This is a genomic window from Aeromonas sp. Y318-1, from assembly GCF_027706125.1.
Taxonomy (GTDB): domain Bacteria; phylum Pseudomonadota; class Gammaproteobacteria; order Enterobacterales; family Aeromonadaceae; genus Aeromonas; species Aeromonas hydrophila.
Genome location: NZ_JAPDCM010000015.1, coordinates 1 through 57,671 on the forward strand (window position 1 = coordinate 1; position 57,671 = coordinate 57,671).

53 protein-coding genes and 1 pseudogene are annotated in these 57,671 nt (G+C 56.4%); 25 read left to right on the forward strand and 29 right to left on the reverse strand.

The genetic code is table 11. From position 1 onward, the window contains the following. Positions 1-350: 350 nt before the first annotated feature. The 9 genes from OKB87_RS19350 to sdhC form a co-directional block, all read right to left on the reverse strand. Positions 351-1,379: a hypothetical protein gene (locus tag OKB87_RS19350; protein WP_268014885.1), complete on the reverse strand. Its 1,029-nt coding sequence runs from the start codon at positions 1,377-1,379 to the stop codon at positions 351-353. A gap of 270 nt (positions 1,380-1,649) precedes the next feature. Then, positions 1,650-2,522 carry a succinate--CoA ligase subunit alpha gene (sucD, locus tag OKB87_RS19355; RefSeq protein WP_005300222.1) on the reverse strand — a complete coding sequence of 291 codons (873 nt, stop codon included), beginning with the start codon at positions 2,520-2,522 and terminating at the stop codon, positions 1,650-1,652. Continuing rightward, positions 2,522-3,688, reverse strand: coding sequence for an ADP-forming succinate--CoA ligase subunit beta (gene sucC / locus OKB87_RS19360; RefSeq protein WP_016350506.1), 1,167 nt, complete (start codon positions 3,686-3,688; stop codon positions 2,522-2,524). Before sucC ends, sucD begins: the two co-directional genes overlap by 1 nt. A 222-nt stretch (positions 3,689-3,910) precedes the next feature. Then, positions 3,911-5,098 carry a 2-oxoglutarate dehydrogenase complex dihydrolipoyllysine-residue succinyltransferase gene (odhB, locus tag OKB87_RS19365; protein WP_011705800.1) on the reverse strand — a complete coding sequence of 396 codons (1,188 nt, stop codon included), beginning with the start codon at positions 5,096-5,098 and terminating at the stop codon, positions 3,911-3,913. A gap of 92 nt (positions 5,099-5,190) precedes the next feature. Further along, positions 5,191-8,001 carry a 2-oxoglutarate dehydrogenase E1 component gene (sucA, locus tag OKB87_RS19370; RefSeq protein ID WP_043162312.1) on the reverse strand — a complete coding sequence of 937 codons (2,811 nt, stop codon included), beginning with the start codon at positions 7,999-8,001 and terminating at the stop codon, positions 5,191-5,193. Positions 8,002-8,123: 122 nt separating this feature from the next. Next, on the reverse strand, positions 8,124-8,840 hold the full coding sequence (locus tag OKB87_RS19375) for a succinate dehydrogenase iron-sulfur subunit (RefSeq protein WP_011705798.1): 717 nt from the start codon (positions 8,838-8,840) through the stop codon (positions 8,124-8,126). Positions 8,841-8,856: 16 nt separating this feature from the next. Further along, positions 8,857-10,623 carry a succinate dehydrogenase flavoprotein subunit gene (gene sdhA / locus OKB87_RS19380; RefSeq protein ID WP_270828299.1) on the reverse strand — a complete coding sequence of 589 codons (1,767 nt, stop codon included), beginning with the start codon at positions 10,621-10,623 and terminating at the stop codon, positions 8,857-8,859. Between the two features lies 1 nt (position 10,624). Next, positions 10,625-10,969, reverse strand: a complete 345-nt coding sequence (sdhD, locus tag OKB87_RS19385; RefSeq protein ID WP_011705796.1) for a succinate dehydrogenase, hydrophobic membrane anchor protein — start codon at positions 10,967-10,969, stop codon at positions 10,625-10,627. After that, positions 10,963-11,352 carry a succinate dehydrogenase cytochrome b556 subunit gene (gene sdhC / locus OKB87_RS19390; protein ID WP_011705795.1) on the reverse strand — a complete coding sequence of 130 codons (390 nt, stop codon included), beginning with the start codon at positions 11,350-11,352 and terminating at the stop codon, positions 10,963-10,965. Before sdhC ends, sdhD begins: the two co-directional genes overlap by 7 nt. Before the next feature lie 424 nt (positions 11,353-11,776). Here sdhC and OKB87_RS19395 point away from each other — a divergent pair, with 424 nt between their 5' ends. The 3 genes from OKB87_RS19395 to OKB87_RS19405 all read left to right on the forward strand — a co-directional run bounded on the left by OKB87_RS19395 (position 11,777) and on the right by OKB87_RS19405 (position 14,091). After that, entirely contained in the window at positions 11,777-13,063 is a 1,287-nt protein-coding gene (locus tag OKB87_RS19395) for a citrate synthase (protein WP_005300205.1), read from the forward strand. A 94-nt stretch (positions 13,064-13,157) separates the two neighbouring features. Beyond that, complete coding sequence (locus tag OKB87_RS19400; protein ID WP_270828300.1) at positions 13,158-13,484, forward strand: DUF4377 domain-containing protein; 327 nt, start codon at positions 13,158-13,160, stop codon at positions 13,482-13,484. A 112-nt stretch (positions 13,485-13,596) separates the two neighbouring features. Next, complete coding sequence (locus tag OKB87_RS19405) at positions 13,597-14,091, forward strand: GNAT family N-acetyltransferase (protein WP_029301085.1); 495 nt, start codon at positions 13,597-13,599, stop codon at positions 14,089-14,091. Positions 14,092-14,149: 58 nt separating this feature from the next. Here OKB87_RS19405 and fabB read toward each other — a convergent pair whose 3' ends face one another. Further along, positions 14,150-15,361: a beta-ketoacyl-ACP synthase I gene (gene fabB, locus OKB87_RS19410; RefSeq protein ID WP_076360568.1), complete on the reverse strand. Its 1,212-nt coding sequence runs from the start codon at positions 15,359-15,361 to the stop codon at positions 14,150-14,152. Positions 15,362-15,451: 90 nt separating this feature from the next. Between fabB and mnmC the strand changes: the two genes are divergently transcribed. Next, positions 15,452-17,470 carry a bifunctional tRNA (5-methylaminomethyl-2-thiouridine)(34)-methyltransferase MnmD/FAD-dependent 5-carboxymethylaminomethyl-2-thiouridine(34) oxidoreductase MnmC gene (mnmC, locus tag OKB87_RS19415; RefSeq protein ID WP_270828301.1) on the forward strand — a complete coding sequence of 673 codons (2,019 nt, stop codon included), beginning with the start codon at positions 15,452-15,454 and terminating at the stop codon, positions 17,468-17,470. A gap of 82 nt (positions 17,471-17,552) precedes the next feature. On the opposite strand, the gene OKB87_RS19420 is transcribed toward mnmC, so the two are convergent. Beyond that, on the reverse strand, positions 17,553-18,152 hold the full coding sequence (locus OKB87_RS19420; RefSeq protein ID WP_161785100.1) for a DUF922 domain-containing Zn-dependent protease: 600 nt from the start codon (positions 18,150-18,152) through the stop codon (positions 17,553-17,555). A gap of 335 nt (positions 18,153-18,487) precedes the next feature. Here OKB87_RS19420 and dcuC point away from each other — a divergent pair, with 335 nt between their 5' ends. The 5 genes from dcuC (at position 18,488) to OKB87_RS19445 (ending at position 24,957) form a co-directional block, all read left to right on the forward strand. Next, complete coding sequence (gene dcuC, locus OKB87_RS19425; RefSeq protein ID WP_270828302.1) at positions 18,488-19,840, forward strand: anaerobic C4-dicarboxylate transporter DcuC; 1,353 nt, start codon at positions 18,488-18,490, stop codon at positions 19,838-19,840. Positions 19,841-19,969: 129 nt separating this feature from the next. Continuing rightward, a complete protein-coding gene (locus OKB87_RS19430; RefSeq protein WP_270828303.1) occupies positions 19,970-21,628 on the forward strand; it encodes a bifunctional metallophosphatase/5'-nucleotidase in 1,659 nt (552 codons plus the stop codon). A gap of 195 nt (positions 21,629-21,823) precedes the next feature. Then, complete coding sequence (locus OKB87_RS19435) at positions 21,824-23,467, forward strand: hypothetical protein (RefSeq protein ID WP_270828304.1); 1,644 nt, start codon at positions 21,824-21,826, stop codon at positions 23,465-23,467. A gap of 140 nt (positions 23,468-23,607) precedes the next feature. Further along, positions 23,608-24,111 carry a M48 family metallopeptidase gene (locus tag OKB87_RS19440; RefSeq protein ID WP_011705787.1) on the forward strand — a complete coding sequence of 168 codons (504 nt, stop codon included), beginning with the start codon at positions 23,608-23,610 and terminating at the stop codon, positions 24,109-24,111. 24 nt (positions 24,112-24,135) lie between these two features. Further along, a complete protein-coding gene (locus tag OKB87_RS19445; RefSeq protein WP_270828305.1) occupies positions 24,136-24,957 on the forward strand; it encodes a DUF2927 domain-containing protein in 822 nt (273 codons plus the stop codon). Between the two features lie 135 nt (positions 24,958-25,092). Here OKB87_RS19445 and OKB87_RS19450 read toward each other — a convergent pair whose 3' ends face one another. Beyond that, positions 25,093-25,341 (reverse strand): DinI family protein, encoded by a 249-nt coding sequence (locus OKB87_RS19450; RefSeq protein WP_011705785.1) that lies wholly within the window; start codon positions 25,339-25,341, stop codon positions 25,093-25,095. A gap of 257 nt (positions 25,342-25,598) precedes the next feature. On the opposite strand from OKB87_RS19450, the gene OKB87_RS19455 reads away from it, so the two are divergent. Both OKB87_RS19455 and ykgO read left to right on the forward strand, forming a co-directional pair. Then, entirely contained in the window at positions 25,599-25,868 is a 270-nt protein-coding gene (locus tag OKB87_RS19455; RefSeq protein ID WP_010634187.1) for a type B 50S ribosomal protein L31, read from the forward strand. Continuing rightward, positions 25,865-25,990, forward strand: a complete 126-nt coding sequence (gene ykgO / locus OKB87_RS19460) for a type B 50S ribosomal protein L36 (protein WP_005300174.1) — start codon at positions 25,865-25,867, stop codon at positions 25,988-25,990. Before OKB87_RS19455 ends, ykgO begins: the two co-directional genes overlap by 4 nt. 50 nt (positions 25,991-26,040) lie before the next feature. Here the strand turns inward: ykgO and OKB87_RS19465 are convergent, their stop codons facing one another. Beyond that, on the reverse strand, positions 26,041-26,907 hold the full coding sequence (locus OKB87_RS19465; RefSeq protein ID WP_270828306.1) for a pirin family protein: 867 nt from the start codon (positions 26,905-26,907) through the stop codon (positions 26,041-26,043). Positions 26,908-27,030: 123 nt separating this feature from the next. On the opposite strand from OKB87_RS19465, the gene OKB87_RS19470 reads away from it, so the two are divergent. Continuing rightward, positions 27,031-27,936 carry a LysR family transcriptional regulator gene (locus OKB87_RS19470; protein ID WP_270828307.1) on the forward strand — a complete coding sequence of 302 codons (906 nt, stop codon included), beginning with the start codon at positions 27,031-27,033 and terminating at the stop codon, positions 27,934-27,936. A gap of 94 nt (positions 27,937-28,030) precedes the next feature. On the opposite strand, the gene araC is transcribed toward OKB87_RS19470, so the two are convergent. From araC to OKB87_RS19490, 4 genes are all read right to left on the reverse strand, one after another. Beyond that, a complete protein-coding gene (gene araC / locus OKB87_RS19475; RefSeq protein WP_353736266.1) occupies positions 28,031-28,942 on the reverse strand; it encodes an arabinose operon transcriptional regulator AraC in 912 nt (303 codons plus the stop codon). A gap of 145 nt (positions 28,943-29,087) precedes the next feature. Next, positions 29,088-30,089, reverse strand: coding sequence for an L-arabinose ABC transporter permease AraH (gene araH / locus OKB87_RS19480; RefSeq protein ID WP_252450883.1), 1,002 nt, complete (start codon positions 30,087-30,089; stop codon positions 29,088-29,090). A gap of 48 nt (positions 30,090-30,137) precedes the next feature. Next, complete coding sequence (gene araG / locus OKB87_RS19485; RefSeq protein WP_270799060.1) at positions 30,138-31,637, reverse strand: L-arabinose ABC transporter ATP-binding protein AraG; 1,500 nt, start codon at positions 31,635-31,637, stop codon at positions 30,138-30,140. Positions 31,638-31,709: 72 nt separating this feature from the next. After that, a complete protein-coding gene (locus OKB87_RS19490) occupies positions 31,710-32,693 on the reverse strand; it encodes an arabinose ABC transporter substrate-binding protein (RefSeq protein ID WP_029301096.1) in 984 nt (327 codons plus the stop codon). A gap of 361 nt (positions 32,694-33,054) precedes the next feature. Between OKB87_RS19490 and OKB87_RS19495 the strand changes: the two genes are divergently transcribed. The 3 genes from OKB87_RS19495 to araA are packed head-to-tail and all read left to right on the forward strand — an operon-like array spanning position 33,055 to position 36,956. Continuing rightward, positions 33,055-34,746 (forward strand): ribulokinase, encoded by a 1,692-nt coding sequence (locus tag OKB87_RS19495; protein ID WP_270828308.1) that lies wholly within the window; start codon positions 33,055-33,057, stop codon positions 34,744-34,746. After that, positions 34,743-35,441: an L-ribulose-5-phosphate 4-epimerase gene (locus tag OKB87_RS19500; protein WP_076360556.1), complete on the forward strand. Its 699-nt coding sequence runs from the start codon at positions 34,743-34,745 to the stop codon at positions 35,439-35,441. The genes OKB87_RS19495 and OKB87_RS19500 overlap by 4 nt, the downstream gene beginning before the upstream one ends. 15 nt (positions 35,442-35,456) lie before the next feature. Next, positions 35,457-36,956, forward strand: a complete 1,500-nt coding sequence (gene araA, locus OKB87_RS19505) for an L-arabinose isomerase (protein WP_270828309.1) — start codon at positions 35,457-35,459, stop codon at positions 36,954-36,956. Between the two features lie 815 nt (positions 36,957-37,771). Here the strand turns inward: araA and OKB87_RS19510 are convergent. The 7 genes from OKB87_RS19510 to OKB87_RS19540 form a co-directional block, all read right to left on the reverse strand. Then, entirely contained in the window at positions 37,772-37,912 is a 141-nt protein-coding gene (locus OKB87_RS19510; protein ID WP_167825118.1) for a hypothetical protein, read from the reverse strand. A gap of 751 nt (positions 37,913-38,663) precedes the next feature. Further along, positions 38,664-39,158, reverse strand: a complete 495-nt coding sequence (locus OKB87_RS19515) for a DUF6392 family protein (RefSeq protein WP_135319948.1) — start codon at positions 39,156-39,158, stop codon at positions 38,664-38,666. Positions 39,159-39,236: 78 nt separating this feature from the next. Beyond that, positions 39,237-39,731, reverse strand: coding sequence for a DUF6392 family protein (locus OKB87_RS19520; protein ID WP_135319949.1), 495 nt, complete (start codon positions 39,729-39,731; stop codon positions 39,237-39,239). Further along, positions 39,731-40,708: an S-type pyocin domain-containing protein gene (locus OKB87_RS19525; RefSeq protein WP_270828310.1), complete on the reverse strand. Its 978-nt coding sequence runs from the start codon at positions 40,706-40,708 to the stop codon at positions 39,731-39,733. Before OKB87_RS19525 ends, OKB87_RS19520 begins: the two co-directional genes overlap by 1 nt. Before the next feature lie 10 nt (positions 40,709-40,718). Beyond that, the gene (locus OKB87_RS19530; protein WP_135319951.1) at positions 40,719-41,186 is read right to left on the reverse strand and encodes a type VI secretion system PAAR protein; all 468 of its coding nucleotides are present in this window, start codon (positions 41,184-41,186) and stop codon (positions 40,719-40,721) included. Positions 41,187-41,331: 145 nt separating this feature from the next. Next, positions 41,332-41,742, reverse strand: coding sequence for an H-NS family histone-like protein (locus tag OKB87_RS19535; protein ID WP_045790062.1), 411 nt, complete (start codon positions 41,740-41,742; stop codon positions 41,332-41,334). 82 nt (positions 41,743-41,824) lie between these two features. Continuing rightward, a complete protein-coding gene (locus tag OKB87_RS19540; protein ID WP_270828311.1) occupies positions 41,825-42,877 on the reverse strand; it encodes a tetratricopeptide repeat protein in 1,053 nt (350 codons plus the stop codon). Positions 42,878-43,076: 199 nt separating this feature from the next. Here OKB87_RS19540 and umuD point away from each other — a divergent pair, with 199 nt between their 5' ends. The 5 genes and pseudogenes from umuD (at position 43,077) to OKB87_RS19565 (ending at position 49,147) form a co-directional block, all read left to right on the forward strand. Continuing rightward, positions 43,077-43,499 (forward strand): translesion error-prone DNA polymerase V autoproteolytic subunit, encoded by a 423-nt coding sequence (umuD, locus tag OKB87_RS19545; RefSeq protein ID WP_135319953.1) that lies wholly within the window; start codon positions 43,077-43,079, stop codon positions 43,497-43,499. Positions 43,500-43,502: 3 nt separating this feature from the next. After that, positions 43,503-44,774: a translesion error-prone DNA polymerase V subunit UmuC gene (gene umuC, locus OKB87_RS19550; protein ID WP_270828312.1), complete on the forward strand. Its 1,272-nt coding sequence runs from the start codon at positions 43,503-43,505 to the stop codon at positions 44,772-44,774. A gap of 160 nt (positions 44,775-44,934) precedes the next feature. Then, on the forward strand, positions 44,935-46,935 hold the full coding sequence (locus OKB87_RS19555) for a hypothetical protein (protein WP_270828313.1): 2,001 nt from the start codon (positions 44,935-44,937) through the stop codon (positions 46,933-46,935). Between the two features lie 138 nt (positions 46,936-47,073). Beyond that, positions 47,074-48,054 (forward strand): annotated as a pseudogene (locus OKB87_RS19560) (IS5 family transposase). A 394-nt stretch (positions 48,055-48,448) separates the two neighbouring features. Further along, entirely contained in the window at positions 48,449-49,147 is a 699-nt protein-coding gene (locus tag OKB87_RS19565; RefSeq protein ID WP_270828314.1) for a hypothetical protein, read from the forward strand. 90 nt (positions 49,148-49,237) lie between these two features. On the opposite strand, the gene sodC is transcribed toward OKB87_RS19565, so the two are convergent. The 3 genes from sodC to OKB87_RS19580 form a co-directional block, all read right to left on the reverse strand. Further along, positions 49,238-49,753, reverse strand: coding sequence for a superoxide dismutase family protein (gene sodC / locus OKB87_RS19570; RefSeq protein ID WP_080938135.1), 516 nt, complete (start codon positions 49,751-49,753; stop codon positions 49,238-49,240). A gap of 16 nt (positions 49,754-49,769) precedes the next feature. Beyond that, the gene (locus OKB87_RS19575) at positions 49,770-50,315 is read right to left on the reverse strand and encodes an ankyrin repeat domain-containing protein (RefSeq protein WP_201354130.1); all 546 of its coding nucleotides are present in this window, start codon (positions 50,313-50,315) and stop codon (positions 49,770-49,772) included. A 115-nt stretch (positions 50,316-50,430) separates the two neighbouring features. Next, a complete protein-coding gene (locus OKB87_RS19580; RefSeq protein ID WP_041215965.1) occupies positions 50,431-51,945 on the reverse strand; it encodes a catalase in 1,515 nt (504 codons plus the stop codon). Between the two features lie 172 nt (positions 51,946-52,117). Here OKB87_RS19580 and OKB87_RS19585 point away from each other — a divergent pair, with 172 nt between their 5' ends. Beyond that, complete coding sequence (locus tag OKB87_RS19585; protein WP_270828315.1) at positions 52,118-52,420, forward strand: HNH endonuclease; 303 nt, start codon at positions 52,118-52,120, stop codon at positions 52,418-52,420. A gap of 558 nt (positions 52,421-52,978) precedes the next feature. Continuing rightward, positions 52,979-53,527, forward strand: coding sequence for a hypothetical protein (locus OKB87_RS19590; protein ID WP_270828316.1), 549 nt, complete (start codon positions 52,979-52,981; stop codon positions 53,525-53,527). Between the two features lie 99 nt (positions 53,528-53,626). Here the strand turns inward: OKB87_RS19590 and OKB87_RS19595 are convergent, their stop codons facing one another. Further along, the gene (locus tag OKB87_RS19595) at positions 53,627-54,463 is read right to left on the reverse strand and encodes a DUF3037 domain-containing protein (RefSeq protein WP_270828317.1); all 837 of its coding nucleotides are present in this window, start codon (positions 54,461-54,463) and stop codon (positions 53,627-53,629) included. Continuing rightward, entirely contained in the window at positions 54,460-55,245 is a 786-nt protein-coding gene (locus tag OKB87_RS19600; RefSeq protein ID WP_270828318.1) for a HipA family kinase, read from the reverse strand. The genes OKB87_RS19595 and OKB87_RS19600 overlap by 4 nt, the downstream gene beginning before the upstream one ends. Before the next feature lie 513 nt (positions 55,246-55,758). Between OKB87_RS19600 and OKB87_RS19605 the strand changes: the two genes are divergently transcribed. Genes OKB87_RS19605 through OKB87_RS19615 form a run of 3 tightly spaced genes read left to right on the forward strand, consistent with a single transcriptional unit; the run spans position 55,759 to position 57,334 of the window. Next, positions 55,759-56,403: a hypothetical protein gene (locus OKB87_RS19605; protein WP_270828319.1), complete on the forward strand. Its 645-nt coding sequence runs from the start codon at positions 55,759-55,761 to the stop codon at positions 56,401-56,403. A 47-nt stretch (positions 56,404-56,450) separates the two neighbouring features. Then, positions 56,451-56,699, forward strand: coding sequence for a DUF4365 domain-containing protein (locus tag OKB87_RS19610; protein WP_270828343.1), 249 nt, complete (start codon positions 56,451-56,453; stop codon positions 56,697-56,699). After that, the gene (locus tag OKB87_RS19615) at positions 56,699-57,334 is read left to right on the forward strand and encodes a hypothetical protein (protein ID WP_270828320.1); all 636 of its coding nucleotides are present in this window, start codon (positions 56,699-56,701) and stop codon (positions 57,332-57,334) included. The genes OKB87_RS19610 and OKB87_RS19615 overlap by 1 nt, the downstream gene beginning before the upstream one ends. The last annotated feature ends 337 nt before the right edge of the window (positions 57,335-57,671 follow it).

Sequence of the window (57,671 nt, forward strand, 5' to 3'; positions counted from 1 at the left end):
TTAGCGACTAATCAGATCGCACAAACTGGACTGAGTTCCCTTCCTCCGGTGATCTACTATTCGGAACAGCTATTTAGTAGCTATCGGTAAAACAAGGGGAGACAAATAGATACAAGACAATAAATTTTGAAATTCTAATGTTCCCATGATGGGTTGAATTGCCCTATTGAGTATCAGACTTTCTTGGTCAAGGCATTACTCTATCAGTAGCCACATCAAACAATTGCAATGTCAAAAATGGCATTTCACTCGAATAAATGGGAAAGCATTAACAATGTTTTTCAAGCATCCAATTACACTGTCATAATACAACCACACTGCATATGCAGATATGGTCTGTAACTAATTTACTATTTTCTCTCAATCATTTTTTTAAGCTCATCTAATTTTGTCATGGTTGCATAGAAAGTTTGATATCCATGGTCTTCTATCTTACCTGTTGCGCTCCACGTCGGCACATCTTTAATGTTCTTATTTACAGTGTGAAATTGACCTTCATTACTCAGGCTGCTTACATAATTGAAAGCTGCTGCCAGTTGTATTTTCTGAGCGCCAGACAAAGTGCTTATTATGTCACTAAATTGAGTGGGCGTTAGCCCTAAACGAGCTTGCACCGTAGCACTAATGCTTCTAGTGCTTATGTATGCAATTCCTTGTGCCTGCATGACAAATGTTGCTAATTTAGTATCCTTTGGTAAATTCCGATAAATACTGCTGATATCATTTCCCACTAAAAATTGGGATATGCGTAAACCAGACACGATTGTAATTCCACTATTCTGATAGCCACCCTGCCCATCAATTTTCCCATAGGGGTCAGCTTCTACATCGAATCCACCACCGGCAGTGCTGCTCCACTGAAATATAAACGTATTACCATCTGACAACTTTGATAATACTTCCGCCTGTAAAGATTGAAATTCTGACTGAGCAGTAGATGCACTCTCAATCTCCGCTGTGCACTCTTCTTTTCCTGCATTTTTGCAAGTAGCCTTAACAAGCAATTTGGTAACTAAGTCTTGTGATTTTTTCTCTAAATTAGTGAGGCTGTTTTTAATGTCTTTTATTTTTTCACCAGGATTTCCTGTCACGGGGTAGTCATATTCGATGACTTTCGACTTATCTGTACTCAGACATATCATTGAATATGGCACTCGATAACTACTCGCAACGCAAGGCATTCCTACAGTATCTATAGGAAGTTGGCCATTGATTGCAAGAAAGCGACTTTGAAATGGAATGTCATTAAAGTAAGATGAAATACCGCCATCATTTTGAGTGGAGCTAGTCAGTTTATCTACTGCACTTAGATTACTAGAACAGCCGGAAATAAGTGCAGAAGAAACACAAAAGAAAAACATACCTTTAGAAGTCATCATATTACCCTCTCCAGCAGCATTGATATTGATATCATTTGCAAACCATAAGAATATAGTCCGCCATTCAGCATGTGCAAATTTTATTATTATGACTCTATCGTTTACATGATAGTCTTCAATTCATCGCACGCAGAGACCAGTGCCTTCATCGCGCCCCTTTGAGCTGAGATTTGTACTGAATTAAGTTACGCAGGCAAAAAAGCAAACTATCCCCATAAAAAATGCCGCCCCAAGGGCGGCATTTTTATCAGAGATAACAGGCAAAATAACTTACCAGCCGGTTACTTCACGCAGGGCCTTGCCGATATCGGCCAGGGAGCGCACGGTTTTCACGCCGGCATCTTCCAGGGCGGCAAATTTCTCGGCCGCGGTGCCTTTGCCACCGGCGATGATGGCGCCCGCATGACCCATGCGCTTGCCAGCCGGGGCAGTGACGCCCGCGATGTAGGAGACCACCGGCTTGGTGACGTGGGCCTTGATGTAGGCCGCCGCATCTTCCTCTGCGTTGCCGCCGATCTCGCCGATCATCACGATGGCTTCGGTCTGCGGGTCGTTCTGGAACATCTCCAGGATGTCGATGAAGTTGGAACCCGGGATGGGGTCGCCACCGATACCGACGCAGGTGGACTGGCCGAAGCCCTCGTCCGTGGTCTGCTTGACCGCTTCATAGGTCAGGGTGCCGGAGCGAGAGACGATGCCCACCTTGCCCGGCTTGTGGATGTGGCCCGGCATGATGCCGATCTTGCACTCACCCGGGGTGATGACGCCCGGGCAGTTCGGCCCGATCATGCGCACGCCGGTTTCCTGCAGCTTCACCTTGACGTCCAGCATGTCCAGGGTCGGGATGCCTTCGGTGATGGTGACGATGAGCTTGATGCCGGCGTCGATGGCTTCCAGGATGGCGTCCTTGCAGAACGGCGCCGGAACATAGATGACGGAGGCAGTGGCGCCGGTGGCTTCCACGGCGTCACGGACGGTGTTGAACACCGGCAGGCCCAGGTGAGTGGTGCCGCCCTTGCCCGGGGAGACGCCGCCGACCATCTGGGTACCGTAGGCAATCGCCTGTTCGGAGTGGAAAGTGCCCTGACCGCCGGTAAAGCCCTGGCAGATCACCTTGGTGTCTTTGTTGATCAGAACGCTCATTATTTGGCCTCCGCTGCTTTTACCACTTGCTGAGCTGCGTCAGTCAGACTCGTTGCGGCGATGATATTGAGGCCGCTGTCGGCCAGTTTACGGGCACCCAGTTCGGCGTTGTTGCCTTCCAGACGCACCACCACGGGCACTTTCACCCCTACTTCCTTGACGGCGCCGATGATGCCTTCCGCGATCATGTCGCAGCGCACGATGCCACCGAAGATGTTGACCAGCACGGCTTGTACCTTGCTGTCGGAGAGGATGATCTTGAACGCTTCAGTCACCCGCTCCTTGGTGGCGCCGCCGCCGACGTCCAGGAAGTTGGCCGGTGAGCCGCCGTGCAGGTTGACGATGTCCATGGTGCCCATGGCCAGGCCTGCGCCGTTGACCATGCAGCCGATGTTGCCATCGAGCGCCACATAGTTCAGCTCCCACTGGGCGGCATGCGCTTCGCGGGGGTCATCCTGGGACGGATCGTGCATCTGGCGCAGCTTGGGCTGACGGTACAGGGCGTTGGCATCGATGTTGATCTTGCCGTCCAGGCAGTGCAGGTTGCCCTGGGCGGTGATCACCAGCGGGTTGATTTCCAGCAGGGCGAAGTCGCAGTCCAGGAACATCTGGCCCAGACCCATGAAGATCTTGGTGAACTGCTTGATCTGCTCGCCGACCAGACCCAGTTTGAAGGCCAGCTCGCGGGCCTGATAAGGCTGCGGGCCTACCAGCGGATCGATGGCGGCTTTGTGAATCAGTTCCGGGGTTTCGTGGGCAACTTTCTCAATCTCCACGCCACCTTCGGTAGAGGCCATGAAGACCACGCGGCGAGAGCCACGGTCAACCACGGCGCCCAGATAGAGCTCCTTGGCGATGTCGGTGCAAGATTCCACCAGGATCTTGGTGACCGGCTGACCGTTGGCGTCAGTCTGATAGGTCACCAGGTTCTTGCCGAGCCAGTTCTGGGCGAAGGCACGGATCTCGTCCTTGCTCTTGGCCAGCTTGACGCCGCCCGCTTTACCGCGGCCACCGGCGTGGACCTGGCACTTGACGACCCAGGTGTTGCCGCCAATCTTGTCGGCCGCTTCGGCCGCTTCCTGCGGGGTGGCACAGGCATAACCTTCGGAGACCGGCAGGCCATACTCGGCAAACAGCTGTTTTGCCTGATATTCATGCAGATTCATAGATGCTCTATCCGTGTTGTAGGTATTTCCGTCCGGGGCTCGTGTTTCTCAATCCCCTGTGAAAGGGGCCAAGGCGGCCCCTCGTTATCTTTCTAATTTCACTTTCACTCAGACGTTCCGTCGGGGCCGGGTTGACCCCCGCTTGCCGCCGAACGGGAAGTCCGGCGGCAAGCTTGTGGCGCGAGCCGTCAAGCCGGGGGCTTGCCGATCCGGCCGATTTCTTTAGACGTCCAGCAGCAGACGGGTCGGATCTTCCAGCAGCTCCTTGATGGAGACCAGGAAGCCCACCGACTCGCGGCCGTCGATGATGCGGTGATCGTAGGAGAGCGCCAGGTACATCATCGGCAGGATCTCGACCTTGCCGTCGACGGCCATGGGGCGGTCCTGGATCTTGTGCATGCCCAGAATGGCGCTCTGGGGCGGGTTGATGATCGGGGTGGACATCAGGGAGCCAAACACGCCACCGTTGGTGATGGTGAAGTTGCCGCCGGTCAGTTCATCCACGGTCAGCTTGCCGTCACGGCCCTTGCCGGCCAGGTCTTTGATGGCCTTCTCGATGTCGGCCAGGCTCATGTTGTCGCAGTCACGCAGCACCGGGGTCACCAGACCACGGGGGGTGGAGACGGCGATGCTGACGTCGAAGTAGTTGTGGTAGACGATGTCGTCACCGTCCAGCGCCGCGTTCACTTCCGGGTAGCGCTTGAGGGATTCCACCACTGCCTTCACGTAGAAGGACATGAAGCCGAGCTTGATGCCGTGCTTCTTCTCGAAGATCTCGCCGTACTGCTTGCGCAGCTTCATGATGGGCGCCATGTTGATCTCGTTGAAGGTGGTCAGCATGGCGGTGGTGTTCTTGGCCTCCAGCAGACGCTCGGCGATGCGCTTGCGCAGACGGGTCATGGGCACGCGCTTTTCAGTGCGACCGGCCAGCGGAGCGACCGGTGCAGCCGGGGCTGCAGCGGCAACCGGGGCGGCGGCAGGCTTGTTGCCACCCTTGATGAAGGCTTCCACGTCTTCCTTGGTGACGCGACCACCCTTGCCGGTACCGGTCAGCTTGGCAACATCGATGTCATGCTCGGCCACCAGGCGGCGCACGGAGGGGCTCAGGCCATCGGCAGCGTCATCGGCCACCGCTTCGACCGGCTTCTCCTTGGTCTCTTCACCGGCCACCGGGGCAGGTTTGAGCATGGCGATCAGCTGTCGGGAGAGCACAGTGGCCCCTTCGCTTTGCAGGATGTCGCCCAGCACGCCGGCTTCCGGCGCCGGCACTTCCAGCACGACCTTGTCGGTCTCGATGTCGACCAGCACTTCATCACGGGCAACCAGATCACCCGGTTTCTTGTGCCAGGTGGCGATGGTGGCATCCGCCACTGATTCCGGCAGGTCCGGTACTTTGATCTCGATAGTCATCTAATCAGTTCCTTGTTACTTCTTGGCCAGCAGGCTTGTTCCAGAGTCGGAGAGGGTCGACGCAGCGGCGTGCCCTCTCCTTCGCAACGGGTTTATTCCAGGGTCAGCGCGTCTTCCACCAGGGCTTTTTGCTGCTTGGCGTGGACTGACATGTAACCGACGGCCGGTGAAGCCGACGCCGGGCGACCGGCATAACGCAGACGGGCATGGCTTGGCAGCACGCTGTCGTAGTGATGACGGGTGCAGTACCAGGCGCCCTGGTTCTGCGGCTCTTCCTGACACCAGACGAAGTCGGTGACATGGCTGTAGTCGGCCAGGATGGCGCGCACTTCCTCTTCCGGGAAGGGGTAGAGCTGCTCAATTCGCACCAGCGCCACATCTTGCTGCTCGGCCTTGCGACGGGCATCGAGCAGGTCGTAGTAGACCTTGCCGGAGCAGAACACCACGCGCTTGACGCCCTTCGGATCCAGCGCATCGATCTCGCCGATGGCGTTCTGGAAGGTGCCTTCAGCCAGCTCTTCGAGCTTGCTCACCGCCAGCGGGTGGCGCAGCAGGGATTTGGGCGTCATCACGATAAGCGGACGGCGCATCGGACGCACCACCTGGCGACGCAGCATGTGGAACACCTGCGCCGGGGTGGACGGTACGCACACCTGCATGTTGTGCTGGGCACACATTTGCAGATAGCGCTCCAGACGGGCGGAGGAGTGCTCCGGGCCCTGCCCCTCGTAGCCGTGCGGCAGCAGCATGGTCAGGCCGCACATCCGGCCCCACTTCTGCTCGCCGGAGGAGAGGAACTGGTCCACCACCACCTGGGCACAGTTGGCGAAGTCACCGAACTGGGCTTCCCAGATGGTGAGGCCGGCCGGCTCGGCGCTGGCGTAGCCATATTCGAAGGCCAGTACCGCGTTCTCGGTCAACACCGAGTCGTACACCTCGAACGGGCCCTGCTCGTCGTGCAGGTTGCACAGCGGGGTGTAGGTGCTGGCATCGGTCTGGCTGTGCAGCACGGCGTGGCGGTGGAAGAAGGTGCCACGGCCGGAGTCTTCACCGGTGAAGCGGATCCGCGAGCCCTTGTCCACCAGGGTGGCGTAGGCCAGGGTCTCGGCAAAGCCCCAGTCCAGCAGCTTCTCGCCGGCGGCCATCAGGCGACGGTCTTCGTAGATCTTCTCGACCTGGCGCTGCAGCACGTGGGTGGCCGGGTACTGGCTGATGCGCTCGCCGAGGGATTTCAGATGATCCATCGGCACCGTGCTGTCATAGGCCATGGCCCAGTCGTGACCGAGATAAGGGGTCCAGTCGACGGAGTGCAGCTCCATCGGACGCCACTCCTTGCTCACCCGCTCACCGCGATCCAGGGTCTCGCGATATTCGTTGACCAGAGTAGTGGCCAGCTCCTGACTGATGCTGCCTTCCGCCACCAGCTGGTCGGCGTAGATCTTGCGCGGGGTCGGGTGCTGTTTGATCTTCTGGTACATCAGCGGCTGGGTCGCACTGGGCTCGTCGGCCTCGTTGTGACCGTGGCGGCGGTAGCAGACCAGCTCGATCACCACGTCGCGCTTGAAGGTGTTGCGGTAATCCAGCGCAATCTGGGTCACCAGCACCACGGCTTCCGGGTCATCGCCGTTGACGTGCAGCACGGGGGCCTGCACCGCCTTGGCGATGTCGGTGCAATATTCGGTGGAACGCAGGTCACGGATATAGGAGGTGGTGAAGCCCACCTGGTTGTTGATGACGATGCGCACCGTCCCGCCCACGCCATAGGCACGGGTCTGGGACATGTTGAAGGTCTCGGCCACCACGCCCTGACCGGCCATGGCCGAGTCGCCGTGGATGGTGATGGGCAGTACGGTCGAGCCGTCCTTGTCACCGCGGCGGTCCATGCGGGCACGGACCGAGCCGATGACCACAGGGTTGACGATTTCGAGGTGAGACGGGTTGAAGGCGAGTGCCAGGTGGACGTTGCCGCCCGGGGTGGCGAAGTCGGACGAGAAGCCCATGTGGTACTTCACGTCACCGGTGCCCCAGGATTCGCCGTGCTTGCCGGCAAACTCGTCGAACAGGTCCTGGGCACGCTTGCCCAGCACGTTAATCAGCACGTTGAGACGGCCGCGGTGGGCCATGCCGATGACGGCCTCTTTGCAGCCCTGCTCACCGGCGCGGCGAATAAGCTCCTTGAGCATGGGTACCATGGCATCGCCCCCTTCCAGGGAGAAACGCTTGGCTCCCGGGAATTTGGCGCCCAGGTATTTTTCCAGCCCTTCGGCGGCGGTCAGGCTCTCGAGGAAGCGGGTCTTCTCTTCCAGGGTGTAGCTGCCCGTCCCTTCGATGGATTCGAGACGCTGTTGCAGCCAGCGCTTCTCCTCGGTGGAGGTGAGGTGCATATAGTCGGCGCCGATGCTGCCGCAGTAGGTTTTCTTCAGCGAGGCATACAGATCGGAGAGCACCATGGTCTCGCGACCGATGGCGTAGGAGCCCACGTTGAAGGTGGCCTCCATGTCTGCGCCCTGCAGGTTGTGAAACGCGGGATCCAGTTCGGCAACGGTTTCACGCGCCCAGAGGCCGAGCGGATCCAGATTGGCGTTTTGATGGCCACGGAAGCGGAAGGCGTTGATCAGCTGCAATACCCGCACCTGCTTGGCATCCACTTGCGGATCGGAGACGGGGGCACTGTAGCGGGAGGGATCCTTGGCCAGGCGACGGAAATAATCGCGGACTCGGGAGTGAGGTTGTTCTATCGCATGGCCATTGACCTGGGGCAGCGAGCTAAACAGGCTGCGCCACTCTTCGGCTACGGACTCGGGGTCTTCCAGGAAGGATTCGTACAAATCCTCGATATAGCTTGCATTCGCACCAGCCAGGTGAGATGACTCCAACCAGGCCTTCATCACGCCGTTATGCATTTCTATCCCTTGTACATCTTGTTCACTGCAGCGCAGCTTGTAGGGTTTAAATAGCCATCCAGCCATGGTGACGGATGGCTATCCAGAGGTCGGGCCTGGCGCGTGACGCCCTGGCCCTGATACTAAACAGCCCGATTGAGCAGCATCGACTTGATCTGACCGATGGCCTTGGTCGGGTTCAAGCCCTTGGGACAGACGTTCACGCAGTTCATGATGCCGTGGCAACGGAACACGCTGAAGGCGTCATCCAGATTACCCAGTCGATCGGTCGCAGCGGTATCGCGGCTGTCCGCCAGCCAGCGATAGGCGGCGAGCAGACCGGCCGGGCCGATGAACTTGTCCGGGTTCCACCAGAAGGAGGGGCAAGAGGTGGAGCAGCAGGCACAGAGAATACACTCGTACAGGCCATCCAGCTTGGCGCGCTCTTCAGGGGATTGCAGGTGCTCACGCACGGGCGGCAATTTTTCGTCGTTGATGAGGAAGGGTTTGACCTTCTCCCACTGGGTGTAGAACTGGGTCATGTCGATCACCAGATCACGGATCACCGGCAGGCCTGGCAAGGGGCGGATAACGACGTTATTGCCCTTCTTCAGCAGATCGGAGAGCGGGGTGATGCAGGCAAGACCGTTCTTGCCATTCATGTTGAGACCGTCAGATCCACAGACCCCTTCGCGGCAAGAGCGGCGGAAGGCGAGCGTGGGATCCAGCTCCTTGAGCTGGATCAGTGCGTCGAGCACCATCATGTCGGAACCTTCAGGAATATCAAGACGATATTCCTTCATATGGGGGACGTTATCAACATCCGGATTGTATCTGTAGACAGAGAATGTGACGTTCATAGGGCTAGCTCCGCAATCAGTAAGTCCGGACCTTGGGCGGGAACGCCTCACGGGTCTTGGGTGACATGTTGACAGCGCGACGGGTCATGGACTCGGTGTCCGGATGATAGAGGCTGTGGCACAACCAGCTCTCATCGTCACGCTCCGGGAAATCGAAGCGGCTGTGGGCGCCCCGGCTCTCGGTACGGAAGTTGGCAGCCACCGCGGTGGCATAGGCCGTCTCCATCAGGTTGTCCAGCTCCAGGCACTCGATGCGCTGGGTGTTGAACTCCTTGGAGGTGTCGTCCAGACGGGCGTTCTTGAGGCGCTCGCGGATGAGTTTCAGCTCGGCCAGCCCTTCGGCCATGGCATCGCCTTCCCGGAATACGGAGAAGTTGTTCTGCATGCAGCGCTGCAGGTCCTTGCGGATCTGCACCGGATCTTCACCGTCACGGCAATTTTCCCAGCGGTTGAAGCGGGACAGCGCGGCGTCGATATCGGCGTCGGAGGCGGCGCGGCCGTGCTCCATCTCGCTCAGGGTGTTGACCAGATGCATGCCGGCGGCGCGGCCAAATACCACCAGATCCAGCAGCGAGTTGCCGCCCAGACGGTTGGCACCGTGCACCGAGACGCAGGCGATTTCGCCCACCGCAAACAGGCCGACCACCGGCACGTCGTTGCCGTCCTTGTCCTGGGTCAGGCACTGGCCGTTCACGTTGGTCGGCACGCCGCCCATCATGTAGTGGCAGGTCGGAATGATGGGGATGGGCTCTTTGACCGGATCCACGTGGGCGAAGGTGCGAGAGAGCTCGCAGATGCCCGGCAGACGGGATTCCAGCACCTCTTTGCCGAGGTGATCCAGCTTGAGCTTGATGTGCGGGCCCCAGGGACCGTCGCAGCCACGACCTTCGCGGATCTCGATCATGATGGAACGGGCCACCACGTCGCGACCGGCCAGATCCTTGGCGTTCGGCGCATAACGCTCCATGAAGCGCTCGCCGTCTTTATTGAGCAGGTAACCGCCTTCACCGCGGCACCCTTCGGTCACCAGCACCCCTGCCCCGGCGATGCCGGTCGGGTGGAACTGCCAGAACTCCATGTCCTGCACGCCGACCCCGGCGCGCAGCGCCATGCCGACGCCATCACCGGTGTTGATGTGGGCGTTGGTGGTGGACTGGTAGATGCGACCGGCGCCGCCGGTAGCGAGTACAGTGGCCTTGGCCTTGAAGTAGACGACTTCACCGCTCTCCATGTCGATGGCGGTACAGCCAACGATGTGGCCGTCCTGGTTCTTCACCAGATCCAGGGCATACCATTCGGAGAAGACGGTGGTCTTGTTCTTGACGTTCTGCTGATAGAGGGTGTGCAGCAGGGCGTGACCGGTACGGTCGGCTGCCGCCGCGGTACGGGCCGCCTGCTCGCCACCGAAATTCTTGGACTGACCGCCAAACGGACGCTGGTACACGCGGCCGTTGTCGAAGCGGGAGAAGGGCAGACCCATATTCTCCAGCTCATAAACGGCCTCGGGGCCGGTCTTGCACATATATTCAATGGCTTCCTGATCACCGATGTAATCGGAGCCCTTGACGGTGTCGTACATGTGCCACTGCCAGTTGTCGTCGTGGGCATTGCCCAGCGCAACCGTGATCCCGCCCTGGGCAGAAACCGTGTGAGAACGGGTCGGGAATACCTTGGATAACAGAGCGCAGCTCTTGCCGGATTGGGCAATCTGCAGCGCGGCGCGCATGCCGGCGCCACCGGCACCGATCACCACCGCATCAAATTCACGAGTTGGAATAGTCACCTTACACCCCCCACAGTACAACGAAGCCGGTCATCAGGTAGACGAACAGCACCACTACCAGGGCAAATTGCAGCGCACCGCGCAACCCCACCGGCTTGATATAGTCGGTCAGCACCTGCCACAGACCGATCCAGGCGTGGATCAGTACGCACAGCAGCGCCAACAGGGTGAACACCTTGGTGAAGGTTTTGGCGAAGAAGCCGGTCCACACCTCGTAGCTGATGTCGTTGAACGCGACAAAGCCCACCAGGTAGAGGACATAACAGGTCATGATGAGGGCGGTGGCGCGGATCAGGATGTAATCGTGAACACCGCTGCGCCCGAAGGTTGCAGAATTGGTTACCATACCAGTACCCCCGCCAATACCGCCAAAACCGCGGTGATCACGAAGGCCACACGGGCACTCTGATTACCGGATTCCAGCTCTTCCCAATAGCCCATGTCCATGACCAGGTGACGCAGTCCGCCCACAATGTGGTAAGCCAGCGCAGTCAGGATCCCCCACAGCACGAATTTGACCAGGAAGTTGTCCATGATGGACACCACGGTCTCAAATCCTTCGGGAGAGGCGAGTGAAGTACCAAGCATCCACAGCAAGATTGAGAGCGCCACAAAGGTGATGACCCCTGAGACACGATGCAAGATGGAAGCGATGGCGGTGACAGGAAAGCTGATCGTCTGTAGGTCGAGGTTTACAGGTCTCTGTTTATTTTTCACGGCTTTGCCCACTCAGCTCCATTGAGCACGTTAGTTATTGTTTTTACACGCTTATGAGGGCATGGAGTGGCATTTGTTAGGTTTTTGTTACCAAAACAACTCAGGAAAGCCAAAAATAACATTTTCAATATCACATCTAGCTTTGCGAAAGCGTTTCAAACACCGACAGCCATCACCCACGAGGCGCAGTATATCGGCGGGCTTAACCAATGACAATCAATTAGCTACAAAGAAAACCCAAAACCTTAAACCAGATCTCACAACTCATTTAACAAATCATTAATGATCATCCAGCAAAATTGACAACAGCCCTGAACTCTGTTTCAAATAAGGCGCTCCAGCCGCCCTGGTACGGGTCAGAACCTTTGCCAGCGTCATCAAACTCGTAATAAAGTAGAGCTGGAATCAAATTATAAAAGAGCAAAGGAGACGTGCTATGGCTGATAAGATAGCCACCCTACATCTGCCCGGTAAAGACCCGGTAGAACTCCCGATCCTGTCAGGAACTGTCGGACCCGACGTGATCGATGTCAGAAAACTGGGCGCGCAAGGGTACTTCACCTTCGACCCCGGCTTCATGGCAACCGGTTCTTGCAAATCATCCATTACGTACATAGATGGCGATCAGGGTGTCTTGCTGCACCGTGGTTACCCCATCGCCCAGTTGGCCACCCAGGCCAGCTATCTGGAAGTCTGCTACATCCTGCTGTACGGCGAGGCGCCCACCAAGGCGCAGTACACGGAATTCGAACGTCTGGTCACCCGCCACACCATGGTACACGAGCAGATTGCCTTCTTCTTCCGCGGCTTCCGTCGCGATGCCCACCCCATGGCCGTCATGTGCGGCGTGGTCAGTGCGCTCTCCGCCTTCTATCACGATGCCCTCGACATCAACAACGAAGAGCACCGCGAGATCTGCGCCTTCCGTCTGCTCTCCAAGATGCCGACCCTGGCCGCCATGTGCTACAAGTACTCCATCGGTCAGCCGTTCATGCAGCCGCGTAACGCCCTCTCCTATGCCGGCAACTTCCTGCACATGATGTTTGGCGTGCCGACCGAAGAGTACAAGGTCAACCCCATCGTCGAACGTGCCATGGACCGCATCTTCACTCTGCATGCGGACCACGAGCAGAACGCCTCCACCTCCACCGTGCGTCTGGCCGGCTCCTCTGGCGCCAACCCGTTTGCCTGTATCGCCGCGGGGATCGCTTCCCTGTGGGGACCGGCCCACGGCGGTGCCAACGAAGCCTGCCTCAAGATGCTTGAGGAGATCGGCTCCGTTGACCGTATCCCCGAATACATCGCCAAGGCCAAGGACAAGAACGATCCGTTCCGTCTGATGGGCTTCGGTCACCGGGTCTACAAGAACCACGACCCCCGTGCCACCGTGATGCGCGAAACCTGTCACGAGGTACTGACCGAGCTGCAGATCAAGGATCCGCTGCTGGACGTGGCCATGGAGCTGGAGCGCATCGCGCTCTCCGACCCCTACTTCATCGAGAAGAAGCTCTACCCGAACGTGGACTTCTACTCCGGCATCATCATGAAGGCCATCGGCATCCCCATGTCCATGTTCACCGTGATCTTCGCCATCTCCCGTACCATCGGCTGGATTGCCCACTGGAACGAAATGCACTCGGATCCGGATCAGAAGATCGGCCGTCCGCGTCAGCTCTATACCGGTCAGCCGCAGCGCGAGTTCACCCCGCTCGACCAGCGTTGAGTCACGGGTTTCGGATTTTTTGTTACAAAGGCGGTCATTGACCGCCTTTTTATTTGCCGCTCTAATGCCCCCCTTTCCATCGAAGGAGTTCATCATGAGACCACTGTTCCTCAGCGCCGCTGCCGCCCTGCTGCTCAGCGCCTGTCAAAGCGCCCCCACGCCAAGCGCAGGCGAGACCCTCTACGTCAATAGCCAGCTGGTACACTGCGTCGGCGTCGGCCCCATGCAGTGCATGCAGGTGCGCAGTGACGAGCAGCAGCCCTGGACCCTGTTCTATCAGCAGATTGATGGCTTTCAGTTTGAACCTGGCTACCGCTATCAGCTGACCGTCAGCAAGCAGCAGCTCACCGATGTGCCGGCAGATGCCCCTTCCCTGCGCTACCAGCTCATCAAGGTCGTCAGCAAACAGGCGGCGCGCTGATCAAAAAAGGCATCATTTGGAGATGTTTGTTCAGTTCATGACCCGGTTCTGGTACGCTGGTTGACGAATCCATTGTTTAATCAGCGTTTTCGGGCAGCCATACCCTACCACTATGATCAAGATCCGCACGACCCGGGCCAACGACTGGCCCGCCATCATGGCCATTCAGGACGAGTGTTATCACCAGCTGGATCCTGAACCCATCGAAGTCATGAGCAACAAGGCCGAACTGGCCCCCGCCTGCTGCTGGGTGGCCGAACATCAGGGCCAGGTGCTCGGCTACCTGCTCTGCCACCCCTGGCGTGCCCACCAGCCCCCGCCCCTCTCCGTCCCCATTCAACGCCTGGCCGGCAATGACGAGTTCTATCTGCACGATCTCGCCGTCTCACGGCAGGCCCGCGGCAAGGGCATAGGGCAGCGGCTGCTCGCTACCGCCCTTGCGTTTGCCGCAGACGAAGGGTTTGAGCACGCCGGTCTGGTGGCGGTGCAGGATGCGCCGGCCTTCTGGCGCAAGCAGGGCTTCCAGCCGGCCAGTACCCGCAAGTCCCTCACCGAATATGGCGAGGGCGCGACCTACATGCGACTGCCACTACCGCAACGGGGCTGACGATCACCCAATGAAAAAGGCGCCTTGCGGCGCCTTTTTTCGACTCATGGTGGGCTCATCAAGCCTTGAACTTGCTGAACACCAGGGAGGCGTTGGTCCCGCCGAAGCCGAAGCTGTTGGACATGACGGTATTGAGATCCGCCTCTTCGTACGCGCGCACGATGGGCAGGCCCACGGCCTTTTCGTCCAGGGTCTCGATGTTGATGCTGGGGGCGATGAAGCCGTGTTCCATCATCAGCAGGGAGTAGACGGCCTCGTGCACGCCGGCAGCACCCAGGGCATGACCGGTCATGGCCTTGGTGGCGGAGAGCTTGGGTGCATTGCTGCCAAACAGCGTCTGGATGGCTTCCAGCTCCTTGGTGTCACCGACCGGAGTGGAGGTACCGTGGGTGTTGATGTAATCCACCTTGCCGACACCCTGCATCGCCATCTTCATGCAACGCACTGCGCCTTCACCGCTCGGCGCGACCATGTCGTAGCCGTCGGAAGTGGCACCGTAACCGGTGATCTCGGCATAGATGTGGGCACCACGGGCCAGGGCGTGTTCCAGCTCCTCGACCACCAGGATGCCGCCACCACCGGAGATGACGAAACCGTCGCGGTCCGCATCATAGGTACGGGAGGCTTTTTCCGGAGTGTCGTTGTACTTGGTGGACAGGGCGCCCATGGCATCGAACTGGATGGTGGAAGACCAGTCCAGCTCCTCGCCGCCACCGGCGAAGACGATGTCCTGCTTGCCGAGCTGGATCAGTTCCAGAGCGTGACCGATGCAGTGGGCAGAGGTGGCGCAGGCGGAGCTGATGGTGTAGTTGACACCCTTGATCTTGAACGGGGTGGCCAGGCAGGCGGAGGTGGTGGAGGACATGGTGCGCGGCACCATGTAGGGGCCCACGCGTTTGACGCCCTTCTCACGAGCGATATCCGCAGACTCGGAGGTGTTCTTGCCGGAGGCGCCACCGGAGCCGGTCACGATACCGGAACGCTCGTTGGACACCATCTCTTCCGGCAAACCGGCGTCTTCGATGGCCTGTTGCATGGAGAGATAGGCATAAGCCGCTGCATCGCCCATGAAACGCATGACTTTACGGTCGATCAGTTCAGACGGGTCGAGTTTGATGTTACCCCAGACACGGCTGCGCAGGTTGTACTGTTCGAACTGCTCGGAATAGGTGATGCCAGATTTGCCTGCTTTCAGGGAGGCCAGCACTTCTTCCTTGTTGTTGCCGATACTGGAGATGACGCCGATACCGGTGATCACTGCTCTTCTCATTAATTCATCTCGTCTGGAAAAACTGGCGCCAAGTCTACCCGCTTTCGGCTGCCAAACTGGTCTGCTTTCACGTAGAATGCCCGCGATTTTGTGACGCGAGCAGAGGAAAACGTGAGTCAAACATCCTTACATCATGCCCGATTGGACTGGAATGAAGCGGGAACTCCAGTCTCCAGTGAGTTCGGGGATGTGTACTTTTCCAATGATAACGGTCTAAGTGAAACCCGCTACGTCTTTTTGCAGCAAAATCGGCTGCCAGCGCGATTTTCGCATCACGATAGTGACATTTTCGTGATAGGTGAGACAGGTTTCGGCACAGGTCTTAACTTTCTGGCGACAATGGCCGCCTTTCTGGAACAGGCGCCCCAATCCGGCAACGGTGCCCGCCTCCACTTCATCAGCTTCGAAAAATACCCGCTGACCCGGGAGGATCTGCGCAAGGCGCTGGCCGCCTGGCCCGAGCTCGCCACCTTCAGCCAGCCCCTCATCGAGCAGTGGCCGCTGCCCGTCGCAGGCTGTCATCGGCTGCTCTTTGCCGGCGGCCGGATCCGGCTCGACCTCTGGTTTGGCGACATCAAGGAGATGCTGCCCCAGGTACCCCACCCGGCAGACGGGTTGGTGGACGCCTGGTATCTGGATGGCTTCTCCCCTGCCAAGAACCCGGAGATGTGGACGCAAGAGTTGTTCGACGGCCTGGCCCGCCTCGCGCGTCCCCACGCCACCATCGCCACCTTTACCTGTGCCGGCTTCGTGCGCCGCGGCCTGATTGCCGCCGGTTTTACCATGCAGAAGGTGAAAGGACACGGCAGCAAGCGGGAGATGCTGGCCGGGGAGCGCGCAGAGAAACAGCCGCAGCAGACCATCGCCCCCTGGTATGCCAGACCCGCCGGCCGCGCGGGTGAGGTGCTGATCATCGGTGGCGGCATCGCCTCGGCCATGACGGCGCTCTCGCTGGTGGAGCGGAGCCGCAAGGTAACGCTCTTGTGCCAGGATGGCGAGCCGGCGACCGGCGCCTCCGGCAATCGGCAGGGAGCCCTCTACCCGCTGCTCAACGGCGAACACGATGCGCTGTCGCGCTTCTATTCGCTGGCCTTCGGCTTTGCCAGAAGCCGACTGTTGGCCCTGGCCGATCGCCATCCCGTCGCCTTCTCGCTGTGCGGCGTCACCCAGCTCGGCTATGACGACAAGTCCGCCGCCAAGCTGGCCAAGATGGCACAAGGCCCCTTCCCGCCCGAGCTGATGCAGGTACTTTCCGAGCCGGAAGTTGAGCAAGTGGTCGGCCTGCCCTGCGGTCACGGTGGTGTCAGCTATCCGCAGGGGGGCTGGCTCTGCCCGGCGGATCTCACCCGCGCCGCCATCAAGGAGGCGCAGGCCCGCGGGTTGCTTGAGGTGGCGTTCAATACCGAGGTTGTCGCCATGGCCGAACAGACCGATGGCTGGCAGGTCGAGAGTCGTGACGGGCGCCGCTGGCAAGCCCCCAATCTGGTGGTGGCTGCCGGCCATCAGTTGCCTGCGCTCATTCCCTTTGCCGAGCTGCCGCTCTACCCGGTGCGCGGCCAGGTGAGCCATGTACCGACCTCGGCGAGTTTGAGCAAGCTCAACACCGTGCTCTGCTACGATGGCTACCTCACTCCGGCCCACAACGATCACCACTGCATCGGTGCCAGCTATGGCCGCAACCAGACCGATCTCGGGTTTCGCGCCGACGAGCAGGCCCAGAACCAGGCGCGGCTGCAAGCCTGCCTGCCACAGCAGAGCTGGCCCGCCGAGGTGGATGTGAGTGGCAATCAGGCTCGGGTCGGCGTGCGCAGTGCCAGCCGGGATCACCTGCCGGTGGTAGGGCCAGTTGCCAGCTTGGCCAACCTGGCGGATCACTACGCCGGACTGCAGGGCGATCAGCAGAACGCACCGCCGTTGCCGCTGCATCCCGGCCTCTATGTGCTGGGGGCACTCGGCTCGCGGGGACTATGCTCGGCGCCCCTTTGCGGCGAGCTGCTGGCCAGCGAGATCTGCGGCGATCCGCTGCCGCTGGCAGCCGATCTGCTGGAGGCGCTCCACCCGGCCCGCTACTGGGTGCGCAAACTGCTCAAGGGCAAGCCGCTCCAGTGAGCGCCCAGATGCTCGGCAAGGTGCAACAACAAAAAGGGCTCCCCGACGGGAGCCCTTTTTGTTCGCTCAAATCCTGTCGGGCTCAGATGCCCTTTGGCCAGTTAAGCCCCAACTTGCGACCGTGATCGGTCTGCTGCTGCAACTGGCTGAAACGCTGGCGCGAGCTGGCCAGCACTCCCTGCCCCCGCTGCCAGGCCTGATATTCCAGGGCGGCGCAGTCGCGCTCCACTGGCAGCTGCGCCAGCTGGATGCCGAGCTGGCTGACGCTCTCCAGCAGTATGTCTTTGTGGCGGCTCTCGTAATCGAACATGGCGGCCACCAGCTTGTCCCACTTCTGGCGCTCGGCGGCGGAAGCCTTGGCCTTGTCCATCCAGTTCGGCACCATCACCTTGATCCGGGTGGTGACCCTGACCTGTTCCAGCTCGCAGCGCTGCGCCTCGGGACGGGTCTGCAACTGCCAGGAGAGTTGGTAACTGGCCATGCCGATGTGGCCGTTGGCCCGGGCTGTGCCCGCGCTGGTCATCTGGCGTGCCAGGCTCGCCACGTCCGGTCCGGAAACCCGATAAAACTGAAAGTCGACCTTGATGTCAGGCACCGCCTTGATACCGGTGTAATGGGAACTCTCGGCCCCGGCCGTGGCGGCGAACAACATCAATGCCACCATGAAAACTTTGCTGACCATTCCCATCTCTGCTGCCTTGACCTCGTTGCTGGCGGGGTTGTTATTTTAATTAATAATCAACGCATTAATACTCGAAGCAGGAGATTAACCGCGATCCCCGCGACTGTCACCTACTCCCGTCACAAAGCCTAAGTGTCAGGTTGACAAGTCGCAACCCCGCACCGCCATTGATTTGCAAGCAAGATCACAAGTGATGCGCAACATCATGGTGAGATACCCCTTATTGGATAATAATCGCCGAGTTTTATGTCGATACATTTCGGGATTGGCCAGATTAACCTCCAAGTTGACGCCAGGAATGCATCCACCTTCATTCGTACTCAGGAACTCACTCTATGATGGAACTCCTTATCGGCACCCTGGTCACCCTGGCTGTGGGTCGCTACATCTTCAAGGGCTACTCGGCCACCGGGGTGCTGCTCAGCGGCGGCTTGCTGCTGCTGGCGATCACCGCCCTGATGGGCAAGGCGGTGCTGCCCACCAGCGTCACCTCCACCGGCCACGTGGCCACCGACATCTTCGAATACGTGCGCTTCCTGCTGGTGGATCGAGGCGGTGGCCTCGGCATGCTGATCATGGTGCTGTGCGGCTTCGCCGGCTACATGAGCCACATCGGCGCCAACACCATCCTGGTGAAGCTGGCCAGCAAGCCGCTTGGCATAATCAAGTCCCCCTATATCCTGCTGGTTGCCGCCTATCTGGTGGCCTGTGCCATGTCGCTGGCGGTGAGCTCCGCCACGGGTCTCGGCGTGCTCTTGATGGCCACCCTGTTCCCACTGATGGTCAACATGGGGATCTCCCGTGGCGCGGCGGCGGCGGTGTGTGCCTCGCCGGCCGCCATCATCCTGGCCCCCACCTCCGGGGACGTGGTGATGGCCGCCCAGGCCGCCAACATGGAGCTGCTCGATTTTGCCTTCAAGCTGACCCTGCCCATCTCGCTGGTGGCCATCGCCGCCATGGCGGTGACCCACTTCTTCTGGCAGCGTTATCTGGATCAGAAGACCGGCGAGCACAACGAGGCGGTCGCCCCGAGCGATCTCATCACCGATGCCCCCGGCTTCTACGCCATCCTGCCCTTTACCCCCATCATCGGGGTGCTGCTGTTTGACGGCAAACTCGGGCCCAAGCTCGACATCGTCACCATCATCGTCATCTGCCTGGTGTTGGCCGCCCTGCTGGAGCTGGCCCGCAAACGCAACAGCAAAGAGCTGCTGGACGGGCTGCAGGTATGCTGGCGCAGCATGGCCGATGCCTTCGCCGGCGTAGTGATGCTGCTGGTGGGTGCCGGGGTGTTTGCCCAGGGCCTGATGGGGCTCGGCTTCATCGCAAACCTCCTGGATCTGGCCCAGAGCTTTGGTACCGGCGGCATCGTCATCATGCTGGTGCTGGTGGTCATCACCACCCTGGCCGCCTTTACCACGGGGTCCGGCAACGCCCCCTTCTACGCCTTCGTGGAGCTTATTCCCCATCTGGCCACCAGCCTCGGCGTCAACCCCGCTTATCTGGTGATCCCCATGCTGCAGGCCTCCAACCTGGGCCGCACCATCTCGCCGGTCTCCGGGGTGGTGGTCGCCTGTGCGGGGATGGGCAACCTCTCTCCGTTCGAAGTGGTCAAGCGCACCTCGGTGCCGGTCGCGGTCGGCCTGCTGGTGGTGATCCTAGCTACCCAGATCATGGTACCCGCCTGAAGGGACGGGGCTCCCTGAGCGGATGCCCTGCTTCTACCTCACTCTACCCGCCCGGCCTGCCGCCGGGCTGGTATCTCCCCCCGCCATTGGAGTAGACTCGGTGCTCTTTTTTCTCTAAGGAGGACCGAGATGAGTATTACGGTTCAACTTGCCCACTTCAGTGACTGTCACTCCCATTTCGATGGCGCCCCCATGCGCTTCGCCCCCGCAGGCGAGTCCGAGTGGCGCACCCAGTGTGGTGGCTACGCCCGCATCCTGACCCGGCTCAACGCCTTGCGCCGGCAGGCCGACGCGGCGGGCCAGACCTGCCTGTTCCTGCACGGCGGTGACACCTTCCAGGGCTCGCTCTATTTCAACCGCTTCAAGGGGCGCGCCAACGCCGACCTGCTGAGCCTGCTGCGACCGGACGCCATGGTGATCGGCAATCACGAGTTCGATCTGGGTAACGGGCCGCTGGTGGAGTTTTTGCGCCAGCTCGACTTTCCTGTGCTGGCCGCCAACCTCGACAGCAGTCAGGAGCCCGCCGACGCCCCGCTGCGACTGCGCGGCCTGCCCCGGTTGTATGATGCCAGCCGTCCCTGGCACCAGCGCAGTATCGACGGCGTGCCTTTCGCCCTGCTCGGCATCACGCTGCCGCAGATGGCGGCCATCGCCAGCCCCGATCCCCATACCCGCTTTCACGGCATCGAGCAGACCCTGAAGGCCGCGCTGGCAGAGATCAAGGCCGCCGGCATCCACCACATCATCCTGCTGAGCCACCTGGGGCTGGAGCAGGACAAACTGCTGGCCGAGCATTTCCCCGAGCTCAGCCTCATCATCGGCGGCCACACCCACAGCCTGCTGGGAGAGCTGGCGCCGCTGGGTCTGGCGAGCGAGGGCAGCTATCCGCTGATGCGAAACGGCGTCGCCATCCTGCACGCCGCCCACAGTGCCCTCTGCCTCGGAGTGTGCGAGCTGACCTTTGACCAGCACGGCCGGGTAGTGCGCAGCCGTGGCCAGCTGGAGTGGCTGCCCTGGCAGCCCTGGCCGTTTGCCTCGACGCCGCCGACCGGGCTGCACTTTTGCAAGCCGGCGCCCGCGCTCGAGCAACTGCTGGCCAAGCGCTACCGGCCCGAGCTCGAGACCATGACCCAGCGCATCGTGACCCGCCTTGGCGGGCCGCTGCACCATCAGCGGCTGCCCGATGCCAGCCTGCCGGCCGGCAGCCAGGTGGCGCCCCTGGTGGCCAGCGCCATGCTGGCCGGGGCCCGCGAGCAAGTCGGTCAGGTGGACTTCGCCCTGCACAATGCCGGCGGGGTACGTTGTTCCCTCGAGCCCGGGCCGCTCAGCGAAGCGGACATCGCCGGGCGCCTGCTGCCCTTCGCCATCCCGCTCACCCTCTATCGGGTGCACGGTCATGAGCTGGCCGAGGCGCTGGAGGGGGCCATCGACAACGCCACCAACAACGGAGTGACCGGCAATGGCAACGGCAGCTTCCCCTATACCGCCGGCGTGCGTTTCTGTTATCAGGCGGACCAGCCCAAGGGGCGCCGGATCACCCTGCTGGAGTGGGAGCGCGCCCCCGGCCAGTGGCAGCCGGTCGAAGCCGACGCCATCTATCGGGGGGTTTCCAGCGCCTACACCGCCTCCGGCAAGGAGGGCTACACAGCGCTGGCCCGCACCCTGACCCAGCACAACCAGGAGCTCGGCATCACCCTGGCGGATGCCTTCATCCGCTGGGCCCGCTATCTGCCCGAGCTCGCCGCTGCGCCGGCACTGGTGGAGTATCAGGGGCCGTCTACCCGGTAAGGATCTGCCGGGCCCCTTGGTGGTGGCCCGCCAGGTCGCTTTAGCCGGTTTTGTCAGAAAACGTGCCGCTTTCATGCCGTAAAGCGGCACTTTTACAAATTATTTCAAGCACATTCCCCTCGCCCATTGCATCGTGCTGTCAGGCTCGGCAAGATAGGCCCGCTTTCGAGACTTCCCAGCAGGAACAGGTCACCCATGAATCATGCCATCCGTTTTACCCCTCCTCGCGTCAATCCGGGCCTGCGGCCGCTGGTGATCCTGCTCACCGGTTTGCTGGCCTTGCTGTTCTGCCTGCGCAACCCGCTGTTCCACGGCATGGCGCCAGGCTTTGACGCCTCGCTGTTTGCGGTGATGGGCAAGATGTGGAGCGAAGGGGGCGTGCTTTACCGGGACATGATCGATATCAAGGGCCCCATGATCTTCGCCCTCGACGCCCTCGGCTACGGCCTCGGCGGCTTCTTCGGGATCTGGCTGCTGGAGTGGGCACTCTGCTGGCTGGGGCTGCTGGCCAGCTGGCAGGCGTTCGGTCAGCTCGGCCTCTCGCTGCGGGCCCGGCTCGGCAGCATGCTGGCGGTACTGGCGCTCTACGGCACCCGCTACTATTACGGCAACATGACCGAGGACTGGACCTTCCATCTGGCCCTCATCGCCCAGTGGGCCTTCATCACCATGCTGCTGGACAAGCGCTGCAGCTGGGAACCGGCGCTGGTGGCCGCGCTTACCTTTGCCATCGTCGCCTGGATGCGCACCAACAACGGCGCCTTCTGGGGTGCCTGGTATCTGGTGCTGTTCTGCCACTGGTGCCTGCGCGAACAGTGGCGCTGCGCCCTCTCCCTGCTCTGCTCCAGTCTGCTGGGGCTGGCGCTCGTCGGCGGCCCGCTGCTGGCCTACTTCCAGCATCACAACCTGCTGGCCGAATTCAAATACTACGCCTTCGACATCTTCTTCGAGGGGAGCTACGGCAACGGCTTCTCGCCGGATGTCGGCAGCGTCGGCCTGCTGCGTACCGGCCTCATCATGCTGTTGCCCGCCTTCATCGTGCTGATGATGGGGCGCCGTCAGGAGTGGTATCTGCCGGCCCTGTGCGCCACCCTGTTTGGGGTCATCTTCACCCTGATCGCCAACTCGGTCTCCGGCCACGTGTTTGATCACTACGATGTGCTCTATCTGCCGCTGGCCCTGCTGCCGCTCGCCTGCCTGCTGGATCGCAGCGAACAGCAGGCCGATGGCCTCGGCCTGCTCTGCATCTCGCTGGTGGTGCTGACCGCCAGCTGGCTGCTGGCCCAGCAGCTGGGTTACGGCTGGAGCACCAAGGAGTGGTCGCTGGAACGGGTGCGCGAAGTGCTCGGCAACAGCCTGTTGTGGGCCCTGCCGGTGCTCATCCTGGTGCCCCTGTGGCGCGCCTGGGATGTGCGCAGCGCCACCCCCTGGCTCGCCTCGCTCGCCATGCTGGCCCTGCTGCTCAACAATGCCTGGGAAGGCACCCTGAAGGGCACACCGTTCAACCCGCCAGCCCAGGTGCGGGTCGATCGGATCAAGGCCGAAACCGGCCCCACCGACAAGATCTGGGTGGACGGCATCCAGCCGCAATATTACCTCTGGACCGATCGCCAGCCGGCCTCCGCCTACCTGTTCTTTGCCAACGTCAACCCGCCCTACGACGTGCGTGAACGGGTGCTGGCCGACCTCAAGCGCCAGAGTCCCAAGTTCATCATCGCCAAGCCGGATCGGGTGGCCGAAGAGCTCAAAAAGCCCAGCTCCCCCTCCAGTCTCGCCTTCTATCAATATCTGGTGAGCCAGTATGAAGAGGTGGATCCGGGCCTCTATCGCAGGCGCTGAGCCCCCTTGACCGAAAAGGGCCGTCATCCCGCGATGACGGCCCTTTTCATTGCGCCAACGCAGGCAAGGCCCGAAACGGTAGGCAAGCGGCGACGCGCTGACTACAATGGCGCTCTTTTGATATGACGAGTAATGCAGACATGGCGGAACTGACCTACCTCGGTGGCTACCCCGAGCCCCTCAAGGCCCAGGTGCAACAGCTGATCGCGGCGGGCAAGCTGGGGGACGTGCTGGCCAAGCGTTATCCAGAGACCCACCTCATCCAGAGTGACAAGGCGCTGCTCGCCTACACCATGGAGCTGAAGAACCGCTACCTGAAAAGCTCGGCGCCGCTTTCCAAGGTGATCTTCGACGGCAAGATCAACGTGATCAAGGATGCCCTCGGCCTGCACACCTATGTGAGCCGGGTGCAGGGCAGCAAGCTCAAGGCCAAGAACGAGATCCGCATCGCCGCCCTGTTCAAGGAGGCCCACCCGGCCTTCCTGAAGATGATCGTGGTGCACGAGCTTGCCCACCTGAAGGAGAAGGATCACAACAAGGGCTTTTATCAGCTCTGTCAGCATATGGAGCCCGACTATCATCAACTGGAGTTTGATCTGCGGCTCTGGCTCACCTGGCGCGATCTCGAACGGGCCACGCGCTGATCCCGACTGTTTCAAGGAGGAGACATGACTTCATTGCGCCGTTACCTTGCCGTGCGCCACTCAGGCCGGCGCCGGCCGCTCGGCCGCTGGCTGGTGGCGCTCCTGTTGCTGAGCCCCTGGCTGCAAGCCGCCGAGCGTTGGCAGAGCGATGCCTATCTCACCGAGAGTTTCTTCGAGGTCGCCATGAAGCGGGAGTACGGCCACGAACAGAACGTGCACTTCTCCCGCTGGGAGCAGCCCATCCGGCTCAAGCTGGTCAACGAATTTGGCGACAAGGCGCTGCAAAGCGAGGTGGTCAAAGTACAGAGCCAGCATCTGGCCGGCATCATAGGTCGCCCCATCGCCCTGGTCAGCGAGCGACCCAACATCACGCTGATCATGACCGCACGCGCCAAGATGGCGAGCTGGGCCAAGCGCACCATGGGGCAGGATGCCTCCGTCAAGACCGCGCTCAAGGAGGGGCTCTGCATGGCCAACTTCACCACCAATACCCGCCGCGAGATGGCCCGCGCCACCATCATCATTCCGGTGGATTACAGCCGGGCCAAGGGGCGCTTTCTCGACTGCGTGGTGGAGGAGCTCACCCAGGTGATGGGGTTGCCCAACGATTCGGACAAGGTGTTCCCCTCCATCTTCAACGACAACAGCATCGACAGCTTCCCGACCGGGCTCGATTACGTGCTGCTCAAGCTTGCCTATCACCCGGCCCTGCAGGCCGGCATGACGGCCAGCGAAGTGCGTGCCGCCCTGCCCGTCGCCCTCAAGGCACTGCGCGCCAGCGGCGACATTGCCCAGGCCGATCAGCGGGTGCAGGTCAACAGTCTCAAACGCTGGGCCGGGCTTTGACGGTTGAGGAGTAAAGGCTGAGTGCTGACGCACGATCAACACGGGAGCTAATCCCACCAGCAACAAAAAACGCAGCCTTGGGCTGCGTTTTTTGTTCGGCAAGAAAGCTGCTAGATGAGAGCCCGGCAACCAGGCTCAGGAGGCAACACTCTCCGGCATCCAGCTGTCGGCATTTTCCCACACCTCCTGCACCATGGCTTCTGCCAGCTCCTTGTCCTCCTTGCTGGCGCGGCTGACCGTCAGCGCCATGGCGCTGCCGGGGGCGACCCGCACATGCAGGTCGGGGAACTTCTCGCCCAGTTGCTTGAGCAGCTCCTGACGCAGCGCCTCCATGGTCGAGGTGGGCACCTGATGTTTTTTGTCGATGATGATTTCCAGACGCATAGGATACTTCTCCATAATTTATAACTGTATTTTTATACAGTAAAAATCAAAAGTAAAGCACGTCATCAACCTCTTGTTGCCAACCCTGCTGCGGCATCACCAAACCCGGCCGGTTACCCTGCTTGCCGGGGAGGTAGAACCTCGTTCGGTCTATCGCCCCATCACCACACACAAGACAAAAAATTATTGATATTCATTCTCAACAAAGGCATGATTTATTTGTTATGTTATAACAACTAAATTATAAGGCCAGCATCATGCGTCCCGACATTCACCCCGAGTACCGTCAGGTTCTGTTCCACGACCTGACCGCCAATACCTATTTTCTGGTGGGTTCCACCCTCAAAACCGATCGCACCAAGCTGTGGGAAGACGGCAATACCTATCCCTATGTGACGCTGGATGTCTCCAGTGCGTCACACCCCTTCTATACCGGCAAGCAGAAGCAGGTCAGCAAGGAAGGTCAGGTCGCCCGCTTCGGCCAGCGTTTCGGTCAGTTCTTCAACAAAGGAAAAGCGCAGTCATGAAAGTCCTCTCCTCCCTCAAATCGGCCAAGTCGCGCCACCCCGATTGCCAGATTGTCCGCCGCCGCGGCAAGCTGTTCGTGATCTGCAAGAGCAACCCCAGGTTCAAGGCCCGTCAGCGCTGATCCGCAGCCTCATAAAAACAAGGCCCTCATGGGAGGGCCTTGTCCATTTATCACTCCGGCATCACGCCGAATCTGCCGCTGTTGAAGTCATCGATGGCCTGCACTATCTCCTCATGGCTGTTCATCACGAAGGGGCCGTGACCCACGATGGGCTCCTCGATGGGCTCGCCGCTCAGCAGCAGCACAGTGGCGTCGCTGTTTGCCTCGATCATGACCTGCCGCCCTGCCCGGTCCAGCACCACCATCTGCGCCTCCCGGGCGATGGCACTGCCGTTGACCTGCACGGTTCCCTTGAGCACGATGAGCGCGCCGGTCCAGCCTTCGGGCAACTCGAGTGTGCTGACACTGCCCTGCACCAGACGCAGATCCCAGACATGCAGCGGACTGAAGGTATGGGCCGGGCCACGGACCCCCTCGAACTCGCCGGCGATGACCCGCACCGACCCCGCGTCGCTGGCCAGTGCCACCGTCGGAATGTCGCCCGCCAGGATGGGCTGGTAACCGGGCGGCGTCATCTTGTGCCGGCTCGGCAAATTCACCCACAACTGCACCATCTCGAGCTCACCGCCCGACTCGCTAAAGGCCGGGGCGTGAAATTCCTCGTGCAGGATACCGGCGCCGGCGGTCATCCACTGCACGTCGCCCGGGCCTATCACACCGCCCTGACCGGTCGAATCCCGGTGCGCCACTTCGCCCTTGTAGACGATGGTCACCGTCTCGAAACCGCGATGGGGATGTTCACCTACCCCGCGTGGCTGGCTGGTCGGCGTAAAGTTGGCCGGGCCGGCATAGTCGAGCAGCAGGAAGGGGCTCAGCTGCTTGCCGTGGCTGTTGTAGGAGAAGAGAGAGCGGACGGGAAAGCCGTCGCCTACCCAGTGAGGACGGGGGGCGCTGTAAACGCCGAGGATCTTTTTCATCTGTCGCTCCTGACATATCCAGTGGAATTGAACACTGGAGACAGCATAGTTTCGAGACGAACAGGTGGGTAGACTGCTAAATTGGGCATCAGCGTCCTATTTTTGGAACGATGAGAGCACCCTATGCAAGATCTGAACGATCTCTACTATTTCGTCCAGGTGGTGGATCACGGCGGCTTTGCCCCCGCCGGCCGCGCCATCGGCATGCCCAAATCCCGCCTCAGCCGCCGGATAGCGCAGCTCGAAGAGCGGCTCGGTGTGCGGCTGCTCCAACGCTCGACCCGCCAGTTTGCGGTGACCGAGCTGGGCCGCACCTACTACGAGCACTGCAAGGCGATGCTGGTGGAGGCCGAGGCGGCGCAGGCCGCCATCGAGATGACCCGGGCCGAGCCCTGCGGGCTGATCCGCATGAGCTGCCCCATCGCCCTGCTGCACACCCATATCGGCCCCATGCTGGCGGATTTCATGGCCCGTCACCCGCAGATCAGGGTCGAGCTGGAAGGGACCAATCGGCGGGTCGACCCCATCGCCGAAGGGGTTGATGTGGCCATCCGGGTCAGGCCGCCGCCGCTGCAGGACAGCGAGCTGGTGATCCGGATACTGGCGCAGCGTCGTCAGTGCCTGGTGGCCAGCCCGGCACTCGTCGCACAGCAGGGCTTGCCCACCGCGCCGGCGGATCTGCACGGCTGGCCCAGCATGGGGTTGGGGGCGCCGCGGCAGCACTACCTCTGGTCGCTGTTCGGACCGCAGGGGGCGCATGCCGACCTCACCCACCAGCCCCGCTTCGTCACCACCGACATGGTGGCGCTGCGCAGTGCGGCGCTGGCCGGGGTCGGGGTGGTGCAACTGCCGCTGCTGATGGTGCAGGAGCAGCTGACCGCCGCCACCCTGGTCAAGGTGGTGCCCGCCTGGGAGCCGAAGCCCGAGCTCATCCACGCCGTGTTCCCCTCCCGGCGCGGCCTGCTCCCTTCGGTGCGGGCCCTCATCGACTATCTGGTGGAGCGCTTCGCCGCCATCGACGAGGAGTGATGAAGAAAGCAGTGGCCCCCTGCCCCAAGCAGCCACCCTGTCATGGGGTGAACGCTGAAGGGACAAGATCGGCCGCAGCCTCAGGCAAGTGGGGTCACAGCGGGGTGGCGCATTTGCGGTATTCGGTGGGGCTCACCCCCACCCGCTTTCGAAACACCCGCGAGAAGTAGAGCTGATCGTCATAGCCCACCTGCTGGCCTATGGTGGCCACCGACAGCGGCGTGGTCTGCAGCAGCAGCTTGGCCCGCATGATCCGCTGATCCTCGCGCCAGCGCACTATGCTCACCCCCACCTGCTCGCGAAACAGGTGAGCGAGGCGCGAGGGGGACAAGAACACCTGCTCGGCCAGCGCCTCCACCGAGATCTCGGCGCAGAGCGACTCGCTCAGGATCTGGCACGCCTGGTGAACCCGGTGGTCGATGGCGGGATAGTCATCCAGGGAGGAGGCTTCGTAGCAGCGAATGAGCAGCCGCTCCAACAGGTTCATGGCCAGCTGCTCCGACATGGGCCGCAGTTGCTGGTGGGTCTCTTCAATGTCAAGGAAGAGGGCATCGAACTCGGCGAGCAAGGCAGCGTCCGCCAGTTGCAATCGCCCCACCCGCTCCGTCACCTGCGGCCACTTGAGCCAGTCGGCCCAGTAGGCCCGCGGCCGGAAATAGACCCAGCGGTGGTACCACTCCTGGGCATCCGGCGCCCGGCCGTAATGGTGCACGGCCGCGGGTGGGAACAACAGCAGATCGCCAGGCTCCACGGTGAAGGCCTGCTCCCCCTGAAAGATCTGCCCCTTGCCCCTGATGGTCAGATTGACGATGAAGCCCTTCATCCCCTGAGGGCGGTCGATGATGAAGTCGAGCGCACTCCCCTGCTCTATGGGGGTCATGCCCGAGACCAGGAAGACATCAAAGGCATAGCCCGGCAGCAGGGGGTTGAGTTGTTTCGGCTTCTCTTTTTGCATCGAGGACATGGCGGAAAACAGCGCTTGGGTAAAAAAATCGGCTTGGGCCATTGTAAAGACTCACCTTGGGAACGCGCTATCCGGCGCGTGGCGCCGTGTGAAATTGGTGAACTGGCTCACAACGAGATGCATCGTGCGCCAGGGGGGAACCCTCGGCAGGCCCGTAGCGCGCGGGCCTGCTCCGGTTGGACAGGGATCAGATGCGCGCCTTGCGCACCTGCTTGTAGCGGTCGAACAGCACGGCGGCGAGCAGGATGAGGCCGCGCACCACGTACTGGGCAAACGGGGAGATGTTGAGCAGGTTCATGGCGTTCTCCATCAGCCCCAAAATCAGCACCCCGGCGATGATGTAGGAGATCTTGCCAATCCCCCCCTTCATGGAGACGCCCCCCAGCACGCAGGCGGAGATCACCACCAGCTCGAAGCCGATGGAGGTCATCGGCTGGCCCGAGGTCATGCGCGAGGCGAGTATGATGCCGGCGATGGAGGCAATCAGCCCGGTCATGGTGAAGATGATGATCTTGGTGCGCACCACGTTGACCCCGGCCAGACGCGCCGCCTCCTCATTGCCCCCCATGGCCAGGGTGTTGCGACCGAAGGTAGTCTTGTTGAGCAGCAGTCCGAACAGCACGAAGCAGACGGCGGTCAGCCAGACCGGGGTCGGGATGCCGAGCAGGGCGGAGTTGCCGAGCTCGAAGAAACGCTCCTCGACGATGCCCACCGCCTTGCCGTCGGAGATGATGTAGCCCACCCCGCGCGCCATCTGCATGGTGGCGAGGGTGGTGATGAGGGCGTTGATCTTGAACTTGGCCACCACGATGCCGTTGATGAGGCCAAACAGCACCCCTACCGACATGCCGGCCAGGATGCCGACCGTGATGCTCTCGGTGGCGTTGATGCCCACCGCGCAGGCGACGCCGGAGCAGGCCACCACTGAGCCCACCGACATGTCGAACTCGCCGGAGGCGAGGCAGAACAGCATGCCGCAGGCCACCATGCCCGACATGGAGACGGCGAGCCCGAGCCCGCGCATGTTGATCAGGCTGGCGAAGTTGGGCACCAGCACACAGGCCAGCAGGAACAGGATGGCGAAGATCACCAGCATGCCGTATTGATCCCAGACGCGGGCCAGTTGCAGACGGGAGCCGCTGGCCGTCGCGGTGCTGGCGGCCTGGCCGACTGAGGTAGTAGTTGTCATGGTATTTCTCCTGAAAATTCCGGGTGCTATCTCGTTGCGGTCAGCAGATCAACGGGCCGGCATGGCCAGATTGAGCGCCTTGACCTCGTTCGCCTCGTCGTGGGAAAGCTCGCCGGCGATCTCCCCCTCCCGCATGACCATGATCCGATCCGCGATGCCCAGCACTTCCGGCAGCTCGCTGGATACCACCACCACGGCGATGCCCACCTTGGCCAGATCGTAAATCACGTTGTAAATCTCGTTCTTTGCCCCGACGTCGATGCCGCGGGTCGGCTCGTCGAGCAAGATGACCTTCATGTCCTCGGAGAGCCAGCGCCCCAGAATGGCCTTCTGCTGGTTGCCGCCGGAGAGGTTCATGATGGCCTGCTGGGGAGACGGGGTCTTGACCCGCATGTCGCGGATCCGCAGCCTCGCGTTCTCGTCCTCCCACTGCTGGTTGATCCAGAAGCCCCCCCACGCGTGGTGACGGCGGGCACTGATGTTGATGTTCTCCTGCACCGAGTGGATGGGGATGATGCCGAGCGCCTTCCTGTCTTCGGTGCAGAGCATGATGCCGCTGCGAATGGCGTCGATGGGGCTGCCGATGACCACCGGCTTGCCGAACACCGCTATCTCGCCGCTGTGCATCTTGTCGGCGCCGAAGATGAGCTTCATCAGCTCGCTGCGCCCGGCCCCCACCAGCCCGAAGATACCGAGGATCTCCCCGCGTTTGACCTCGAACGATAACGGCGCCTTGAGCCCAGGCCCCATCAGGTTATCTACCTTGAGGCCAGCCTCGCCAAGCGGTCTTGGGCTGTAGCCATAGATGTCGGTCAGCTCGCGTCCCACCATGGTCTTGACCAGCAGATCCCGGTCCACCTCGGCCATGGAGGCGAAGGTGCGCACGAACTGGCCGTCCTTGAATACCGTGATGGCGTCGCACAGGGCGAAGATCTCGTCCATCCGATGGGAGACGTAGAGAATGACCTTGCCCTCGTCACGCAGCTGGCGGATGACCCGAAACAGCTGCTCTATCTCGCGCGACGACAGGCTGCTGGTCGGCTCGTCGAAGGCGATGACGCTGGCATCCCGGGTCAGCGCCTTGGCGATCTCCACCATCTGCCACTGCCCGAGCGACAGGTACTTGAGCGGCGTCTCGGGGGAGACATCCATGCCGAGGCGCGCCAGCTGCCTGGCCGCATCCTGATAGAGCTGCTCCCGATCGATGACCCCGCGCCGGGTCGGCAGCTGGCCGAGGTAGATGTTCTCGGCCACCGTCATCTCGGGCACCAGGTGCAACTCCTGATAGATGATGGCGATCCCGCTCTCCAGCGCATCGACCGTGCTCTGAAAGACCCGCTCCTGACCGGCCAGCTTCACCACCCCGGTGGTGGGCGATTGAAAGCCGCTCAGGATCTTGAGCAGGGTGGACTTGCCCGCGCCGTTTTCCCCCATCAGCGCGTGCACCGTGCCCTGCTGGCAACAGAAGGAGACGTTCTTCAGCGCCTTGACGCCGGGAAACTCCTTGCTGATGCCGCAAAACTCCAGATAAGGAACTGACTGATTCATGTTTCACTCCAGCCGACCGGCATGGCGCACTCCGTCATGCCGGTCTCGGTGTCAGGGTTTAAATGGCGTCAATCACAGACCTTTCTTCTGCAGCTCGACCTTGAAGTTGTCGCGGGTGATGAGCACCACGTCGGTCACCTCGGTGAACTTGGCCGGCTCGGCGCCGTTGACCACCCAGTCATGGAGCATCTGGATGCTCTTGTAACCGTGCACGTCCGGGCTTGGCAGCAGGGAGCCGAGGAAGCCGGTGGCGCTGGACTTGGAGAGCTCGTTCACCGCATCCACCCCGTTGATGCCGATGCCGATGACGTTCTCGGCCTTGAAGCCCTGTCCTTCGGTGGCACGCACGCCGCCGAGCACCGTATTGTCATTCATGCCGACGATGAGCCAGTTCTTCACCTCGGGGTGCTGCACCAGCATGGAGTTGGCGGCATCCAGTGCCCCCGGAATGTCGTTGGCCTTGGTGGGTGAGCGGTAGATCTGAGCCTCGGGGAAACCGGCGGCCTTGAGCGCGCTCAGGGAGCCTTCGACCCGGCGGCGGGCGGTGTCGAGCTCGTCGGCGGTGATGGCAAGCACCCCGGTCGCCTTCACGTCCCACTGACGTTTTTGCATCTCCTTGTAGAGCTCCTGGCCCTGGCGTTCACCAATCTTGGTGGCGGCCATCATCACCAGCGGCACCTGCTCCATGGGCTGGCCCTTGGCGTTGACAAACTGGTCGTCCACCGTGATGACCTTGAGATCCATGCTGTTGGCCTTGGCCATGATGGCGGCCCCGAGCTTGGGGTCAGGGGTGCAGATGACGAAGCCCTTGGCGCCGTTGGCCGCCAGGCTGTCGATGGCATTGAGGGTCTTCTCGCCATCGGGGACGGCGATCTTGATCACCTCGAAGCCGAGATCCTTGCCCGCCTTGTCGGCGAAGTTCCATTCGGTCTGGAACCAGGGCTCCTCCGGCTGCTTGACCAGATAGCCCAGCTTCAGCGCCTCGGCCGAGAAAGCAGAATTTGCCATACCAAGGGCAAACCCCATTGCGATCATGCTGTTAACGATTTTGTTCATGCGAGTGTCTCCAGGTGTTCTATCAATCCATGTATCCACGCAGTGCTGCTCCTTGGGTCAATCAAGTCGCAGCCATATAAAAACATGCTTAAACAGGACGTTATTGTTGTTGCTAGTTGAGCGAACCAAGTTGTAATCGTTTTCACATGGAAAAATGGAGAGCAGGATCACGCCATGAAATTGCAGCCGTTTTGTCTATGTTTTCAGCAAAATAATCACATAGCGGATCTTCGATGGCCGTCACCCTCTTGCCGGCATAGCGTTTAAATCCATATTTCCAGCAGCCAATGGCTAACCGCCCGTCCGGTCCATCTCCTATGGTTCCTCACCAGTCACCCCTCATTGATGGTCAGGAGCACTTATGTCTGAGCACCCCAGGTCCGAGCAGATCACCATCGGACTCGATTTCGGCAGCGATTCGGTCAGAGCACTCGCCGTGCGCTGCCACGATGGCGCCGAGCTGGCAACCCAGGTCGTCTATTACCCGCGCTGGCAGGCCGGTCGTTACTGCCAGCCGGTCACCAACCAGTTTCGCCACCACCCCCTCGACTATCTGGAATCCATGGAGCAGGCGGTGGTGGCGGTGGTGAGCCAGCTCACCCCGCGTCAGCGCGCCGCCGTGCGCGGCATCGGGGTGGACAGCACAGGCTCCACGCCAGCCCCCATCGACGAGGAAGGCCGTGTGCTGGCCCTGCGCCCGGAGTTTGCCGACAACCCCAACGCCATGTTCGTGCTGTGGAAGGATCACACCGCCATCGAGGAGGCCGAGGCCATCACCGCCCTGTGCCATGGCGGCCAGTTCCCCGACTACAGCCGCTACATCGGCGGGGTCTACTCCTCCGAGTGGTTCTGGGCCAAGATCCTGCACGTCTCCCGCGCTGACGCGGCGGTGCGCGCCGCCGCCTGCAACTGGGTCGAGCTGTGCGACTGGGTTCCTGCCATCCTGAGCGGTACCCAGGCCCCGGCCGACATCCGACGCGGGCGCTGCTCCGCCGGCCACAAGTCCCTCTGGCACCCGAGCTGGGGCGGCCTGCCCCCCGCCGAGTTTCTCAACGCGCTGGATCCGCTGTTGACCGAGGATCTCGACTACCCGCTCTTTACCGACAGCTGGACCGCCGATCTGCCGGTCGGCACCCTGACCCCGGAGTGGGCGGAGCGGCTGCACCTCTCCTGCGAAGTGGTGATCGCCGGCGGCGCCTTTGACTGCCACATGGGCGCGGTGGGGGCCGGGGCCGGCAACAATACGCTGGTCAAGGTGATCGGCACCTCCACCTGCGACATTCTGATCGCCGACGAGGCCACCATCGGTGATCGCGCCATTGCCGGGATCTGCGGCCAGGTGGACGGCAGCGTGGTGCCGGGCATGGTGGGACTGGAGGCGGGACAATCGGCATTCGGCGACATCTATGCCTGGTATCAGCGCCAGCTCGGCTGGCCGCTGGAGAGCCTCGCCGCCCAGTATCCGGAGCTGCGCACCGCCATCGAGGCCCACAAGCGGGAGCTGCTGCCAAGCCTTGCCGCCGCCTGGGAGCAGCAGCGCGATCTGGCCCATCTGCCGGTGGTGCTCGACTGGTTCAACGGTCGCCGCACCCCCTACGCCAACCAGCGCCTGCAGGGCACCGTCACCGGGCTCAACCTCGGTACCGATGCGCCCGACTTGTTCGGTGCCCTGGTGGCCTCCACCGCCTTCGGGGCTCGCAGCATCATGGAGTGCATGACCAGTCAGCAGGTGCCGGTGGAGCAGGTGATAGCCCTTGGCGGCATCGCCCGCAAGTCGGCCACCGTGATGCAGACCTGCGCCGACGTGATGAACAGGCCCATCCAGGTGGTGGCCTCGGATCAGTGCTGCGCCCTGGGGGCGGCCATCTTTGCCGCCGTGGCGGCCGGGATCCACGCCGATGTGGCCGAGGCCCAGCGCCACATGGCGAGCGCCGTGGAGCGCACCCACCAGCCTGACCCTGAGCGGGTCGCCGAATACGAGCTTCTCTACCAGTGCTACCTCGCCTGGGGCGCCGCCGCCGAGCCGCTCTACAACCGGGGAGTACCGGCATGAACCTCAAGATGCTCAAAGAGCAGGTGCTCGTCGCCAACCTGGATCTGCCGCGCCACGAGCTGGTGACCTTCACCTGGGGTAACGTCAGCGGCATCGACCGAGAGCGCAATCTGGTGGTGATAAAGCCAAGCGGCGTCAGTTACGAGCGGATGCTGCTTGAGGACATGGTGGTGCTGGATCTGGCCGGCAAGCAGGTGGAGGGCGCCTTGCGCCCCTCCTCCGACACTGCTACCCACCTGGTGCTCTATCGCGCCTATCCGGAACTGGGCGGCGTGGTGCACACCCACTCCACCCACGCCACCGCCTGGGCCCAGGCGGGGCGTGCCATCCCCATTTTCGGCACCACCCAGGCCGACTACTTTCACGGCGAGATCCCCTGCTCGCGCCTGCTCACCCCGGGCGAGGTCGAGGAGGATTACGAGGGGCTGACCGGGCATCTCATCGTCGAGACCCTCAAGCAGACCCCCATCCTCACCATGCCGGGGGTGCTGGTGGCCAACCACGGCCCCTTCAGCTGGGGCGAGAGCGCCGAGGACGCGGTACACAACGCCGTGGTGCTGGAAGAGGTGGCCCGCATGGCCTGGCTCACCGGCCAGATCAACCCCGGGGCCCGCCCCCTGCCCGATTACCTGCTGGAGAAGCACTACCAGCGCAAACATGGCAAACACGCCTATTACGGCCAGACAAAAGCGTAAACAGAGGACACCAAGATGGAATTGATGAAACAGCTGGAAGTGTGGTTCCTGGTCGGCAGCCAGCACCTGTATGGCGCCGCCACCCTGAAGCAGGTGGCCGACCACGCCCACACCATCACCAGCCAGCTCAACGAGCGCGCCGGCCTGCCGGTCAAGATCGTGCTCAAGCCCACCGGCACCACCCTCGACGAGATAAGCCGTGTCGCCAGGGATGCCAACCACGACGAGCGCTGCGCCGGGCTCATGGTGTGGATGCACACCTTCTCCCCCGCCAAGATGTGGATCCCGGCCCTAAGCCAGTTGCAAAAGCCCCTGCTGCAATTTCACACCCAGTTCAACCGGGATCTGCCGTGGAGCGAGATCGACATGGACTTCATGAACCTGAACCAGACCGCCCACGGCGGGCGTGAGTTCGGCTTCATGGGAGCCCGGCTGCGGCTGCCGCGCACCGTGGTGGTGGGCCACTGGCAGGATGAAGAGGCCAGGCAGAAGATTGGCAACTGGATGCGGGTCGCCGCCGCCATCCACGACAGCCGCCACCTCAAAATCGCCCGCTTCGGCGACAACATGCGCAACGTGGCGGTCACCGAGGGCGACAAGATTGAGGCCCAGATCCAGTTCGGCTATCAGGTGAACTACCACCCGGTCGGCGACCTGGTGAAGGTGATCGACGCCGTGCCCGCAAGCGACATCGAGGCGCTGCTGGCCGAATACGAAGAAACCTACACCCTGACCGAGGCGGTGCAGGCGGGCGGGCCGCTGCGTGCCTCCCTGTATGAGGCGGCGCGCCAGGAATTGGGGATGAAGAAGTTCCTCACCGACGGCGGCTTTGGCGCCTTCACCACCACCTTCGAGGATCTCCACGGCCTGCACCAGCTGCCGGGGCTCGCCTGTCAGCGCCTGATGCAGCAAGGCTTCGGCTTTGGCGCAGAAGGTGACTGGAAGACCGCGGCCCTGCTGCGCACCCTCAAGGTGATGGGACATGGCCTTGCGGGGGGCGCCTCCTTCATGGAGGACTACACCTACCACCTGGAGGCGGGCAACAACCTGGTGCTGGGGGCCCACATGCTGGAGGTGTGCCCCTCCATCGCCGCCGATAAACCCGTGCTGGATGCCCAGCACTTAGGGATAGGCAAGAAGGCCGACCCGGCCCGCCTGCTGTTTGCGGCCCCTGCCGGCAAGGCAGTCAACGCCAGCCTGATCGATCTGGGCAACCGCTTCCGGTTGGTGGTCAATCAGCTGGAGGTGGTGGACCTGCCAGAGGCCATGCCGAAACTGCCGGTGGCGAGCGCCCTGTGGCAGCCCATGCCGGACCTGCAGACCAGCGCCGAGGCCTGGATCCTGGCCGGGGCCGCCCACCACTCGGTGTTCACCCAGTCGGTGGATATCGAGCAGCTGCGCACCTTCGCCGACCTCATGGGTATCGAGTTTGTGGTCATCGACGAGCACACCCGGATCCCCGAGCTCAAGCAGACCCTGCAGTGGAACGAGGTGTACTACAAGCTCTGTCACTGAGCCCGCCACCAGAAAAGCTGGACAGCCCCGCCAGCGGGGCTGTCTCTTTTTACTCTGCTCCCCTCCTTTTCATCTTCCATTGATGCAGGCCTGCCCAATAAAGCGGCAGCCGACCGGTCTACCCTTCGTTCTGCCTGCGCTATGGTTTACCATGCAGGCAACCGAGGTGCATGGCACCCCCACCCTGGCGCCAGGCGCCACCGTCATCGGATATCCCTCTCGAGCAACATGAGCAAAACAGCACACGCCGGCAGCGAGCCGACCTTCTACTTCCACGTTTTGCAATATGTCTTTTTTAATAACCTGATTTATAAGGGTTTATGTCTCTAACGCTGATGAGAGTGGTACACAATTGGGACGTGGTGCAATTTGAGGGGCATTGCTACAGATAGTAACAGTATTCGTCCGAGCAACTTAACCGACAGAACTCCATCCGTTTTTGTCGTAATAGAGCCAAGCCAGACCCGTCTAGGTGTTTCATTTTTGAAACACCACATGCAGAAGTTCGTGGGCATAAACTGCAGAAGTTCATTTTACTGTTATATTTAAATCACTTACTGAAGCATTCAAACAACCTCACTCGAGCTTGAAAGGCTCACCCATGTAGAAAGCACTCACCAGCAGACCATAAACAAGCCGCACTCTCTCATCCCGTCCCAGCAGTACGCCAAGCAATACCTCGCCGCTTGCCGGATCGTCCCCATGCCAGAAGCACTAGAGATCTGCTTCTACCACATCCAGCCAGCTGGCATGGCCCACGTACCACGGCACCGCTATTCGGGGATCTGGCCGTCACCCCCTCGGCTCCATGACGCTTACTGTTGTCCATCAGGTTTGGCCTGACGACTGCCACTCCCTCCACGCAATAACTTGTCGAGCAGTAAAGCCAACAAGCGAAATGCATCCTGATCTTCAAAGCCAGCATCTGCCTCCAGCAAGTCGGCAGAACCTTTCATTAATTGCTCAAGCCCCTGGTTGACGGGCAGTAACGTGCGATCCAGGCGATATTGGCCAATGCCGTCAATACCGCCAGCGGTGAAGTCTCACCTTCTTGGCACAAGGCACCTTTGGTTAGTAAAGAGGTCAGCTCCGTAACCCGCTCGGCTGACAGCGCTCCCCCTAGGGTCACCTGAGCCTGGCATCAATGTCATGACACTCCAGTGATGATTGATAATGAAGCAAGGTTGGCTCACCGAGATTCATGGAAACAGCAAGAGAGCTCGGCGATAAAGCGCATCACGCCACCTAGGAGAAAACCGCGCTTGTCACTTTCCCATCGCTGCAAAAACAAGTGGGTCAATTAGGTAGTTTTAACACCCGGGACAACCAGCCAGGCTTCGGACTTGTCTCGCTGGTAGTGCGTCGCTATAACTCATCTTGGCTCAAGCACTCATAGAGCTCGCTTCCGGTTACTTTTTTCAACCCACTGATCCAGAATGGGGCAAACCGACTCTGTGCGTTGCTATAGAGTCGCTCGGCAGCACCGTCACACATCGCGACTGTAGTGATCTAACCATCCCTGAAACTACTACGGCCGTTGCCACCCCTTCCTCTTTACTCATCCCTCCCCCCAGAAATGACAAAGCCCACACGAGGCGGGCCAGAAATAGAAAAGGCCAGGGTCCCGGGGGACTCTGGCCATCTTTAAGAGATGCTAACGCTCCACAGAAAAACATTCAACAGATGTTGGGGAGAACTCAGCTGCAGTTACAGTAAGAACGAAGGATCAAGTTCCTTCCATTGGACCATTTCGGTCGACTTGAATCCTACAATCGTAACTCTTTGATCAAGGTTATAACTGAGTAGCATAGATACTCGTTTTGAACCCGTTTCAAAAATATAGTGGTCTGTCCCCCCCTTCTTTCTATTTACAATCATGTATGGAGGGTGCGAGTTAGTAGGTTCACCAAAGGTAGACCTTACATCTGCCTTCATCATGTTTTCCCATAATGGAGCCGGGAGCGCATTCGGAAACCTGTATTGTTTTCCCTCTTCTTTGAGCAACTCCAAATCCACTTCTATTAACTTTCTAGATGAGCGGTCAAACGAAAGGAAAATGCCCTCCTTCGCCATACTCAACGTTATCTCAGGATCCCCGGAGTAACCCTTTGGCTTGGTTTTGTAAGGGATCAATTCAGCCTCCATCATGGCCTCATAGGTCATTCCTAGGCTATTGATTAGAGCCTGCACATTAACCGTCATTTGCCCCCCCTCTGCCTGTCAACAGAAGTAGGATCGATGCATCCACGCACAACAGGGCTTCTTGAATCCTGATCAGAGTCATAATAATTGAGCAGGAGAAAGCGGCTTCCACTCAAACCCATCTGCGGGTTTAAATGTGATATCCGTCACCTTTTGTTCTAGATTATAGTGCAGCAGCATCATTGTACTCCTGCTACCTTTTTTAAGCTCAAAATAGTCAACGCCACCATATTTTTTCTTAATTATCTTGAATGGTGGATGGGAATATGTTGGCTCTCCAAACTCAGCCCTGACCTCCGCACGTGACATGTCTTGCCTCAATGGAGGTGGCAGTTCATTTGGGAATTTATATCCTTCCTTACCTTCTTCAATAAGGGTCAAACCTATCTCAATCAAAGATGTTGTACTTCTATCAAATGTTAAAATAACGCCTTCCTTAATCATATTTAGATTAAGAAAAGGACTGCCTGAGTCCCCTTTGGGCTTAGTCTTATATGGGATCTGCCCTGCTTCGAACAAGGAGTTATAAGTCTTACCAAGGCTATTAATCAACTCTTTAACATTGATTGTCATCAATACCACCCTTGTTCTTGATTAACTTCATGCATCTTATTTCTTGCTTGCTCAATTTCTGTTTCATCATATCCTTCGTCAAGCAAACATTTTTTTACCATATTGAAGTTTTTATCTACAGCCTTCCTTAAATCTTTAGAGTCATTATCAATCTGCATAGGGGTATTTCTACCACCATAAGTCTCGCTGCACTTCTGGTGAACTGATGCAGGGATGATGAGAGCCGCAACGTCTTTTTTCATGGCCTCAACATCTTTGGCTTTCATATCGGGATAGAGGTTACGTAAGTACTTCTCTACCGCAGCAGCTGACGGCATGTGGTCTGCATGAGATCCCAACCTGGGTCTACCTTGGAATCCACGATAGGTATCTACTTCGAGCAGCTTAACCGGAGGCTTACTGAATACCAAATAAAGCGGGGGGACCCCCAGTGATGCTGGGAAGGTGATGATACAATCTTCCAGCTTATCTCCGCTTGCTGGGAACGTCTCTAGCTCCGCATCTGGAGCTTCTGGGATGGGGCGAACCAATATGTTCGACACATCCATGCCATCTCGTTCCGGATAATAACTGCTGGCATCAGGCACTTCACCGCTGCTGTCCGGGTACCAAGTCAATGTCGGCCCACCAGGAACCACGGCGACTATGGCACTTCCTTCTTGCCGAGCTTGCACGATTGGCACAGAATCCATGCCAGATGCTGCGCTGGTGTGGATCCCATATACCTGCATTCGCCCCTGTTCATCTTCAATAAATCTGAATCGAACACGAGTTGCAGCACGGCTCATCGCCTTCAATTGCTCATCTGTGTAAAGAGTGCCGTCCCCCATATCGGAAGGCCTGAAAGCCATCAGAAATGCGCCTGACGCTGCTCCACTGGTTCGAAGAGCCCAAGACCCTAACTCTGCGGGCAAACTTCCTGAAATTCGCCCAAGTGCGACCTCTTTCACCGCACTTCCTGCTATGGCGCTAGTCATTTGCAGCTCCTCACTTGGGGTTTGAAGGTATTGGGGCTAGCACCACGGCTTTGCCAAACATTGAAAGCGGCTCCGCACTAGTAGCGGCCTCGATCGTTGTTGGCGCGACAGAACTAGATTTCGCGAAAATAAACGGAGTAACTTTCTCAACTACAGGAGGTGTGAAATGTGAATCTACCTTCTCGAACTGATCACCAACAATCACAGTTCCTGCCCCGATAATCACCCCACCGCAGTCCACTGAGCTTCCAGTCATCGCCAGTGGCTTGCCATTAACCAAAACTGTTGATGAACCAGAGGCTATCTTGCGAGGGTGCGGCGGATGATTTGGCTTATCGTGGGGGGCAAGGGGATCACCTACCCTGGCCGCAGGAATACCATCGATGAAGACGTCAGGTGAACCTGCAGTGATGGGCGTGGGATAAAAGCCATCATGGTCAGTGCCAATATTACCAACCTTGGCTGCCTGCTTGGACATTAGGTATTTCCTGCCTCAAATGGAAATCACCTTACAACAAAGGTGTTCACTTTTGAAGCTTCAAGACCGTTTGTCTATGACATGGTGTGACGCACAATAAAACCTGAAGGCCAAGGTATGACCCTTGGCCTTCAGGTGGAACAGATCAAATCAGGAAGCTATCTAGTGCTGTGCCACCTTCTACTGCCTTTGCAATAGCCTTTGGCATGCGACCCTGACCAGTCCAGGTTTTCTCTACACCATCTTCGGTGTATTTGTACTTGGCAGGGCGAGGAGCACGAGTCCGCTTAGCAGCAGTCCCCTTGGTGCTTTTACCCTCACCTGCACCCAGTAGCTCGTTTGGGTCAATACCTGCTTGCTCCAGCATTGCTTGGAATTCGGCCAATTTAGCCTGGCGCTCTTCCTGCTCTTGCATGAGCTTCAGTTCGACATCTTCACGTTCCTTAAAAACCACATCCAGCTTCTCTTTGGCCTCGGTCAGCTGCTCAAAAGTCAGTTCACGTAACGCCGCACGCAGACTACGTTGGTTCAGGATCACTTTGATAAATTCGCTCATTTTTCTACCTTATAAGCTTACTTATTGATGAGGTCTATCGGCTCAGTGGTCTGCTTTTGTGCTAAGAAAAAGTGATTTTGAATTATCCTTTATCATTGGTTAATTCTTCAAATCGTTTCTTGGCCTCAGTCAGACCTGCTGGAGATAAAGCTGTTTCGATAGCTTGCTTATATGATACGGCTAAATCACGTTCACCTCCAGATGGTAATGCAGCCATAGAAAAATAAACATATGCTTCAGCCAAATTAACAGGGCGACCATAGCCAAACGCATAAGTAAACGCGCGAATAAAATTAGCTTCCGGGTCCTCTTTTGGCTTCTTGTTAAAACAGGCATCGACGGAGACAGCACTATCAAGCTCAGTTGCAGGGCAATTCATGCCAATCCACAATTCAATCCCTCGATCTGCATCCTCATTCTCACATAGTGGCATCAAGGCTTTGATATCACCTGTTGGATCAGCTCCATCCAAACAACGCATTACTTTCAGTTTTCCTTCGGCGTCTTGCGAGCCCTGGGCAGTAGCCAGTTTCAAATAATGTTCTGCTTTGCTTCTGTCTGCCTTCTGCCCAAGACGACCAAATAAATAGACTTTGCCTAAAGCTTCTTGAGAATACACATACCCTTGCTCAGCCGAACGAAGGTACCACTTTAGTGCGACCTCATCATTATGAACGGATTCGTAACTACTCGAGTATGTGACTCCCAATACATACTGAGCATGCGGGTTACCTTGAGCGGCTGACTTTTCATACCACTTCAATCCGACTTCGCTGTTACGGTCCACCTCAATGATCCCTTGAGAAATACCTGAATAGGTTTGCCCAAGGTAAAGCTGAGCATCAGCATTACCGTGTTCAGCTGCTGCGGTAATCAACGAGAGTGCTTCCGGCCCGTTACGGGTGGCATAACGTCCATCGGCATACAACCTACCAAGCTCAAACTGTGCTCTGGAGTCCCCTCTTTTCACTGCTGGTTCGAGTAAGGCAACAGCCTCTCGTAATAGAGCGATATCATTTTGTTCTTGTCCCTTTTCAATCAGCGCCTTAGCTTTTCCCAAACTCTCATCGGCATGGCCTACACTCAACCACGACACCAGAAATGCACCTAAGCAAACCGCCAGCTTCTTATTCATCCCTATGCCCGCACGTTCAAATAAAGCCTCAATTGTGCCACACCATTGCGTCTATTAAATGCTCCATTGGTCATTAAGTGACAGGTTGTGTCATCAGCATGTCCATCTAAACCAAGACCTGGAGCCAATCGCTCCACGGTGATCTTCATCATGGGCACAGTTATACTGTATTTACATACAGCACAATAGAGCTCCAAACATGTACGCAGTTCCCGACCTTGACGCCCCGGCCCTGGAAATCCCCTTGTACCTTTCTCCTGCTGCATGCGGGTTCCCCTCCCCAGCCCAGGACTATGTCGAACAGACCATCGACCTGAACCAAGTTTGTATTCAACACCCGGCCGCGACTTTCTACGTGCGAGCCTGCGGGTACAGCATGGTTGGAGAGGGGATCCATGATGGGGACCTGTTAGTAATTGATCGAGCCGTAAAGGCGAGTCACGGCGCCGTGGTGCTGGCCTGCCTGGACGGCGAATTCACTGTCAAGAAACTGCAGGAAACACCAATCCCTGCCCTACTCCCCTCCAACCCAGATTTCCAGCCCATCTATCTGCAAGAGGGTCAGGAGCTGGAGATATTCGGAGTCGTCACCTTCGTGATCCACAAGACCAAGCTGGGTTGAACGATGCCTACAGCCATTGCCCTTGTTGATGTGAACAACTTCTACGCCTCCTGCGAGCGTCTATTCCGGCCTGATTTGAAGGGGAGGCCCATCGTGGTGCTTTCGAATAATGATGGATGCGTTGTGTCTCGTAGCCCCGAAGCCAAGGCTCTCGGCATCAAGATGGGAGTGCCCTACTTCCAGATCCGCCAGTTCTTTGAGGCAATGGGTGGAATCTGGTTCTCCAGCAACTATGCCCTCTATGGCGACATGTCTAACCGAGTAATGACCGTATTGGAGGGGATGGCCCCGGCTGTGGAGGTCTACAGCATTGACGAGGCCTTCATCGAGCTCAGCGAGAGATGGGCGGGCGACCTGGTGGAGTATGGCCGCCAAGTCCGCGAGCGGGTGCAACTGTGGACTGGCCTCACCGTCGGGGTGAGTATTGCCCCGACAAAGACCCTGGCCAAGCTGGCGAACTACGCTGCCAAGAAGTGGCCGGCTACCGGGGGCGTGGTCGATCTACGGGATGAAGGGCGGCGCGCCAGGCTGATGGCCATCACCCCGATCGAGGAGGTCTGGGGCATTGGCCGGCGGCTAACCGCCAAGCTGGAGACACAGGGTATCAAGACAGTGGCAGAGTTGGTCGCCGCCGATCCCAAGGCCCTGCGGCGCCGGTATGGCGTGGTGGTCGAGCGCACGGTGCAGGAGCTGCGGGGGATCCCCTGTGCCGAGCTGGAGCAAGAGGCCCAGGCCAAGCAGCAGATCATCTGCTCGCGCAGCTTTGGCGAGCGCATCACCCAGATCGGCCCCATGAACCAGGCGCTGGCAGGCTACATGGAGCGTGCTGCCGAGAAGCTCCGGGGAGAAGGGATGTGCTGCCGCCACGTCACCCTGTTCATCCGCACCAGTCCGTTCAGCGACAAGACCCCCTACTACGGCAACCAGGTGAGCACCAAGCTGGCCATGCCAACAAATGACACCCGGGCGCTGCTGGCCCTGATCCCCCAACTACTTCCCCGGATCTGGCGCGATGAGCAACGTTATCAGAAGGGCGGCGTCATGCTGGCCGACTTCACCCCGGCCCACATGCAGCAGGGCGACCTGTTCGCTGCGGAGCAGCAATCACCGCGCAGCGAGGCGCTGATGCAGGTCATTGACAAGATCAATCATGGCCGGCTGGGCAAGATCTACTTTGCAACCCGCGGCCGGGCCTCCAGAGAAGGGATGATGAAGCGTGAAAGCCTTAGCCCCAGATACACGACAGCGCTTGGTGAGCTCCCTATTGTGAAATGATACAAATAAAGGAATCCCTAACCGCACAAAAAATGGGCACACACCTCAATAATAGAGCGCAAGTCGACCACCTACAGCCTGAAAATCACAGCTTTATAATATTTTACACAATTTAATCACGAGATTAAATTATCCATCCTTAAACTATGGAGGATAATTAATGAGATTGTTATTACCAGTTCTAGTTACATCCATCATGTTTGGCTGTGGTGGTGGCGGCAGCGATGATAACAAGCAATCAAATGACAAAGACACCAGTACCACTACCGCCCAAAACACACAAAATAACGAACAATCCGACAACACAAATTTAAATGAAAATACACCTAGTGTTCCAACACCTGGAATTTCTCTCGTACCGAACGGACATCATTCAGCTCCATCTGTAGCTGATGGCACTAACCAGCCACAACCCGGTGCGCCTGTACCACCACAACCGAGTAATACAGATACCCAAGTTCCAGCCGGAACATTTGAAGAAAAAAATTCGGAATTTAATATACAAGTATCCCCCGATAATTACGATGCCAATTCATATCTCGAGGCCAAGATTAAAGATTTAAGCATTAATAGTGCGAGCTTACAAGATACTAGTAATCTTGTACTGAAATGTTCATGGATGATCAAAAAACAAAAGGTTAGTGATTCATGTAGTTACCAGCTCACTGGTGACGACCACTTACATCCGATAAAAATAACGGCCTACTTGCAGAATGCTAAAGGCCAGAAAACAGAGTCATACGACACAATTATCCAAAAGGCTTTTCCGGTTACTCACCATAAAACTCCATCTGGTGATGCAATACTCATGTCGGATGGAAGGATCATTAGTTGGAATGCTCCAAGTGGCTCAAATTTAAATGAAGCACGGACCAAACTACTGCCAGCCGATGCAGCAGATAGTCGAAGCTTTATTTCCCTAGCAGCAAACAAATCAGCATTCATTGCCTTAGACAAAGACGGGAAGATCGTAACGTGGGGGAATCGTAAGCAAGGTGGAGATGCTCCTGAGTTAGTAACTAGCAAGAAAATTAAACAGGTTGCAGCATCTGATTACGCTTTCACGGCGCTATCTGAGGATGGCAAAGTGTATCTTTGGGGCAATTTAAGCGAATTCAAACCAGGAGAAGAAGTAGCTATATCAGGGCATGTGACTACATTATATGGTCTCAGTAAGGGATTCATCGCATTAACAGATGATGGCAATGCCTATGGCTTCGGTGTAGATATCCCTCTGACATCAAAGGCGGTTGGAAGTATTAAGAAAGCTATATCTACACAGGTATCTCATGGGAGTATCTATCATAAGTACAGCATGGCAGTCTTGAACAACACAGGGAATGTCTACGTATGGGGAAGCTATGCAGATAACCTTCCTGCGTTAGATAGTGTTGTAGACCTCACCTCAAACAATGAAGCCTATGCTGCACTGAAAAAAAATGGTGACGTAGTGGTATGGGGTGATCCTGCACATGGTGGAGAATTCAAATATAGCCTTCACAAAAGAGAATATGTGAATGGCAGATTTACCAAAGATACAACCTGGACTTCAATTCAGCCCCCTAAGAATGTGACCAAGGTAGTTGCAAGCGATGGTGCATTTGCTGCCCTACAGAAAGATGGGAAAGCAGTCACTTGGGGGGAAGGCTTCTCTGGAGGCAATACGTACTCTGTAGAGCCCAATAATGAAATCCAAAATAAAACTATAACTGACATTCATGGTAATGAAGGCGGTTTTATTGGTGTTGATAGCAACGGTAATATGACCACTTGGGGTTATTGGTGGATAACCGATGAAAACCTAGTTAACTACAATGCCGGAGAAAACCCGAATTGGGAGAGTAATCTATACGATGCTATCGGGAAAGGGGCATACAAAAACTTTACCTCAAATTCAGTATCTTTTGCGTTCTCAGTTAGCAATAAAAACTCCAGTGAATTTTTTGCCGTCGGCCGTAAAGAGATTGGGGGTAGAATTTTAAGAGGAAATTTTAGGGACATCAAAGGAGATGTAACAAAAATAACACCACATGAGTGTGGCTATTCTGCATTTAGCTCAACCGGTGATGTATACGGCTGGTTTGGATGTGACGGTGACCCAGAATACGATGGTACGCTCAACAGAGAATATGAAGCAAAGCCATATGAAGTTATAGAGTAGGAACGCAATATCACGTGTAATAAAAGCCAGAGCAATGCCTTGGCTTTTTTACAACACAATGGTTTAACTAGGGAAGGTGCGAACAAGTCCCTGACGTGAGATCATGAGCCCCACCTGGCGCCATTTATAAGGTTCAGCATGAATCATCAGCTCACCTTCGCGGATAGCGAGTTCAATGGCAAACGCCGCAAAACCCGTAAGGAGTTATTCCTGGCTCGTATGGAGGCGTTGCTCCCATGGGCAATGATGCTGGAGGTCATCGAGCCCGTCTATCCCAAGGCAAGTAATGGCCGTCGTCCCTACCCACTCGATACCATGCTGCGTATTCACTGCATGCAACAGTGGTGACGGCGCCATGGAGGATGCGCTCTACGAGATTGCTTCGATGCGTCTGTTTGCCAAGCTCTCACTGGACCAGGCCATCCCCGACCGTACCACCATCATGAACTTCCGACATCTGCTGGAGCAGCACCGGCTGGCCCGGCAGATCTTCGACGCCGTCAACCAATGGCTTTCTGACGCCGGCATCATGATGAAGCAAGGCACGTTGGTCGATGCCACTCTCATTGAGGCCCCTTGCTCGACCAAGAACAAGCGTGGCGAGCGTGACGGCGAGATGCACCAGACCAAGAAAGGCAATCAATGGTACTTCGGCATGAAGGCTCATATCGGTGTCGATGCCAAGAGTGGCCTGACGCACAGTCTGGAGACCACGGCAGCCAATGAGCACGACCTCAATCAAGTGGGAAATCTGCTCCATGGCGAGGAGGCATTTGTGTTCGCTGACGCAGGATATCAGGGTGTAGAAAACCGTGAAGAGCTGGCAGATGTAAAGGCACAATGGGCGATTGCGATGCGACCTGGCAGGCTCAAGGAACTCAAAAAGCATCCGCGAAAAAACAAGGCTGTGATTGCCTTTGAGAGGCTCAAATCCAGCATCCGCGCCAAAGTGGTGCACCCGTTTCGGATCATCAAACGTCAGTTTGGCTTTGTGAAGGCGCGGTTCAAGGGCTGCGCAAGAACGACAACCAACTGGCGATGTTGTTTACGCTGGCGAATCTGTTTCGCGTGGACCAGATGATACGGGCATGGGATAGCTGTGCCCAAAAATCGAGATAAGCCTCGAAAATGAGGCTAAATGGCGCTTAATAGCCGAATACTTGCAGCAAAAAGTCAGGTTTTCGGAGTGATGGGCATTTCAAATACGGACAAAGAGTTCGTGGTGAAGGTGCGATCCACTTGTTCACCCCTTCCCTAGGTCCGGCATTGGCAATGGTACCCACTGTTGAGAATCTCTGTCACGTTCGAGTTACAAGCTGAATTACAAATGACTGACCTAAATGGGGCCTAGACATCCTTAATGAACCAATATTACTTGCATTATTTCACTCTGGATTGAAATATTATAATTATGCAATCAAGTGTATAAATACCATTACTAACGTTTACTGAGCCTCAGGATTTAAATTCATCCTGACATTATATTTTCATGACTGTTATTTGGTGATAAATTATGCTAGGAAAAGTAGCTAACGAAGCTAATCAACTCTTATCAAAAATAGATGACTTCAAGTATTTTGTCTTGCTTGGAACATTTATTCTGATGCTAGACAGCACATTAATAACACATAGCAATGCCTCACTGCTCAGACTGAGCTGGAATGAAGTAGATAAAACATTTACCATGGGTAGTGCGCTTGCATTTATTTGTTTTTTTAGTTTCTACATTACATTCATTGTGGCAACTGCAAGAATTTCAATTATCGCAATAGTCAGTTTTATACCATTTGGCATTATAAATTTCTTCAAATCTAACTCATCAGCTGTGGAGCCAAGAAAAGACCTAAAGAACATCTGGGAACTCAGAACTATGGCAATAAAAAATAACAATGCAGTAGCTTATGAAGCATTTAAGGAAAAGCAGCAAAAAAAAGACTCCAACAATAAATTAGAGCAATACTGTCTCGCCTTCTTAATAGCCAGTATTATAAATTTATTTTCAAGTTCAGAAGAAGCCGAATCACTCATTATAACAATGACTTCCATAACCAACATGAACGACATGAGCCCCATTGAGAACATAAAGTTTATTCTAACCTGTCTTTTATATCTTGGAATAATGAAAATTGGGATTCTAGATGGATGTGGTTTCACTTATAGCTACACTGAAGATAATTACATTTATCTACCCAGAGATAACAAACCTACATAAGTTCAAAAAATAATAGTAAAAGAGGTTGTTGAACAACCTCCTTTTAGTGGATCAGTAAATATTAGGCAAAGTAAGTCCAACTTTCTTAAGTTAGGGTATTAGACCGCAGACAACTCTCGCACCACCGCCACCAAGGGGGGCTGGGTGATCGGAATGGTTATCACCGCCGGCATGGACCATCAAGGCCTTACCACTCAGTTCCGCCAGGGTAAGGCGCGGTGCCAGCACCGGTTGGACAGCTTTACCTGCATCATCGACGTAGAGAGGTGGTAAATCCCCCTTGTGGGCATCATCTTGCCAGGGGGCACCATGGCGCCCAGTTTGTTGGGGATCATAGTGACCACCGGCCGCGCCACCCGCAACGCTTTGCCCATCCTTCATACTGCTGTCGCAGCTCCCGTTGGCGTGCACATGGAATCCATGCAGACCGGCAGGCAAAGAGGACAGCGCCGGAGTAAAGACTGCGCCATAAGGACTTTCACTCAACTCGACATGCCCAACGACAGCCCCACTGGCCAGATCTTTCATTGTCACTGTAGCTGCAGTGGCATTGACGCTGGTTACCAGTACTGCTGCAAGCATCACTTTACTCAGTCGGTTATTCATCTTTCTTCTCCTTACTTTATTGCATCGAGGGTGAGTTCCCCTCGGTGGAATTGCCTTTCCCTGCACCTGTGGCCAGAGCGCGAAACCGCTCGCCCTGCCCGAAACGCTCGGCAAACTGAGCTGCCGTCATGGTGTTCTTGTCGGTAACAGGCTCATCGGGTCGACGATTGCTGTTCATGTCACAGTCGATAGCATAAAGGGTTTTAGCAATGCGCCATTCACCCTTGATAACCGCGCCCATCAAAGCAGTATGACCCCGTTTGTCACGTAAACAGGCATCAGCTCCGGCTTTGAGTAGGGAGTGAACAGCTTCAGCTTGCCCCTGATAAGCGGCAATCATCAGTGCCGTGTAGCTCTGCACGTTACGCTCATCAATCGGGAAGCCAGCGTTAACAAATTCATTCAGTACACTCACCTCTCCGCTACGAGCAGCTGCAAAGAAATAGTCTTGCAAGCTGACTGGCGGTAATTGCTCCGCCTCTGTCGGCTCGCTACCCCAGGCGGGTTCAGACAACCCCATCAGCGCAACAAGCAGACTCAGCAGCAAACGGCTAGGTACCATCCTGCACTCCTCCAACATAATGCCTGCAAGGCCCGGTTCATGATTGCAGGCAGGAACAAGTGGGCCCTGCAGGACTTACCGAGTTACCCCCGCCGCCTACCTGGCGGGGGCAAAATTACAGTTTGGTCGCGAGCTGTTTGACCCGTTGCTCATCCCCCTTAACGGCGCGAGTCAGGGCCATACCATACTCACTGTCTGCTTTGTAAAAGTGCGCGAGCATCTTGTGCTTCACTGCACTGTCACGCACAGCACCCAGATCGGCTGCCAAGTTGCGCACGAGATTGGTCTTTCCTTTGGCATCGAGAGAGCGATAGAAATTGCCGGCTTGGCTGAAGTTATCGGTCTTCTCGATCTGCTTCTGCTGAACAGTCCCTTCTAACGCTGTCGTGACTGCACGAGCCTCTGCTGCCATGGTCTTAGGTGCCTGGCTGCTCGGTTCGTAGTTCACATTGCTGATTGTCTTGCCGATGTTCATGGCACCATCCTGGTTGTTACTCACAACCGGAACCAGTGGGCGGTTGATAGGCAACTGCTGATGGTTCGCTCCGAGGCGATAGAACTGGGTATCGCTGTAGGCGAACAGACGCCCCTGCAGCAGACGATCTTCAGAAGGTTCGATACCCGATACCAGGTTGGCCGGAGCAAAGGCCGACTGTTCGGTTTCCTGGAAGAAATTGTCAGGCATTCGATTGAGGGTCATGGTCCCAATCTTCTGCTCAGGAACCCCCTCCCACACCTTGGTTGCGTCCAACGGGTTGTAGCTAAAGTCGTTCAGCTGAGAGGGCTTTAACACCTGAATAGCGAGATCCCATTTCGGGTAGTCACCGGCCTTGATGGCACTATACAGATCCCGGGTCAGATGGTTGAAATCCTGACCCTGCACCTTAGCAACCTGATCTAGATCCAGACTGCTCACCCCCTGCCGGCTGCGCCAGTTGAATTTGACGTAATGCACATCACCCTTGGCGTTGACGAACTTGTAGGCATGCACGCCGAAGCCATCCATTTTGCGATAGCTGGCTGGGGTACCGAGGTCGGAGTAGACCTGAGTCAGCATATGGGTAGAGGCCGGATCCTGGCTCATGAAGTCAAACACACGGTTCGGATCTTGAATATTGTCGACCGGTGAAGGCTTGAGAGAGTGGACCATATCGGGAAACTTGATGGCGTCCCGGATGAAGAACACCGGTAGGTTATTGCCTACTAAATCCCAGTTGCCCTGGTCGGTATAAAACTTAGTAGCAAAGCCCCGCGGGTCCCGGAGGGTCTCTGGGCTGTGTTGACCATGAATAACAGTGGAGAAGCGGACAAAAACAGGTGTTTTCTTGTTTACGGCTGAGAATAAGCTGGCAGAAGTGAGCTCTGGAATAGCCTGGGTCACTTCGAACTCGCCATGGGCGCCAGTGCCACGAGCATGAACAACCCGCTCGGGGATCCGTTCCCTGGCAAAACGCTGCAATTTCTGGATGAGATGCACATCCTGCAGCAAGACAGAGCCATTCGCACCGGCGGTAGTTGAATGCTGATTATCACCTACAGGCGCACCGTTATCGCGAGTGAGGACATCAGCTTGAACGTGTAATGCAAGGCCCGACATAAGAGCTATTGTCAATTTTGTCATTGTTTTCATTTCTTCCCTTATTTTTTCTAGATTTATCCCTGCCTGCACCTCCTAGACTAAGTCATTGTTTAATTCTAAAAAAAACGATTAAAAGCGATTAAACCGTTCTGGTATTGCGATTAAGTGTAACTGTGGCTGAAATGAGTGATAAAGGATTCCGTCACCAACAAAGTCCTGCTGATTGCCTCATATCAAGCCCTGGGCACAGTGCAAGGAGAACGCTGAACGCCTCGATGGCCACAACGGCCTGCTGCTCTCCCCTCACATCGACAAGCTGTTCGACCGGGGTTGGATAACCTTCACAGACGCCGGTGACCTACTGTGTGCCGAACCCTGTATCGAGCAGGCTCTGCAACAGTGGGGCGTTGAGCTTCCCAAGAATGTCGGCCCGTTCAACCCCAAGCAGGCCGAATTCCTCGAGTACCACCGTGACGAGATTTACAAGGCTGAGCCCATCGCTTCTGCCCGACGCATCCCATCCTGAGCGGGCGCCTTTCTCCCGCTCTACCCTCCCCCCACGGCAACCCTACAAATCTGTGTTCCCCTCGTTATCCAGCCTTCAACTGACTCAACACTAGGAACCATTTGAGGTATCATATTACCAAACACTCACCCCATAAGTCAGACAAGGAGCTATGTATAAAAATTAGTTTTTTGTAGGGTTTACTTAAGGGCTGTTGATTTTTCCTATAGTGCTTAACCTCCACACTCAGGAATCAATAAATGACAGATTTATTTTTTTAATACGCATTAGAGATCGATATGATTAAACATATAAAAAATTGGTACAATGGAGAGGTCAAGATACATGAATTTGATAATGATGGTTCATTCTATATCATGCCAATGATTTACACGGAATATCACTGGACTGCAAAAATAGCCAAGAACATTGTTAGTTTTTATCTAAAGCACTGGCAGTGGGTGTGGACCACAACTCTTGGATTCTTCACTCTCTACGCTGCTATTCTTGCATTAAAATAGATGATGGACCAGCAATAAATATAGCTAAGAATAAACTTCAGCATTAGGTTTGGAAACTATGGATTGGAAGTATTTAGTAACCACGGCAATAGCTTTATTCGCTGTTATCGTTGCATGGCTCGCACGCAAAGATGCGAGAAAGTCTGTCGATACAGCGAACTCGCTTCAACAGCGGTTGGAAGTGTATGAATACCTTCCAATTCTTAAACTTGCCATAGAACCCGATGGGAACAGGATAAAGATATCAATTACCAATGCTAGTGCTAAAAACGCCGCTTTAGATTGCAAGTTAACAACGAGCATTCGGATATGGGCTGGTGATGGAGTCTATCACGTTGAGAAAGAGCAGATACAAAATAACTATGATTTAATTCCCCCACAAACAACCATCAGTTTATATCCAGATGAAGTTAACAATATAACAAAGAACTCTATATCATTTTTAAATCAATATAAAACCGACAAAGACAAATTTATAGTAAGATGTAAAATTGAATGCTCGGCAGCACATCCAAGATCTCCAAAAAGCTATAAAGATGTAGCTGCCTCATTCTCATATGAAGATGGATGTTTAGAATATACGAAAAATCAACCATCCAGTATCTAATTGGATAAGTATAATTAAAAGCCAAGTGAGATAGTTAAAACAGCATATATGAAAGCGCCGGCACTGAGCCGGCGTTTTTACGACTGTTAGACCTTAAGGTTACACTCTCGAGGCGAATGCTAATATCTGCCCAGCATCATCTGCAGGAACTATCGTTACAGAGCGGTCACTGAAAACCTTTATTGCTTCGTTAACCGCTGGAAGAAGCGCCTGGTTCTCGCTGGCATCCGGAAACTCAACAGGTACGATTACTTTTTCTGGAGCTAAGATACCAGCCCCAAACAGCCTCTTGAACCTGTTAGCCCATTGCTCCGCTTCATCAACGATCTTGTTGGGAGTCGGCCTCCCAAATACAAAGCTAAGGGGTCGTATGGCCCTCATATTCATACCATCTTTCTGATGGATGAAGGGAACCTTAGCCTTCACTAGTCCCATTGGATCACCCAGATCAGCCGCCTTGTAGTATTTGCGGAGATCATTCTGCTCAAGAAGCTGCCTAACAGCTGCCTCCAGTTTCTCGGTTGCAGAGGGCTGCTTGGAAAAACTATGGTGAACATAGTGTTCGTAGAGCTTTTCAAGATACTCAGCTAAATCTCCATCCACTAAGGCAGGCTTTGCCTGGCTGAAGTAGATCAGCCCTTCTTTAGCTTTAGTTGCCTCGTGGAAAAGGCGAAGTGTGCTATCAGGGCTACCCAGATGGAGGCTCGTCTCTTGAACCCGTTGCAGCTCATCAGACACGAACTTTGCCACCATCCTCGGGAGCTTCACATCAAGCTCACTGAAGAAGCCGGTAACTCGAGAGAAACGCGTTGTTTCAATGCGATAGTCCAAAAAGCCCGCTTTAGGGGCACATAGAACCACCCCCACGTTGGCAAACTCTTCGGTTTCACGATAGGGGCGGAACTGAACGACTGCGTAGACAACTTGATGTGTCATAGCTCTATCCACCTCCAAAAATGATTCTCAAACCGTCCCAGAAGAGGCATCACGACATCATCAATGATGTCCCCGCCTCCCAGCTGGTTGTTCGCTTCCTCCCTCCAATGAGGTGGAATTGCGGCGATGACCTGGGGCAACTGGCTCATGGCCTGAACCATACGTTCAATATACTCATCTTGTGTTGCGATGTCATTGAGGGAGATCCCTGCATTGTCACCAGAGAAGACATGGTTGCTCCGGATCTTGATGTCCTCTTCCTCTGGCAGCAGTGCCAAGTTGTGGTCAAAAACAACAAATGGGGGAGCGCTGGCTGTATCGAAGAGCAGGTTTACGTTTCCACCCAAGTCGGACAGCGTCCGGTCCCCATTCTTGATCCAGACATCGAACACTAGGATATCCGTCTTTAGCTGAGAAGGCGTAGCTCTGGCCATCGCCATGTTCACGGCCATGGTGTTGCCATGGAACCGTGATGCAAACCCGACAGTATCGTCATCCCAGAAAGAATGGCCTCCCTGGAGTCTCATTAACTCAGGAATCCCCTCAACCAGGCGGCATTCGGGGGTCATCAGGCCAAACGCTTGAGCTAAATGACTGCACACCCATTCAGCTATCAGCTGCCTCGGGGTGACCTCATCAAGGGTTTTGACGACATACAGTTGCCCATCATGACATTCACACAAGCGAGCCCCCGTGCTCCCCTCTCGCATGACTTCAATGATGCGTGTGACTTGATAAGGCACGGGCTCAACTGTGAGCAACTTGGGTTGAATATCTTGCAAATAGCACTATCCCCATACCAAGTGCTGACACCTGTGAAAGGGAAGACCTCCATCCAGACGAAAATCCGAGCAAGTATACTGTGGCCTCCGAAACGAATGGAACCCATTGGAATACCTAAATTTTGGTCTTTTGCTTCCAATCACAACGCCCTCCAAGCATCTAGAGGGCAAGATCCCCCTCCTCCTTACAGCCCCTCCCCTGCGAATCTGTGATCCCCTCTCAATTCCCCCTTCTTTTCGCTCAACAAACAGCACCGTTTGAGATACGATTTCCGCACGGTACCCAAGCTCCAAGCAAGGCTTACCCATGACAAGGAACTGTCATCTGATCACAGGGCAAAAGCAGCAATCTAGGAGCTGTAACTTAGGGGCGGTAGCTAAAAATTCACCAACTCAATATATTGGAGAATTAATGCGGAAATCCAAACTTTGAGACTTCGAAGGCTCAACTCCACCAGATGAGATTATAATACTCTCTTTTAAAATGGTTTTCTAACTAGAAAGGAATTATTAATGCCAGATTGGATGTATGTTGTAATGATTTGTATTGGTGCTATAGGCGTATCTGCCATTTTTGCCTGGTTCTTAGCGAGTGTACTTGGTGAGATATTTGAAACGATCGCGCTATCTGATTTTTCGAAAGACTTCAAAGATACTGTAAAGCATAGCACCCCCACATGGGATGATATAAAGGAAATAGCATCATCAAGAGGTTTAACTCAATCAAAAATTCAGAACACAATAAGGAAATATCATCGTGAAATAATGGCTGGAAGAGAGGTGGACTTATCACCTCACAAAGAGTTAATAAAAGGCTATATTAATCAATACAAAAATGATGAACCTTTTGAGGGTCTCCCAAGCGAAATTAGAATTCATCTGGAGCGGTTGAGAGACCAAACAAGTGGAAACAATCATCTTCTAGAGCCACTGACATCTCAAATTAAAGACCTCCTAACAATTAACGAAAAAGAAAAAAGACATCAGAAATACTACACTATTGGCGGCTTTTTTATAGGGCTTGCTGGATTTATGTTTGCATTATATACAAGTCTTATTCAACCTGAAGTTGAACTAGCAAATAAAGAGCAACCAATACAACAGATACAAGTTACCAATAACCAGAAGAACTCGACATCTAAAAGCGAAGTTAATTAATTCACTGAAAAATCTGGAGATAATAATTGAAGGTACCTCATACTGAGTTGACTAGCAGAGCAGGCGTCTATTTCTCAGGATACGCCCTCTCCATGTCTGGTATGATTTTTAGAGAAACAAGTTCGAGTGATGTTGGCATTGATGGACAGATCGAGTTAGTCAATGATGACGGTAGTGCCACTGGTATGCTGATAGGTGTTCAGATTAAAAGTGGTGATTCATTTGTAAACCATAAACAAAAAAATTCACTTTTACATCCAGCAGAGAACACTATAAATACTGGTCTAGACTTATAATGCCAACTATAGGTATCGTTTTTTCACCTAAACTTGAAACTGCCTCATGGTTTGTTTTAGATAGTCATTATAAAGATATTCTTGAGAGAGATGCATCTTGCAGCATAACTCAAAAGCTCCATACGTCAAATGAGCTATCTATTAATGGCGGTCCATTGCCATATATGTCCATGTATATCAGACAGTATTACGAAAGCCCGATAACTCAAGATATAATAGACAGATTCGATTCATTAAGAAATGAAGAGAGTGATGCGTTTAATGAAATGGAAAAAATGATAGCATGGAGTAAAATGATTGCGGCATTTTTCTCATTGAAAAGTAAACCAGAAATAATATGCGATATTGGATACCGCTTATCTTGGTATTTTCCTTCCGTTACTGAAAGGCAGAGGGAGATATTTAAGATGCGCATAAATAAAATGTCAGAACCTGAGCTATATAATATATTTAAAGGAATCAAACTTACATTAAAAAATGACTATGAAAAGACTTTCGAACTAATTATGGACCTTCTGATATATAAAAATAACATCTTAGATATGCTATCAGCCCTCCAAAAATCTAACTTACCTAATAGAAATGAAAAGAAGCAAATTATGTTTTTGATAGAATACGCAGAGCAATTTAAATAGAGATATTGCAGCGTCCCCTACTTAGTAGAGTAGGCAACCCCCACCTATTCAAAGCACACCAAGCGAATTAAAGCCACTGCATTCATCGTGTTAAAGAGCATCTAAACCAACAATGTCCATAACGGCACAGTTCAATTCAGCAGATAGACCAGTGGCGGCTCATCAATCTCATAATCCCTATCGACACCCTGCAGCCATCTGGAATTGATTGGGAAGTAGGTCTTGACTGTAGAGATAGCAGATTATCCCAAATTGCCATCAAATCTGCACTCCCTTGACTTAAATTCATTTATATAAATATGAGCAATACTAGCAATACTAAGAGATGCTTCTGATA

Coding starts and splice junctions, on each gene's coding strand:
- OKB87_RS19535 (WP_045790062.1), bottom strand. CDS start 41,742: ATGAGCGAATTTATCAAAGTGATCCTGAACCAACGTAGTCTGCGTGCG.
- ykgO (WP_005300174.1), top strand. CDS start 25,865: ATGAAAGTCCTCTCCTCCCTCAAATCGGCCAAGTCGCGCCACCCCGAT.
- araG (WP_270799060.1), bottom strand. CDS start 31,637: ATGAATCAGTCAGTTCCTTATCTGGAGTTTTGCGGCATCAGCAAGGAG.
- OKB87_RS19515 (WP_135319948.1), bottom strand. CDS start 39,158: ATGACGGTTAATGTGCAGGCTCTAATCAATAGCCTAGGAATGACCTAT.
- OKB87_RS19405 (WP_029301085.1), top strand. CDS start 13,597: ATGATCAAGATCCGCACGACCCGGGCCAACGACTGGCCCGCCATCATG.
- OKB87_RS19555 (WP_270828313.1), top strand. CDS start 44,935: ATGAGATTGTTATTACCAGTTCTAGTTACATCCATCATGTTTGGCTGT.
- OKB87_RS19575 (WP_201354130.1), bottom strand. CDS start 50,315: ATGGTACCTAGCCGTTTGCTGCTGAGTCTGCTTGTTGCGCTGATGGGG.
- OKB87_RS19530 (WP_135319951.1), bottom strand. CDS start 41,186: ATGTCCAAGCAGGCAGCCAAGGTTGGTAATATTGGCACTGACCATGAT.
- OKB87_RS19450 (WP_011705785.1), bottom strand. CDS start 25,341: ATGCGTCTGGAAATCATCATCGACAAAAAACATCAGGTGCCCACCTCG.
- araA (WP_270828309.1), top strand. CDS start 35,457: ATGGAATTGATGAAACAGCTGGAAGTGTGGTTCCTGGTCGGCAGCCAG.
- OKB87_RS19540 (WP_270828311.1), bottom strand. CDS start 42,877: ATGAATAAGAAGCTGGCGGTTTGCTTAGGTGCATTTCTGGTGTCGTGG.
- sdhD (WP_011705796.1), bottom strand. CDS start 10,969: ATGGTAACCAATTCTGCAACCTTCGGGCGCAGCGGTGTTCACGATTAC.
- OKB87_RS19565 (WP_270828314.1), top strand. CDS start 48,449: ATGCTAGGAAAAGTAGCTAACGAAGCTAATCAACTCTTATCAAAAATA.
- sucD (WP_005300222.1), bottom strand. CDS start 2,522: ATGAGCGTTCTGATCAACAAAGACACCAAGGTGATCTGCCAGGGCTTT.
- OKB87_RS19455 (WP_010634187.1), top strand. CDS start 25,599: ATGCGTCCCGACATTCACCCCGAGTACCGTCAGGTTCTGTTCCACGAC.
- OKB87_RS19495 (WP_270828308.1), top strand. CDS start 33,055: ATGTCTGAGCACCCCAGGTCCGAGCAGATCACCATCGGACTCGATTTC.
- OKB87_RS19615 (WP_270828320.1), top strand. CDS start 56,699: ATGCCAACTATAGGTATCGTTTTTTCACCTAAACTTGAAACTGCCTCA.
- OKB87_RS19375 (WP_011705798.1), bottom strand. CDS start 8,840: ATGAACGTCACATTCTCTGTCTACAGATACAATCCGGATGTTGATAAC.
- OKB87_RS19440 (WP_011705787.1), top strand. CDS start 23,608: ATGGCGGAACTGACCTACCTCGGTGGCTACCCCGAGCCCCTCAAGGCC.
- umuD (WP_135319953.1), top strand. CDS start 43,077: ATGTACGCAGTTCCCGACCTTGACGCCCCGGCCCTGGAAATCCCCTTG.
- umuC (WP_270828312.1), top strand. CDS start 43,503: ATGCCTACAGCCATTGCCCTTGTTGATGTGAACAACTTCTACGCCTCC.
- OKB87_RS19420 (WP_161785100.1), bottom strand. CDS start 18,152: ATGGTCAGCAAAGTTTTCATGGTGGCATTGATGTTGTTCGCCGCCACG.
- OKB87_RS19395 (WP_005300205.1), top strand. CDS start 11,777: ATGGCTGATAAGATAGCCACCCTACATCTGCCCGGTAAAGACCCGGTA.
- sucA (WP_043162312.1), bottom strand. CDS start 8,001: ATGCATAACGGCGTGATGAAGGCCTGGTTGGAGTCATCTCACCTGGCT.
- odhB (WP_011705800.1), bottom strand. CDS start 5,098: ATGACTATCGAGATCAAAGTACCGGACCTGCCGGAATCAGTGGCGGAT.
- OKB87_RS19580 (WP_041215965.1), bottom strand. CDS start 51,945: ATGAAAACAATGACAAAATTGACAATAGCTCTTATGTCGGGCCTTGCA.
- araH (WP_252450883.1), bottom strand. CDS start 30,089: ATGACAACTACTACCTCAGTCGGCCAGGCCGCCAGCACCGCGACGGCC.
- OKB87_RS19350 (WP_268014885.1), bottom strand. CDS start 1,379: ATGATGACTTCTAAAGGTATGTTTTTCTTTTGTGTTTCTTCTGCACTT.
- OKB87_RS19595 (WP_270828317.1), bottom strand. CDS start 54,463: ATGACACATCAAGTTGTCTACGCAGTCGTTCAGTTCCGCCCCTATCGT.
- OKB87_RS19470 (WP_270828307.1), top strand. CDS start 27,031: ATGCAAGATCTGAACGATCTCTACTATTTCGTCCAGGTGGTGGATCAC.
- OKB87_RS19490 (WP_029301096.1), bottom strand. CDS start 32,693: ATGAACAAAATCGTTAACAGCATGATCGCAATGGGGTTTGCCCTTGGT.
- OKB87_RS19605 (WP_270828319.1), top strand. CDS start 55,759: ATGCCAGATTGGATGTATGTTGTAATGATTTGTATTGGTGCTATAGGC.
- araC (WP_353736266.1), bottom strand. CDS start 28,942: ATGGCCCAAGCCGATTTTTTTACCCAAGCGCTGTTTTCCGCCATGTCC.
- sucC (WP_016350506.1), bottom strand. CDS start 3,688: ATGAATCTGCATGAATATCAGGCAAAACAGCTGTTTGCCGAGTATGGC.
- OKB87_RS19400 (WP_270828300.1), top strand. CDS start 13,158: ATGAGACCACTGTTCCTCAGCGCCGCTGCCGCCCTGCTGCTCAGCGCC.
- OKB87_RS19435 (WP_270828304.1), top strand. CDS start 21,824: ATGAATCATGCCATCCGTTTTACCCCTCCTCGCGTCAATCCGGGCCTG.
- OKB87_RS19445 (WP_270828305.1), top strand. CDS start 24,136: ATGACTTCATTGCGCCGTTACCTTGCCGTGCGCCACTCAGGCCGGCGC.
- OKB87_RS19510 (WP_167825118.1), bottom strand. CDS start 37,912: ATGAAAGGTTCTGCCGACTTGCTGGAGGCAGATGCTGGCTTTGAAGAT.
- OKB87_RS19520 (WP_135319949.1), bottom strand. CDS start 39,731: ATGACAATCAATGTTAAAGAGTTGATTAATAGCCTTGGTAAGACTTAT.
- dcuC (WP_270828302.1), top strand. CDS start 18,488: ATGATGGAACTCCTTATCGGCACCCTGGTCACCCTGGCTGTGGGTCGC.
- OKB87_RS19525 (WP_270828310.1), bottom strand. CDS start 40,708: ATGACTAGCGCCATAGCAGGAAGTGCGGTGAAAGAGGTCGCACTTGGG.
- fabB (WP_076360568.1), bottom strand. CDS start 15,361: ATGAGAAGAGCAGTGATCACCGGTATCGGCGTCATCTCCAGTATCGGC.
- OKB87_RS19590 (WP_270828316.1), top strand. CDS start 52,979: ATGGATTGGAAGTATTTAGTAACCACGGCAATAGCTTTATTCGCTGTT.
- OKB87_RS19430 (WP_270828303.1), top strand. CDS start 19,970: ATGAGTATTACGGTTCAACTTGCCCACTTCAGTGACTGTCACTCCCAT.
- sodC (WP_080938135.1), bottom strand. CDS start 49,753: ATGAATAACCGACTGAGTAAAGTGATGCTTGCAGCAGTACTGGTAACC.
- OKB87_RS19465 (WP_270828306.1), bottom strand. CDS start 26,907: ATGAAAAAGATCCTCGGCGTTTACAGCGCCCCCCGTCCTCACTGGGTA.
- OKB87_RS19500 (WP_076360556.1), top strand. CDS start 34,743: ATGAACCTCAAGATGCTCAAAGAGCAGGTGCTCGTCGCCAACCTGGAT.